Consider the following 54,066-nt stretch of genomic DNA (forward strand, 5'->3'; position numbering starts at 1 on the left):
TGCGCCAAGCGGTAGCTCTTTGTAGGAGGGGCTTTAGCCGCGACCCGCATCCCACAGGGCGCGCTGGCACACTGCAAAGCATCGCGGCTAAAGCCCCTCCCACGAGTTTTGCGGCGCTCAACAGTTAATGGGCACATAGCCATTAATAACGTGCTGGTTGATCTGCAGTTTCAGGACCGGGTCAGCCAGATCACCTGCCATGTGACCGATGACATGCAGCGCCTGCAGGGGCATTTGCGCGACCCAGTGCCGCCGCAGGCCAAGCAATGGTTGCAGCAACTTGAATCCAGCTATACCACCCTAGAACAAAAACGCGTTCATTCAGGAGCCGGTGGGGGCAAGGTCGAGCAATCGTCCGTGACTTTCTTCTGAGGCAATGAACCACGTGGAGGGCGTTATTAATGAGTAAGACCGTGCTGATTGTTGACGACTCAACGAGCTTTCGTCAGGTCGTGGGGATCGCCTTGAAAGGGGCTGGTTACACCGTGGTGGAGGCGTGCGACGGACGCGATGCACTGGGCAAGTTGGATGGCCGAAAAATCAATCTGATCGTCTCTGACGTGAATATGCCGGTTATGGATGGCATCAGTTTCGTCAAGGCGGCCAAGTTGTTACCCGCTTACAAGTTCACCCCGGTGATCATGCTGACCACCGAGGCAGGCGAGGCGATGAAGAGTGCCGGCAAGGCTGCCGGTGTCCGCGCCTGGGTGGTTAAGCCGTTCCAGCCGCCGGTGTTGCTGGATGCAGTGGCCAAATTAATCCTGCCCTAGGGGTGTTGCCGATCTGTTTATCCAGTTGTGAACAGGAGTCATCGATGGCGGACATCACACAGCATGACGAGGCCGGACGGCACAGCTTGAGCATTGCCGGCGATTTGAATATCTATGCTGCCGCGTCGGCTAAGCAAGAGCTGTTGCAGGCGCTGGAGGCGGTCGATCAGTTGCAGGTCGATCTGAGCGGGGTTGAGGATTTCGACAGCAGTGGCGTGCAATTGCTGTTGCTGCTCAAACGCGAGGCGGGCCGGCAGCACAAACCGTTGCAGTTTGTCGGCCATTCATTCGTGGTCCGTGAGGTCATCGACCTGCTCAATCTGGGTGCGCAGTTAGGTGATCCGCTGGTGATCCCCAAACATGAAGAGGGAGCCAGATCGTGAGCATGGATATGGCGAGTGCGCGCGCGATCTTGGTGCAAGAAGCTCGTGAGTTACTGGCGGCCATGGAGGAGGCGCTGTTGGCGATCGAGAGCGAGGGTTATACGGCCGAACGGATCAACTCAATATTTCGCGCCGCGCATACCATCAAAGGCTCGGCGGGATTGTTTGCCCTCGACTCGCTGGTGAGCTTTACCCATGTGGTGGAAAGCCTGCTGGATAAAGTGCGCAATGGCGAGTTGCCGCTCGATGGCATCATGTTGTCGTTGCTGCTGACCTGCGGTGACTATATCGGCAGCCTGATTGATGCGGTCGAAAACGACAGCGAAGCGCAGGAGCCAAATGCCGAGCTGCGCGGTTTTTTGTTGGCGCAGTTGGCCGAGTATTTGGTCGATGCCAGCAGCCCCGCTGAGCCTGCGGCGGCCAGCAATGTGGCGTTGATAGCGGAGCCCGAGCCGCTGATAGAGGTGCTGGAAGGCGAGACGGTCAGTAGCAATATCTGGCATATATCCCTGCGCATGCCTGCAGATGCGTTGCGCAATGGTATGGATCCACTGTCATTTTTGCGCTATCTGGGCAAGTTGGGGCGGATTGTCTATGTCCATACCCTGATCGATAAACTGCCCGAGTTGTCTGAGTTCGATCCAGAAACCTGCTATTTAGGTTTCGAGTTGGAGCTTGAGTCGCAGGCCAGTAAGCAATCGATTGAGGATGTGTTTGAATTTATCCGCGACGATGCACAACTGCACATTCTGGCGCCGCACAGTCGCATCGATGAATACCTGCAGCTGATCGAAGTCTTGGCGGAAAACCCGCAACGCCTCGGCGAAATTCTCCAGCAATGCGGCGCCCTGACCCATCACGAACTTGAGCGAGTGTTGGCGCGCCAGCGTGAGCAGCGCCAACCCGGGCTACCGCTGGGTATTTTGCTGGTTGAGGAACAGATGGTGCCGCCGACCGTGATCGCGGCGGCGCTGGGTAAACAGAAGCAGCATGAGGAAAAGCGTAATCAAGAACAGACCTTTATTAAGGTCGAGGTCGGCAAGCTGGATGAGCTGATCAATCTGGTCGGCGAACTGGTGATTGCCGGCGCTACGGCCAACCTGCTGGTGCATAAAGGTGAGCCTGCCGAGATGCAAGAGGCCAGCCAGGGGGTGGCCGATCTAGTTGAACGTATCCGTGATGCCGCCTTAACCCTGCGCATGGTCGCTATTGGTGAGGTATTCCAACGCTTTCCGCGGGTGGTGCGCGACGTCTCCAAAGAGATCGGTAAAGACATCCAACTGCTTATCTCCGGCGCCGATGCCGAGTTGGACAAATCGATGGTGGAGAAACTCGCCGATCCGCTGATGCATATCGTGCGCAACTCCATGGATCATGGCATCGAGCCGGCCGGTGAGCGCATCGGCCTGGGCAAGAGCGGCACCGGCACCTTGCGACTGAACGCCTATCACGACTCCGGCAGCATCGTTATTGAGGTGATCGACGATGGTCGCGGGCTCAACCGCGAGCGAATTTTGGCCAAGGCGCTCGAGCGCGGCCTGATTGCTGCGGAACAGCAACTCAGTGACAAAGAAGTCTATCGACTGATCTTTGAACCTGGCTTCTCCACCGCCGAACAGATCACCAACCTCTCTGGTCGCGGCGTTGGTATGGATGTGGTGCGACGTAATATTGAGCAGTTGCGCGGTGAGGTCGAGGTGCTTAGTGAGTTTGGCTCTGGCACCACGGTGCGCATCCGCCTGCCGCTGACCTTGGCAATTATCGATGGCTTTCAAGTGCAGGTTGGCGCCGAGATGTTCGTGCTGCCGCTGGAACAAGTGATCGAGTGCGTTGATCAGGTGCCACAAGACAGTCGTCACTATCTGGTCAATTTACGTGGCGAGCCGTTGCCCTTTATCCGCCTGCGTGAGCTGTTTGGCATCACCGGTGAGCCGGCCGTGCGGGAAAGCCTGGTGGTGCTGCAATGTGGTTTAGGTCGTGCAGGCGTGGTGGTCGACCAGTTGGTTGGCGAGTTCCAGGCGGTGATTAAACCGCTGGGGCCGTTGTTTCAAAAAAATCGTGGGCTCAGTGGCTCGACCATTCTCGGCAATGGCAGCGTCGCCTTGATTCTCGATGTCGCCCATCTGATTCAACAGGCCGGGCGTAACGCCGCCGATCAACCGGTGCGGGCGCCGGCCAGTGTGGCCTCATGAACAGTCTAAATAAGCAGCAACCCCAGACAACAAGCAATAACTATGCAGGCTACAGCGGTCGAGGAGACAGACATGTTTGATAAAATGAAGGTGGTGACTCGGCTAGCCATATTGGCTGGTGTGTTGATCCTGTTGCTGGTGAGTATCGGGGTGCTCGGTCTCAAGGGCATGCAGGACACCAAAGCCGGCATAGACACGGTGTACAACGACCGCGTAGTGCCCTTGAAAGACCTCAAGGTGATCGCCGATATGTATGCGGTCAATGTGGTCGATACCGCCCATAAAGTGCGCAATGGCAATATTGTCTGGCAGGACGGGGTGAGCAATGTGCAGCAGGCCAGTAAGCTGATCGCCGAGAAATGGAAGGCTTACACCTCGACCTTTCTGGTCGATGACGAGAAAAAACTCATCGAAGAGTTGCGCCCATTATTAAGCGGCGCCGATGCAGCAGTGTTGAAACTTGAGCAGATCTTGCAAAAGCAAGATGGGGCTGCGCTGGATGCATTTGTGAAGCAAGAGTTGTATCAGGTGATTGATCCGGTCTCGGATCGGTTCTCCAAGCTGGTTGATGTGCAATTGGCGGTGGCCAAGCAGGAGTATGACTTGGCCCATGTCCGCTATGAGTGGCTGTTGCTTGTCAGTCTTGGGGTCATGCTCAGCAGTGTGGTGTTGGCGCTGCTGCTGGGCATGATGATTACCCGCAGCTTGATGCGCCAATTGGGCGGCGAGCCTGGCGATGCGGTGGATACCTTGCAACAAGTGGCGGCCGGTGACTTAACGGTTGAAGTTCAGCTGCGCGCAGGTGATCAGGTGAGCCTGCTCTACAGTCTGCAACAGATGGTATTGCGTTTGCGTTCGGTGATGAGTGACGTGCGCAGCAATGCCGAAGCACTGGCCTCGGCCTCGGAACAAATCTCGGCCTCGGCCCAGTCACTCAGTCAGACCACCTCTGAGCAGGCGGCTAACGTTGAGGAAACCAGTGCCTCAGTGGAGGAGATTGCCTCTACCGTTTCGCAAAATACCGAAAATGCCAAGATCACCGACAGCATGGCCAGTCAGTCGGCCAAGGATGCCGTGGAGGGCGGTGACGCAGTACGCGACATGGTCAGCGCCATGCGCAAAATTGCCGAAAAAATCGGCATCATTGACGACATCGCCTACCAAACCAATCTGCTCGCGCTGAATGCCGCGATTGAAGCCGCGCGGGCTGGCGATCATGGCAAGGGCTTTGCTGTGGTGGCGGCGGAAGTGCGCAAGTTGGCTGAGCGCAGCCAGGTGGCGTCGCAGGAAATCGGTTCGGTGGCCAGCAGTAGTGTCACTCTGGCCGAGCGCGCCGGCAATTTGCTCAATCAGATGGTGCCGTCAATTCGCAAAACCGCCGACTTGGTACAGGAGATTTCGTCGGCGTCCCGCGAGCAAAACACGGGGCTGGAGCAAATCAATCTGGCCGTTGGCCAGTTGGCCCAAACAACTCAAATCAATGCATCGGCCTCTGAGGAGCTGTCCTCCACCGCCGAAGAAATGAGTGCGCAAGCGATTGAGTTGCAAGAAATGATTCAGTTCTTTCGCATTGATGTCGTGCCCCAGCAGCGCGCTACCAGGCGTGAGCCAAACGCTCGGGTTGCACCTTCGAAGCTGGCAAGTGATGGCCGCAGTAGCAGTAAGAGTGCTGGGCGCGGGCATGGCGAACTTCCCGATGAGTCGCAATTCACTCGTTTCTAGGAGGCGCTAATGTCCTTTCCCCAACCCTATGCCGGCGCCAGTCGGGCGCCGGCGCAGACTGACACACCGCTGACTCAGCAGTTTCTGACCTTGACCCTTGGCGATGAGTTGTTTGCGTTACCGATTGAGCATATCCGCGAGATCATCGAGTTTGGCGGGCTGACCGCGATACCGATGATGCCGATCTTTCTGCGTGGAGTGATTAACCTGCGCGGCGCCGTGGTGCCGGTGCTGGATCTGGCGGTGCGTTTCGGCCGTGAGCAAACCACCATTGCCCGGCGAACCTGCATCATCATTGTCGAGGTTGAGCAGGATGGCACGACCCAGTTGCTGGGCATTATTGTCGATGCGGTGAATGCCGTACTGACTGTTGAACCGCGCCAGGTTGAACCGCGGCCAGCATTTGGTGCGCGTATTCGCGCCGATTTTATTGCCGGCATTCTTAATCAAAACGAACAGTTTATTGTCATTCTGGAAATCCAGCAGGTGCTTTCAGTCAGCGAAATTGCTGACTTGATTGGTGTCTCGGCGCAAGCAGAATAGGGCATGAACAATGGCCGATGGCGGCGTGGCTATGGCATATAACCTGACCCTCAGTGATGCCGAGTTCGAGCTGTTTCGGCAGTTTTTTGCCAAGCACATTGGTATTTACCTGGCTCCGGCCAAGAAGTCGCTGTTGTTTGGTCGGTTGGCCAAGCGCCTGACTGCGCTCGGGCTGGACAGCTATAGCGACTATTACCAATTGCTGCAGTCACCTGCCGGTAGCAAGGAGCGGGAGACGGCGATCGATCTGATCACCACCCACGAGACCTATTTCTTTCGTGAACCCAAGCATTTTGAATTTCTGCAGAACCGTATCCTGCCGGCGTTTTCCGGGGCCAGTGAACTACGGGTTTGGAGTGCGGCAAGTTCCACCGGCGAGGAGGCCTACACCCTGGCGATGTTACTGGACAGCTTTCGCAGCCCCAAACCTTGGTCTGTGGTAGGTACTGATATTAGCCAGCTGGTGCTGGAAAATGCTCGCATGGGACTGTTTCCGATGACGCGGGGCGAGGGGATTCCTGCGCCTTATTTAAAACGCTATTGCCTCAAGGGTACGGGGCGCTATCAAGGTGCGTTTTTGATTGAACGCAGCTTGCGTGAGCGGGTGGAGTTCCGCCTTGGCAATCTCACCAAGTCGCAACCGGAATTAGGTCAGTTTGACCTGATCTTGTTGCGCAATGTGCTGATCTATTTTAATGAGCCGACCAAGTTCAAGGTGCTGGGGCATGTGCTTGAGCGCCTCGTGCCAGGCGGTTGGCTGATGTTGGGACATTCGGAAACCTTGCATGGCAGTGACTTGCCGTTGGAGACGCTGGCGCCGTCGATCTACCGCAAGGTTGAGCGATGAGCTCGCGGGTATTTCTCAATCCGGGAGAGTGGTTTTTCGGTGGTGAGGGTGTACGGGTGGAAACCTTGCTCGGCTCCTGTGTCAGCGTCACTCTCTGGTCACCGCAATTACAGGTGGGTGGCATGTGCCATTTTCTGTTGCCAGGTAATCAGAAGCGCGCGGCCGCAGGTTTCCTCGATGGTCGTTATGGCGAAGATGCGTTGGCTTGGCTGGTGCAGCAGGTGCGCCAGAGTGGTATCGATATCCGCCAGTACGAAGTTAAATTATTTGGCGGTTCGCGCACGCCGCAAGCTGGCAGCGGCACCAGTTTTGCCATTGGCGAGAAGAATATTCAATTTGCCCATGCGGCTTTGGCCCGGCTCGGGCTAGTCCCCAGCAGTTGTGATGTCGGTGGGGATGTACACCGTTATTTGCGTTTTGAACTGACAACCGGCGATGTTTGGGGGCGCTACGGCGAAGCCTTGCCGGTGTCGATGGCCAAGCAGGAGTTACGCGAATGACCATCAAGGTAATGATTGTTGATGACTCGGCCGTGATGCGTGAAGTTATGCAGGGGTTACTGCAGGCGCATCAGGATATCGAGGTAATAGGTTCGGCCATGGATCCTTTGCTGGCGCTACAGAAGATGGAGCGCAACTGGCCTGATGTAATTTTGCTGGATGTTGAAATGCCGCGCATGGACGGTATTACTTTTCTGCGTCAGATCATGGCGACCCGGCCAACGCCGGTGGTGATTTGTTCAACCCTGACCCAGCGCGGCTCGGATATCGCCATCGATGCCCTGTCGGCGGGTGCCGTTGAGGTGATCGCCAAGCCGACCATTGGCTTGCGCGATTTTCTTCAGGAAAGTGGTCATGAACTGGTCAGTGCCATTCGCTCGGCGGCCCAGGCGCGCGTGCGTAAATCGGTGCCAGTGGCAGACCGCAAACCGCTGGAGAAACTCTCGGCCGATGCCTTGCTGCAAGCGCCGGTGGGCTTGAAGAACCAGAAAACCACAGAAAGAATTGTTGTTATAGGTACCTCCACGGGCGGTACCCAGGCGTTGGAACAGGTGCTTTGCCAGCTGCCGGCCAATAGTCCGGGGATTGCCATCGTCCAGCACATGCCCGAGAAATTCACCCAGAGCTTCGCACAGCGCTTGAACGGCTTGTGTGTGATTGAGGTGCGTGAGGCCTGCGACGGTGACCGAATTATTCGTGGTCTCGCGCTGATTGCGCCGGGTGGTAAGCATATGTTGGTCAAGCGCAGCGGTGCACAGTATTACGTGGAGGTGAAAGATGGCCCGTTGGTTAGCCGGCATCGACCCTCGGTGGATGTGTTGTTTCGCTCCGCGGCAGTGCATGCCGGCCCCAATGCTCTGGGGGTGATCATGACCGGCATGGGCGATGACGGTGCTCGCGGCCTTAAAGAAATGCGCGACGTCGGAGCGCGGACCTGGGCGCAAGATGAGGAGAGTTGCGTGGTCTTTGGCATGCCTAAAGAGGCGATCAAGCTGGGCGGAGTAGAGCAGATAGTCGCGCTCGACGGGATACCGGCAGTAGTCATGAGCTGGCGCTGAAATTAGGAGGTAGAAATGAGCGAGCATGGCTTGCCGAAAAACTTGCTGGTGGTTGATGACAGTCTGTTGCAGCGTGAATTTGCCATGAGCCTGTGCCAGCAAATAGGTATTTCCATAATCGCCCAGGCCGAGGACGGCCAGCAGGCAATTGCCTTTTTGCTTGAGCATCCACAGTTTGAGTTGGTCATTCTTGATCTGGAAATGCCCGGCCTGGACGGTGTGCAAGTCATGCAGGAAATGGTTCGGCTGGGTTTGACTCAGGCAGTGATAGTCGCCAGTTCGCGCGAAAACACGTTGTTGTCGGTGGTCGAGAGCATGGGCCAGAGTTTGGGTGTCAAGTTGCTGGGCGTGCTGCAAAAGCCTGTGACGTTGATCCAGTTGAGTGCCTGCCTAAGCCGTTTTGGTGATTTACAGCAGGCTGATGTGGTCAATGTGCGCGTTGATCGGGGGGCGCAATTAACCATCGAAGATATCGCCACGGCCCTGCGCGCCCGGCAGTTTGTGGCGTATTTTCAGCCCAAGGTGAGCTTGCTCGACGGCCAGTTGTGTGGGGTCGAAGCATTAATCCGTTGGCAGCATCCGCAGCACGGCTTGCTGATGCCGGGGCAGTTTATCGAGCTGATTGAGCGCAGCCCCCATATGGCTGAGGTGACCCTGGCAATGCTCGACATGTCTTTGCAGCATTGCCAGCATTGGCATGCGGAGGGCTTGCCTTTGCACGTTTCGATTAACCTGGCAGCGAGCACGTTGGCCGATTCGACGCTGGCCGATGCGATTATCGAACGGGTAAAGGCGAGTGGCATTGAGTCGAGCTTTATTATTCTGGAAATCACCGAGGGCGAGATCATGACTGACTTCGGTGTCACTCTGGGTACGCTTGCGCGCTTGCGGCTAAATGGTTTTGCTTTGTCGATCGATGACTACGGCACCGGTTTCTCAGGCATGTTGCAACTCTCAAGAGTGCCGTGCTCGGAGCTGAAGGTCGATCGGGCGTTTGTGAATGGCGCCAGTCAGAAGCTGCACCTGCGCATCATGCTTGAGAGTGCGCTGGATATCGCCCGCAAGCTCAACCTTAAAGTGGTGGCTGAGGGCGTGGAGACGCGTGAAGATTGGATGTTGTTACGCACGCTGCAATGCGATGTGGCGCAGGGTTACTTTATTGCCAAACCGATGCCGGGCGGGGCGTTGTTGGCATGGTGGCGGGCCAATCGAGTGCGCCTGCAGGGGCTGTAACTAGCCCTGCTGTAGGCGCTTATAAGTGGGGGGCTATTCCTGCGGACCTTTAACGGTTTTGCCGTCGACTTTGCCGTCTTTGAGCATGATTTGGTATTCCTTACCGTCGGTTTCGACCTGGTGCAGGCGCACCAGTAAGTAGTCCCAATCTTTGGCAAACCAGAGCACGGTCTTGCGGTTGCTCTTGGTCGGATCGCGCACCCGTTCAACTTTAATCGCATCGATCAAGCCGGCTTGAGTGCGCACGCGCTCGGGGCCGAGCACGCGAAAGTCATAGGTTTCGATCTCGTCGCCGTTAACCACCTGGTAGCTCATGCTTTGTTTGCCGGCGGCCACGTCGAACTGCAACTCCAGCTGATAGGTCGACTTGTCTTGCAGGCCGCGGTTTAACGGCAAGCGTACCGAGTCACCGCGATCACTGCCGATAACTTGTTTCTCGGTCCAGTCAAAATCCTGCTCAACCTTCTTGCTCTTGCCCAGGCCGCCACGATTAAGGCGGTAGGTCAGCGGCAGAAAGCTGTTGTTCTCGATGCGAAAGGTGCTGACTTCACTGAGGCTGGCCACCAGCATGGCGGCTTCGAAGTTGAGCTGCCAGCGGTTATCCGGCAGGCGCTCGAGGCTGCGCTCCGCCGTGCCACTGACCGGCAACTGCTTCCAGTCGGCGGTGTAACTGGCGGTGAAGGGTTTCAGCTCGAGGGCTTGGGCTGAGAGGCTGATTAGGCTAAAAGCGCTAACAAGCAACAATAAGACGCGCCGCATAAGGTCTCCTGGATTAGGTGTCGAGGGGGTGGAGTACTTTACCGCTGGCCGCTAATAACTGGCCATCAAGGCTTGCACCTTGTTCGTTAAGACGTACCCGGCCCTCGGCAAACCAGCGTACCGCCAGTGGATAGATACGGTGTTCTTGGGCATGAACGCGCTGCGCCAAGTCGTCTGGCGTATCGCCTTGGGTTATCGGGACTACCGCTTGTACGACCAGCGGTCCGCCATCAAGTTCCTCGGTGACGAAGTGCACACTGCAGCCGTGCTCATGCTCGCCGTCGGCTAGCGCCCGCTGATGGGTGTGCAGACCTTTGTACTTGGGTAATAAGGACGGGTGGATATTCAGCAGGCGGCCCTGGTAGTGACGGACAAAGTCGCCACTGAGGATGCGCATAAAGCCGGCCAGCACCACCAGTTGCGGATCGAAGCCATCGATGGCCTCGATCAGCGCCCGATCAAAACTCTCGCGGTCGCTAAAAGCTTTGTGGTCGAGCACCCGAGTGGTAATCCCGGCCGCTTGGGCGCGTTGCAAGCCGTAGGCATCGCCGCGGTTGGAGATCACCGCGGCGATGTTGGCCGGATTCTCACCGGCGGCGATATTGTCGATCAGCGCCTGCAAGTTGCTGCCGGAGCCTGAGATCAGCACCACCACCTTGCAGGCGGCTGCTGGCATCAGTGGGTTTTCAGGTTGTTCAGCACCACGCGCTCGCTGCCTTCGGCAGCGTTGGCGATAGAACCGATCACCCACGGTTGCTCGCCGGCGGCGCGCAGGCAGGCCAGTGCAGCTTCGGCATCTTCTGGGGCCACGCAGATCATCATGCCCACGCCGCAGTTGAGTACGCGGTGCATTTCGATCTCGTTGACGTTGCCTTGCGCTTGCAGCCAGTCGAATACCGCCGGGCGCTGCCAGCTGTTGATGTCGATGATCGCTTGGGTGCCTTCTGGCAGTACCCGCGGAATGTTTTCGATCAAGCCGCCACCGGTGATGTGGGCCATGGCTTTAACCGCGCCGGTTTCCTTGATCAGTTGCAGCAGCGGTTTAACGTAGATGCGGGTCGGCGCCATCAGCAGCTCGGTCAGCGGCTTGCCGTCGAGTTCGATGGTTTCGATCTTGGCGCCAGCCACTTCGATGATCTTGCGGATCAGCGAGTAACCGTTGGAGTGCGGACCGGAAGACGGCAGGGCCAACAGGGTGTCGCCGGCGGCTACTTTAGTGCCGTCGATGATCTCGGATTTTTCCACTACGCCAACGCAGAACCCGGCCAGGTCGTAATCTTCGCCTTCATACATACCTGGCATTTCGGCGGTTTCACCGCCCACCAGGGAGCAGCCGGCCAGTTCACAGCCTGCGCCGATGCCGGTAACCACCTGGGTGGCGACCTCAACATTGAGCTTGCCGGTGGCGTAGTAGTCGAGGAAGAACAACGGCTCGGCGCCGCAGACGATCAGGTCGTTGACGCACATGGCGACCAGGTCGATGCCGATGCTGTCGTGCTGATTGAGGTTTAAGGCCAGGCGCAGTTTGGTGCCGACGCCGTCGGTGCCCGAGACCAGCACCGGTTGCTTGTAGCCGGCCGGGATTTCGCACAGGGCGCCGAAGCCGCCCAGGCCGCCCATGACTTCCGGCCGTTTGGTGCGCTTGGCCACGCTCTTGATGCGTTCGACCAGGGCTTCGCCGGCATCGATATCGACGCCTGCGTCCTTGTAGCTGATGGAAGGTTGCTTGCTCATAGGTCCAGGCCTTTTGAAAGGGATGTGCGGGGCGCGACCGGGTTGGCTTGAGTGAGTAGCGTTGCACTCGAACTCGGCCAGTGCCGAAGCCGGTCTGCGAAGGCGCGCGATTTTATCAGGCTTGCACGTCAGCGGCCATCGGCGCATGCCGTTCGACCCGCAGTAGTCAGTGCGGTTGACGTCTGACCCGACGAATAACCCTGAATTGCCGGGTCTTTACCGGCGCAAGTGCGCCACCGAGGCGGCTAACGGGGCAGTTTGTCGCCTGCCGATTGGGGCGTTTAGGCGGCAATGGTTGCCGGTCTGCGGGTGGCTGTTTAAGGTAGAGGTCTATTTCTAACCTTATCCTTGCCGAGAATTCGATGCGCGTTATCGCCCGTTTGTTGGTTATGAGTCTGTCGCTGCTGTGCCTGCCGCTGGCCGCGCAAACCGTCAGTGGTCTTTATCAAGTGCGTGAGGCGGTTGCCAGCCAGCAGCCGGATGAGCGCAATGCGGCGCTTAATCGCGCCCTGGATACCTTGGTGCTGCGCCTTACCGGCGACCCGCAGGCATTGCAAAACCCAGGCTTGACCGCGCTACGTGCCGATCCGCAGCAGTTGATCAGTCGTTATGCCTACGAGGTGGGTCCTCCGCAGGTGCTGTTGGTCGAGTTTGACCCGGTCAGTACCGAGCGCAGCTTGCGCCAAGTTGGCTTGGCCTTGTGGGGCGCAAATCGGCCAGTGATTTTGGCCTGGTGGTTAAACAGTTCTAGCGATGGCAGTGCGCTGGTGGGTGATGCCCAGCCAGCCGCCGCAGTGCTGCGCAACGCCGCGACATTGCGGGGCTTGCCGCTGAGTTTGCCGTTGGCTGATCTGGATGAGCAGTTACTGGCGACCCCAGAAAATTTATCCGCCAACCAGCCCGAGGCCTTGCAGCCCGCCTCGGCGCGCTATGGCGCCGATGCTTTGCTCGCCGTGCAAGCGCGCGAGGCCGACGGCCAGTGGCAGGCGCAATGGCGACTGTGGTTGGGTGATACGCGTGAGCAGGGCAGCGTCCAGGGCGCCGATCAGCAGGCGCTGGCCGATGCCGTGTTGCTGGCGGTGAGCCAGCGTCTAGCGCCGCGCTTTGTCAGCCGGCCGGGCGCCGCGCAAGCGCTGCAGTTACAGGTGCAGGGCGCCAATCTGCAGCGTTATGCCCAATTGCAGGGGCTGCTGGCGCCCTTCGGTGCGCGGTTACTGCGGGCGACGGGCGAACAGTTGCTCTATTCGGTGAATGCCAGCCCCGAGCAGTTGCGCGCACAGTTAGCCTTGGCGCGCTTAGAAGAAGGCCCGGCGCCAGCCGATGCACTTGCCCCGGCGTTGGCTGTGCCGACTGTAGCAAACCCTGCAGTGTTGCAGTTTCACTGGTAGTGATTGCGCGCAGTGGCCGCCTTAGTTGCCTCGGTTGCTGCGCCATCTGCCTGATTTGTATAAACTTTGCAGCTGCATGGGCAACTGTCCCGTGGCCAACTCACTATTTAACGAGTGTATCGACGGCGCTATAACGCCGTTCTGCCTGCCATGACCCCGATCCAACTGCCCCTGGGTGTGCGTCTGCGTGATGACGCCACCTTTGCCAACTATTACCCCGGCGCTAACGCGGCGGCGCTCGGCTATGTCGAGCGCCTGTGCGAACCTGAGGCAGGTTGGACGGAAAGTCTGATTTACCTCTGGGGCGGCGCGGGCGTGGGTTGCAGTCATCTATTGCAAGCCGCCTGCCTGCGTTTTGAACAACGCGACGAGCCGGCGGTGTACCTGCCGCTGCGTGAGGTGGTGGATTACGGCCCGCAGTTGCTGGACAACCTTGAGCAGTTCGAGCTGGTTTGTCTGGATGATCTGGATGCGGTGGTCGGGCGCAGCGATTGGGAAGAGGCCTTGTTTCACCTGTTTAATCGCTTGCGCGACAGTGGCCGGCGCCTGCTGCTGTCGGCCGCCTGCTCGCCGCGCGAACTGCCGGTGGGTTTGCCAGATCTGCAGTCGCGCCTGACCTTGGCGCTGGTGTTTCAACTGCAGTCGTTGTCCGATGAAGACAAGCTGCGCGCCCTGCAATTGCGCGCCTCGCGCCGCGGCTTGCAACTGTCCGATGAAGTCGGCCGCTTTATCCTCACCCGCGGCACGCGCAGCATGAGCGCGCTGTTTGAACTGCTCGAACGCCTCGACCAAGCCTCCCTGCAGGCCCAGCGCAAGCTGACCATCCCCTTCCTAAAAGAAACCCTCGGCTGGTAAAAATCCGCTCGTAGGATGTGGTTGAGCGTAGCGATACCCATCTCTGCGCCGCGATGCCCTGACTATTCGCCAGCCAGCTTGCGGTCGTACTGAAAGCGCCAGCGGGTGTACATCAGCGCCGAGCAGAATAGCGCGAGGCTGAGGCATAGTAATGCCCAGTCAAAAAAGGTTGTTTTTGCTCCCGTGACCGCGAGCACCCCTGCGATGAAATACCCATTAACCACGAAGCAGAGCCACGCTGAGGCCCTTGGGTGGCCGGCCAACATCCCTGGAGTCAACAGCGCTAAAGGTGTCAAGGCGAACAGCAGAATGCCCCACGGCCGAGCACCGTTTAAATCCGCAAAGAACAAATTCCACAGCAGAATTAGCAGCGCCAGGGCAAAGAAGCTGAACAGACTAATGGCGCGGCTGATCCGCAGGCGCGGCTGTAGCCAGCTGAGCTCCGGTAAGGGTTTCGGGGTTTTAGCCACGGGGCGTCTCCAGTTGCTGGGCGGTCTTCGCCAAACGCAGGCCGAGGGCGCGGCACAGGGCGATTTCGTCGTCATCGAGGGCGCGTTTGCCGTCGGCGCCGGCATGATGGCTGGGGCCGTAAGGGGTGCCGCCGCCGCGGGTTTGCAGTAGCGCCGCCTCGCTGTAAGGCAGGCCGCAGACCAGCATGCCGTGGTGCAGCAGCGGCAAGAGCATCGATAGCAGAGTGGTTTCCTGGCCGCCGTGCAGGCTGGCGGTGCTGGTAAAGACCCCGGCCGGTTTGCCGACCAGGCCGCCGGTGAGCCACAGGTTGCTGGTGCCGTCGAGAAAGTACTTGAGTGGTGCGGCCATGTTGCCGAAACGGGTCGGGCTGCCCATGGCCAGGCCAGCGCAGTCTTTTAAATCATCCAGGCTGGCATACAAAGCGCCTTCGGCGGCGATCTCGGGTGTGACCTGTTGGCAGTCGCTGGACACCCCCGGCACGGTGCGCAGCCGTGCCTCCAGGCCACCCAGTTCCACGCCACGAGCGATGTGCCGGGCCATCTCGGCGGTCGCGCCGTGGCGGCTGTAATAGAGCACCAGGATGTAGGGCGCACTCATGCCAGCAACTCGAGAATGCGCTCCGGTGGGCGACCAATAATGGCGCGCTCACCGGCAATCAGAATCGGCCGCTCAATCAGCTTGGGCTGGGCGACCATGGCGGCAATCAATTGCGTTTCGCTAAGGCTGGCGTCGGCCAGGTTGAGGCTTTTGTACGCCTCCTCACCGGTACGCAGCAGTTGCCGGGCGGGCAGGCCGAGTTTGACCAGCAAGGCTTGCAGTTCAGCGGCGCTGGGTGGGGTGTCGAGGTAGCGCACAACCTTTGGGCTGAGGCCGCGGGCCTCGAGTATTTCCAGCGCCCCACGCGATTTGGAGCAAGACGGGTTGTGATAGAGCGTCAAATCGGTCATTTGCGGGTCGCTTCTTGGTTAGGCGGGCGGCTATTCTAACCGCGTCTGCGCAGCCAGCTGAACTCAGTGTGTAAAGTCAGGGCGGCGGGGCATCAATCGATCACCTACCAAGGAGCAGGAATGCGCCAACGTCTTCACGATGCGATGGATTTTTGGCGATTTTTATTTCGACGTTTCCATGCCGATCGCGGTATCAGCAGTGCCGCAGCACTGACCTACACCAGCCTGTTTGCGGTAGTGCCGATGATGACGGTGACCTTCGCCATGCTGTCGGCCGTACCGGTGTTTCAGGGGGTTGGCGAACAGATTCAGAGCTTTGTGTTTCGTAACTTCGTGCCCTCGACCGGGGAGGCCGTGCAGGAGTATCTCAAGGCGTTTACCGTGCAGGCGCGGCAACTGACCTGGGTGGGCGTGTTGGCGTTGGCTGTCACCGCTTTTATGATGCTGGTGAATATCGAACAGGCCTTTAATACCATCTGGCGAGTGCGCCAGAGCCGGCATGGGGTTGCCAGCTTTTTGCTGTATTGGGCGATTCTCAGCCTCGGCCCGCTGTTGCTGGGCAGCGGCTTTGCGGTCAGCACCTATCTGACCTCCACCTCATTGTTGTCGGGCCCGCACGCACTGGTGGGGGCGAAAACCCTGCTCGGTTTTACCCCGCTAATTTTTAGCGTGGCGGCCTTTACGCTGATCTACGCCACTGTCCCCAATGCCCGCGTGCCGCTTAAGCATGCCTTGATCGGTGGGGTATTTACCGCCGTATTGTTTGAGGTGGCCAAGGCCTTATTTGGCCTGTACGTGAGCTTCTTTCCGGGTTATCAGCTGATCTACGGCGCCTTTGCCACTGTGCCGCTGTTTTTGCTGTGGTTGTATCTGTCCTGGTTGATCGTGCTGTTTGGCGCCGAATTGGTGTGTAATTTGTCGGCTCCGCATCACTGGCGCCGTCGCGCCTTGCCAAGGCTGCTGGTGTTGCTGGGGATTCTGCGGGTGTTTCATGAACGTCAGCAGCGCGGTTTGGCGGTGCGCCACAGCAGTGTGCAGCGCGCCGGCTGGCTGTTGCCGGGCGATGAATGGCTGGAAATGATTGATTTTCTCGAAAGTGAGCAGCTGATTTGCGCCACCGGTGGCGATGCCTGGGTGCTGTGTCGCGACCTGTCGAATTACCCGCTACAGCAATTAATCAGCCACAGCCCTTGGCCATTGCCACGCCATGCGCAGTTGCCGACGCAGTTGGACGAGCCTTGGTATCCGGCGCTGCGTGGTGCTTTGGAAGGGCTTTATCAGCAACAGGCCGAACTGTTTGATGGCAGCTTGGCGCAATGGCTGCAACCGCCGGCACAGTGACGCAAATGGTCAGTTTGCGGCGCGCTGCAGACCAGGGCTTGGTTTGTTTGGGCGGTTAGGGCCCTGTAATTGTTTGGATTGGAGGCTGGCACGCTTCTGGCAATCACTGGATTAGAGTGTTGTTTAATTGCCAGCAAGTCATGGATTGACTAGGAAGTAGTCGCTTATGAGTAGCAAGGCCAAGGTTATCTATCTGCATCAGCTCGATCCACAGGCGGCACTGGAGCGGCTTAATCGGCTTACCGGTTTGCAGTTCACCAGCTGGCCGAAAAGTTTAAAGCCTGCGCAGCAAGAGCGGGTGTCGGCGGCGTGTGGGCTGGCAGAAGGTGTGGCGATTAGCCAGGGGGTAGGCGAGGGCTTAGCGGCCGCTGAGTCGCTTGATTTTGTTGCTCTGGATGCATCGGCGCTGCTTTAGACCAGCGCTTGACGCTTGTCGCTATTGACCTGCTCGACGGCCTGCACAAACAACTCCTCGACCAGCAGGCTTTGCGCTGGTACTGCACTGCGCAGAAATACCTCGGCTTGCTGGATTTTTTGTTTGACCGTCAAACGGGCAATGCCCGACAGCAATACCTTGCCGTGGGCACCAACGTTACCGTGGTCGACGGCCACCTCTCGGCGTTGCTCACCATCCAGGTAGCGAATCATCAGCGACACCGGTAAGCGTTCCAGTCCCGACAGTTGTAGCCAGGCGGCAATATTGAACTCGGCAACGCGGCCGTCATAGGCGGTTACGAGGGGGCGGGCGAGGTTAATAATTTGCGCGGGAACTGGGCCAATCAGACGGTCGTTGGCAGTAGGCATGGCGGTGTTCGCTCGAATAGGTAACTGACCGGCGAATTTTAAACTGACTGCCCAGTTAAAAACTGTGCAGTCAGGCGTGCATCTATGTGACTGCCTTTGCAGAAACAGTCAGGCTCAGGCCAAGCGCAGGGGGTAACGCGATACCGACGAGGTGAACAGGTTGCAGGCCGGTAACTGCACCACGGTTTGATTGGGCATATTGCTCAGTTGCAGCCAGAGGCTTTCACCCTCCACAAACTGTCCATTGGGCAGCCATAAGCCGTGATGCCAACCGTTGCCGGGCTCTGGTGTGCTTTGCAATACCCCTGGGTGGGTCTGTGAGCTGGGCGAGCGGCGCAGCCAAACCGGCCGTGGCAGCCCTTTTAGATAACGCAGTCCCAAGTGCAGGCCTTCGTTGTTTTGGTGGCGCCAACGCACCAGCGCCAGGCTTGGTGTGCCGCTGTCAGCCAGGAGCAGCACCAGTTGACCTACGGGTAAGTGCGCGCCTTGGTCGCTGTTGCACAGCAGTCGTGCGCCGCCGGCGCTGCCGTCGAGCATCTGGGTGGCGCAGTGGCTGGGGCGTTTTTCCAGCAGCTGGGCGTGAATATCGGCAAGGCCGATGATCAGGTTGCATGGGCCTTCGTATTCACTGCGCGCGTGTCGGCGCTGCTGGCGGCCTAGCCAGTTAATCCGTACCCGTTCGAGTAGTTGCCGCTCAGCCGGGGTTTGCAGGGGCGCCGGCTCATGCAAACCAATCAGCAAGGCGCCTAACTCGAAACGGCGCAAGTCACTCGGTTGCCCTTGTGGTGCTTCATCAAAGGCCAGGCAGGGTTGTGATGCGGTCAGGTCGACGGTTTGGCCGTCAGCTTCTTCTTCATCGTCCCACGGCAGTAAGCGGGCGAGGCTGGCCAGGGGCGCCAGCGCGGCAAATAACTGGGTGCATTCGCCTTGAGCCAGGTGAAAGGGATTGCTCAGCGCCAGCAGCAAGGCCTGTTGATAGAGGCCGCGCAAGGTGCTGGCTGGCGCGGGCATAAAAGCGGCGGCGATGTGCTCGTCAAGGCAGTCCTGGTGTTCGCCGATCCAGTACAGCAAGTGGCTGTCACGCCATAGGCTCGGTGGCGGCTCTTGGTAGACTTGATAGTGGCGCAGCAAGCTTTGCGCAAGGTAATACTGGGCCTTATACAGGCACCAAGCCAGGTGCGGGCGTGACGGCTGGCGGCCTTGCAGAATTTGCAGCAGCAAACGTTTAAAGCCGGCGGCCATCTCGCTGCACAGGTGTAAAAACAGCGGCGGTGGCGCGGCTTGCCCGGCGTAAGCTTGGGCGTAATAACGATAAGCATCGCTGAAGCTTTGCAGGCTGCGCTGTCTTTCAAGTAAGGTCATGGCGCTGCGGTTACAGCGAAACAACAGGCTCAGCACTTCTTGTAGGGCATTTTCAGGCAGCAACAGGCGCGCTGCGACGAGTTGCTCGGTCAGCTCGGTCAGCGTCAGAGCCTGCTCATTGAGAATGTCCGGAACTTCCAGGCGCAAGGCATCCAGCGTCATAACAATCCTGCAAATACGAGGCTCGACGGCATGGCAATGCAACACCACTGGTATGGGTTCAGGGGGCGGGTGCTCATGGTGATCCTTGTTAGCCTGGTGCTGGGCGGCTGTAGTGAAGACTACGGGGTTGATCAGTATGGACGAAAGGTAACGGCTGAGCAGCTAGAAGGCCAGTGGTTGCTGATTAATTACTGGGCGCAATGGTGCGGCCCTTGCCGTGGCGAAATCGTCGAGCTGAATAAGCTGGCGCAGCAATCCAGTGATCAGTCGGTGACGGTGCTGGGGGTTAATTTTGACCAGTTGCAGGGCGCCGATTTAACTAAAGCCAGCATGGAGCTGGGGATTAATTACCGGGTCTTGGCGCAAGACCCAGCTGCGCGTTGGCAGTTGCCGCGCAGTGAAGTGCTGCCGGTGACTTATATTATTGATGCCCGCGGCAAGCTGCGTGAGCGTTTGCTCGGTGAGCAAACCGCCGCCGGTTTAACCGCGCGCTTGGCGCAGTTACAAAAAGGAGCGCAGTAATGCCACGTATTTGTTTGCATGCCATCGTCAGCGGCCGGGTGCAGGGCGTCGGCTTTCGCCAGCACACCGATGAGCAGGCGCAGCGCTTAGAGCTTGATGGTTGGGTGCGTAACCTGGCTGATGGTCGAGTTGAGGTGCTGATTGAAGGCGAGGAGGCGGCTGTGCGTGAGCTGGCGGACTGGCTAGCGCAAGGTCCGCAGGTGGCGCAGGTGACTGGCGTGGCATTGAGCGAGCAGCCGCTGCAAGGCGTGGTCGGTTTTATTGTACGGAGTTGATTAAGACTATGTGCCCGTTAACTGTTGCAGCGTGGTGGCCCTTTGTAGGATGGGTATCGCTTCGCTCCACCACATCCTACGGCCGTCTTTTCAGCGGTTAAGGGGTATCAACACATAACGGGTACATAGCCTGATTAAGCCAGCTGCCGCGCGTAGGCGGCAGCTGAGCACTTAGTCGTTGGCGCCAGGGTCGGCCGCCAGACGGCCGGCATGCTTTTGCAGCGATTGCAGAAACTCCTGCTGCAGCTCTGGGTCGTTGCGGGTGAGTTCGATCAGGCTTTGCTCCAGCTCGCTGGCTTCTTCTTCCAGGCCTAAATCGGCCAAGCGCTTAACCCTATGCACCCATTGGGCGACGTCATCGCCTTCTAAATCGTCAAATATCAACCTATGGGCTTCCACCAGCTTGCCGCGCAGTGAGCGACTAACCAGCAAGGTCGCTTGGGCCTGGGTGTCGTCTTGTGGGTCGATAACGCTGAGCTGCAATTTGCCGATACGGCTGATATTGGCTTGTTCGGCGAACGGGCTGTCGAGCAGGTTCAGGCGCAGTATGCCCTTGCTGTCGGTGCTGAGTTCGTGGTGCTGCTTGCCGGCAATGACGCTGACCGGACGATCCGCCCAGGGCAGGCTGGAATACTCTTTGCGCGTAGCCAGTTGGTTTTCATCGGTGCCGGCCAGGTTTTGCTGTGAGCGACCGTGGGACTCGACGTTTATGGCTGGGTTGAGCCCAGCGAAACCGTAGTCAAACCAGCCCTTGGTGGCGCTGTCTGGCACGCTGCCAAAGGTCACGATGTTGGCCACGTTGGCGCCCACGCCGGCCACTACCGCGCCGGCGCCCAGCGGCACCTCATACAGCTCGCGCCAGCCTTGGTAAGGGGTATAGCGGTCGTAATGACGGCTCACCTCGAATTCGGTGACCTCGAAGGTTTTTTGTTCGAGGATGCGCACCCGGCGTTGCGGCAGCTCCAGCAGTGGCGGCTCGCCCACGTCAATCTGCAGACTGTGCTCGAGTAATTTGCGCTCGATGCGTTGCTCGTGCTCGCTGCGCTGCCCCAGTTGGTTGGCGCAGCCGCTCAGCAGTAGTGCGCCACACAGGGCGGCGACGGTTTGAACTGCATTTGGGCGGAACATGTAGCCTCGCTTAGCCGCGGATGCGCGCTTGCAAAAACGCCAAAACGTCAGCGGCAGGAAGCGCCTGGGGCTCAGTCTCACGACGGCTCTTGTACTCCAGGTTGCCGTCGGCCAAGCCGCGATCACTGATGACGATGCGGTGCGGAATGCCGATCAGCTCCATGTCGGCAAACTTGATGCCGGGACTGGTCTTCTTGTCGCGGTCGTCCAGCAACACTTCGAAACCAGCGGCGGTCAGTTCGGCGTACAGCTTGTCGGTAGCCTCGCGTACCACTTCAGTCTCGTAGCGCAGCGGCACCAGGGCGATCTGGAACGGCGCCAAGGTGTCATTCCAGAGAATGCCGCGCTCGTCAAAATTCTGCTCGATGGCGGCGGCCACCACACGCGAGACGCCGATGCCGTAGCAGCCCATGGTCAGAATCACCGGTTTGCCGTTTTCGCCCAACACCTGACAGTTCAGCGCGGTGCTGTACTTGGTGCCCAATTGGAAGATATGCCCGACTTCGATGCCGCGCTTGATCACCAGGGTGCCTTGACCGTCCGGGCTTGGGTCGCCGGCGACCACGTTGCGCAGGTCGGCAACCGCAGGCAGCGGCAAGTCGCGCTCCCAGTTGACGCCAAAGTAGTGCTTGTCATCGATGTTGGCGCCGATGCCAAAGTCGCTCATCAGGGCTACGGAGCGGTCAACAATGCACGGCAGCGATAGGTTCAATGGGCCCAGGGAGCCGGCGCCGGCGCCAATGGCGTCGCGCAGTTCGGCCTCGGAGGCGAACACCAGCGGGCTGGCAACCTGTTCGAGGTTGGCGGCTTTGATTTCGTTCAGTTCGTGGTCGCCACGAATAATCAAGGCGATCAGCTTGCCGGCTTCGCTGCTGTGCACGACCAGGGTCTTAACGGTTTTCTCGATGGCCAGACCAAATTGGTTGACCAAGTCGTCGATGGTTTTGGTGTTCGGCGTATCGACCAGGCGCAATTTTTCAGTGGCCGCGCCGCGCGCCGTTTCCCGTGGGATGGCCTCGGCTTTTTCGATGTTGGCGGCGTAGTCTGAGCTGTCGCTGAAGGCGATGTCGTCTTCACCAGACTCGGCCAGCACATGAAACTCATGGGAGCCGGTGCCGCCGATTGAGCCGGTGTCCGCTTCTACCGGGCGGAAATTCAGCCCTAGGCGAGTAAACACGTTGCAGTAGGCTTGGTGCATGCGGTCGTAGGTCTGTTGCAGGGACGCTTGATCCTGGTGGAAGGAGTAGGCGTCTTTCATGATGAACTCGCGGCCGCGCATCAGGCCAAAGCGCGGGCGGATTTCGTCGCGAAACTTGGTCTGGATCTGGTACAGGTTGAGCGGCAACTGCTTGTAGCTGTTGAGCTCGTTGCGGGCCAGATCGGTGATCACTTCTTCGTGGGTCGGGCCTGCGCAAAACTCGCGGCCGTGGCGGTCTTTCACGCGCAGCAGTTCCGGGCCGTACTCTTCCCAACGGCCGGATTCTTGCCAGAGTTCAGCCGGTTGAAACAGCGGCATCAGCACTTCCAGGGAGCCGGCGGCGTTCATCTCCTCGCGCACTATCGCCTCGACCTTGCGCAATACCCGCAGTCCCATCGGCAGCCAGGTGTACAGCCCCGATGCCAGGCGGCGGATCATGCCGGCGCGCAGCAGCAACTTGTGACTGATGACGACTGCGTCAGAGGGGGTTTCTTTAAGGGTCGAGAGCAGATACTGGCTGGTGCGCATGATTGGCCGTTTTGTCAGTTGCGAAGGCTTGGAATCTGTTCAATATCGGCGCCAGTGCGGGTATTGCAGCCCCGCGCGTAACGATATTGAGCAGCTGCTTGGAATAGCTGGCCATTGTACGGTGCCTGTACAGTCGCGTACAGGCGGCCAGCCTGATAGCGAGGGGGAATGCCGGTGAGTGTGTTAACCGCAGAACAGGTGCAAAGTTTGATTCGTCTGGGCGTGCCCATGGCGGACGATATCGACCTGAAAATTGATCATCTGGATATGGATAAGGCCGTGGCGCGGGTGCCGTTTCACGGCAAATTGGTGCGCCCGGGCGGCACGCTGTCGGGGCCGGTCATTATGTCGCTGGCCGATGCGGCCATGTATGCGGTGGTGTTGGGGCGCTTGGGGCGGGTCGAGATGGCGGTCACCGCCAACTTGAATATCAATTTCTTGACCAGGCCTAAGCCGATTGATCTGGTCGCCGAGGCGCGCATCTTGCGGCTGTCGCGCCGGCAAGCGGTGTGCGAGGTGTCTCTGTATTCGCAGGGTGAAGATGAGTTGGTCGCCCATGTGACCGGTACTTACGCCTTACCGCTGTAGTGTTTGCTGCAAGGTTTTGCAGGCAAAGAAAAGCCCGGCGAACCGGGCTTTTTTATGCTGCTACGAATTACCGCTGAGTTACAGAATGCTTAGCGGGTATTCGGCGATCAGACGTACTTCGTTTACGTCGGGGCCGTAAACGCCGTTGGCTTGCTCGTTGCCACGGTACACAGCTTCACGCAGACGCAGGGACAGGTCTTTGGCTACGCCGTCTTGAACCACATACTTGGCTTCGAAGTTCTGCTCCCACTCCTTGCCACCTTTGGAACTGCCTGGAGTGCCGGTGTAGACGCCGCTGTTGTCGTGGCTGTTGTCCATTTCCGAGCCGCGAACATAACGGGTCATGAAGCTCAGGCCAGGAACGCCGAAGCTGGTCATGTCGATGTCGTAACGAGCTTGGTAGGATTTCTCGCCAGCGGCGTTGAAGTCGCCGTACTGAACCGAGTTGGCCACGAAGATCGAGTCGCCACCAACGTAGTCAAACGGAGTGTCGCCACGTACTTGCTGGTAAGCCACGGTGAACTTGTGTGCGCCGAGGGTATAGGACGGAGCCAGGGAGAAAGTGGTGTTGCCGATTTCGCCAGAGCGCGCATCACCGTACTCGTTGGTGCGGTAGATGTTGAAGTCCACTGCAAGCTTTTGGTCGTCTGCCAACTCAACGGCGTAGTTGACGTTGGCGTAGTACTGGCGCCAGTTATCTTCAACTTCCGAGGCGTAGAAACTGGTGCTCAGCTCGTCGGTTACGCCGTAAGTGGCGCCGAAGTAGGAGATAGAGTCAGCGGTGGCGCCTGAGTAGTTAGTCGCCAGATCGTCGTCGAAGTTGGTTTCATTGCGATTGCTATAGGCGGTGAAGTGGCCGGCTTCGGCAACCAGGCCGCTGATTTCTTCGCTCATCACGTTGAAACCGGTAGCGGTTTCTGGCAGCAGGCGCGAGTCAGAGGTGGCGAATACTGGAGCAGCGGTGCGCTGATCGCCGTACTTCAGTACGGTTTCAGATACGCGCAGTTTTACCGCGCCGCTGGCTTTGGCGTATTCGTCGTGAGCACGGCCATCATCATCGTCCAGAGACAGCAGGCCAGTACCGCTGGTGCCTTTGCCGCTGTTCAGTTTCAAGCCAAGGTAGCCAAAAGCGTCAACGCCAAAACCAACGGTGCCTTGGGTAAAGCCCGAGGAGTAGGTGAGCATTTCGCCCTGAGCCCACTCATTGGTCATATTTTTGCCAGGAGCGTTGTTTTTGAAGTCGCGTTGAAATGCGAAGTTACGGCTCAGCAGGTCAAGGGTGCTGTCTTCAACGAAGCCCTTGGAATCGGATTGGCTAGATGCCACGGCCAGTTGGGTCGTTGCCGCGGCGATTGCCAGGGCCATTACGCTCCACTTCATCATTTGCATTGGGTTTGCTCCTTTGGTTTTAAAATTTTCAGTCCAGCTTATGTGTACGTGTGGACGGGTGTTCTTGTTGTGTCGGCGTCGAATTTATAACACGCAGGCACTTGTGGCGATAGTTGCGGTCTTAGTGCCCGACATTTTTCGGCGGGGTGTCGCATTTGTATAAGTTGAGTGTCGCAAGAGTCTTGGTTTAACTGCCGATCTGTGCTTTTGCCCGTGTTGCTTAAACCTTGGTTAAGGTTGATTGCTGAAAATCCATCCCAGGCAGTCATAACGGCTAGGGCTGGATGGTATGCAGTTGCCTTGGGAACATCATGCAGGGGTGTTGTCCCGGATCGGGCACGACCCCGCATTGTCGCTGCATTTACTTAAGCATAATCCGTGCACAAAGCGTCGAAGCGAGATAGAAAACTTTATTCGTGTGCGTTTTGCTGAACACTGCGGGGCGAAAATTGAGCACTGCATGCCCTGTCTGCTGGGGCTGGAGAATGCGGCCGGGCAATTACAGGCGGCCGTGGGCATTTGTGGTGCGGATGTTGGGGAGCGGTTTTTAGAGCGTTACCTCGCCCGCCCCATCGCGCAAGAGATTACCGCCGGTAACGGTCGTTACCTTCGTAGGCACGAAATCGTTGCGGTGGGCAGCCTGGCCGCAGTGGGCGTGGGGCATGCACGCCTATTAATAGTGGCGCTGGCTGACGTGCTGCTAGGGTTTCGATGGGTGACGTTTATACCGGCACTACGACCTTGCCTCCGGCCAGTCCAAAGCTGTGTGTCTGGATGCGGCGCTGCAGTTGCGAGTGGCGCAGAGTCTTTGACCGGTCAGCGCGCCCGATGAGGTCGAGCACCGGCCTCGGTTTGTCGATTGTGCAGCGGGTGGTTGAGCTGCATGCGGGTTCGATTGAGCTGCGGACTCACCCTTTGCTGGCCTTGGGGTGCTGGTGGCTTTGCCGCAGCAGCTCTGAGCGGGCGCTGGGCGGCACAAGCGGGTATCCTGAGCGGCATTTTCGCGGTGGCGGCGCTTGGCCCGCTACGCTGCAATTACTTGACGTTAATGGGGAGCCGTCGGCATGTTTAGTCTCGATCCACGCTTGCAACAGGACACCTTGGTGGTCGGCGATTTTGCCCTGTGCCGCTTATTGCTGATGAACGATGCGCAGTTTCCCTGGTTTATTTTGGTGCCGCGCCGCGAGGAAATCAGCGAGCTGTTTCAACTGGATGCCGATGATCAGCGGCTGCTGTGGCAAGAAACCACGGCGCTGGCAGAAACCCTCAAAGACACCTTTGCCGCCGACAAGATGAATGTTGCGACCCTGGGCAATATGGTCAGCCAGCTGCACATGCATGTGATAGTGCGCCGCCGTGAGGATGCCGCCTGGCCGGCACCGGTCTGGGGTAAATTGCCGGCACAACCCTACAACGCCGAGCAACTGGCGCCAGTCTTGGCCAAGTTGCGGATGGTGTTGACCGATGATTTTAATTTTCTGCCGGGTGAGCTATGAGTGTGGAGGCGCGGATCAACGAGCTGGAATGCCGTTTGACCTTTCAAGACGACACCCTTCAAAGCCTCAACGATGTGGTGGTGAGTCAGCAGCGACAAATCGATCACCTGCAACAGCAAATAGCCGCTCTGATTAAGCGCCAGGAAGAGCAGCAAAGCCAATTTGGCCTGGAAGACAACCACACACCGCCGCCGCATTACTAGGCGGGCATAAAAAAGCCCGCATCCATGGATGCGGGCTTTTTCGTTTTAGCTGGCTAAATCAGCATGCGTTACTCAGCGGCGGCTGGGCAGTGCGGCGATCACGTCTTCAGCTTGCAGGCCTTTGTCGCGTTGCATCACGGCGAACTCGACGCGCTGGCCTTCAACCAAGACCCGGTGACCTTCGCCACGGATAGCGCGAAAGTGCACGAAAATATCGTCGCCGGAATCGCGCGAGATAAAGCCAAAACCCTTGGAGGTGTTGAACCACTTCACGGTGCCGGTTTCGCGGTCGCCCAAGTCTTGCGGCGCTGGCTGACTGTAAGCACGATTTTGCCGCAGGTTAAGGGTTAGATTTAAAGCAACGGCGGCGGTGATGGCCAAAAATGCAAAGAGCGCTGCTGGTTGGGTGCCGATCAATGGCATTGGGGCTAGCAGAATCATGGTTTGCAGGGCGACGGCAAATACCAGCAGTACCGACACCAGGTTTTGCAGACGCTCGCGGCTTTGCGTGACTTCTGGGGCGTAGAGCAGGTTAAACAGGCCGAATAGGCCTAGATAGAGCGCGTCAGGTTGTTGCAAGTAGGGTAGGGCTTCATTGCGCAGGCTGGGGATAAAGGACAGCAGCAACGCAGCTGCGCCGGTTAACAGGTGGACAATTTTCAACATGTTTAATTAGCTCACTTCAAGATGGATAACGAGGAAGAGCAGAGCTTGCGTGGTTCGCCATGTAGGCAAAAATGGCGTTGGACAGGCACACAGCATCGGCCTATGCGCAAATGGCGAAGAGCTCGCCGTTTGCAGCACGGGGCGTATTTAACAGCAAAGTGCGAGGGTACTCAAATCAAGCGCTTAAAGCCGCTGGAGGGGAGGTGGGTTGCACCTGATTGCGACCACTGTGCTTGGCCTTGTAAAGCTGGTCATCGGCGCGGGTGATCAGGCCTTCAGGGTCATCACCAGCTTGGGCGAGGGCCAGGCCAAAGGAGGCGGTAATGCTGTCGATGACCTTGTCGGTGCTGCGTATTTTGACCCGTAGTGCTTGGATTTTTAGGCGCAAGCTCTCGGCAAAGGCATAGGCGGTTTGCAGGTCGTTACAGTCGCGCATGATCACGCAAAACTCTTCGCCACCGTAGCGTGCCGCCATGGCTCTGGCGGGGAGAAGGTCGCGCAGCAGTTGACCGACATGCTGCAGTACTCGGTCGCCGAGCGGATGGCCATATTGGTCGTTGAAGTTTTTGAAGTGATCAATGTCCATCATTACCAGTGCCAGACCGCGATAATCGCTTTTCAAGGCTTTGCTCAGTAGATGAGTAAAGGCGTTGCGATTGAATATTTGCGTCAGGTGGTCGAGGGTGGCAGCCATGTGCGCGCGGTCTAGCTGGGTGCGCAAATGCTGAATTTCAGTTTGCGCGGTACGCAGGCGATAGAGGAATTTCTCTTGCTGTGCCTGCATTTGTTGGGTGCTTTCGTGTAACTCGCTAAGCACGTTCGGCAGGTTTTCATCCTGTGGATCGCGCAACGCTTGCAGACCAAAGATCAGGCTTTCGTTGTAGGCAGCACTGCCCTCGACGTTACGGGCGACATCGCCTTCGATATCATCGACCAGTTCAACCACTTGCTGTTGGTTGATCCGCGCGTCGTCTAACTCATTGCAGATGATGTATTCGCGAAACAGCTTAAGCGCGGTTTCTGGCGGGAATACGTCAAAATCACCGACGATTTTCTCCAGCCGCTTGTTTAGGTCGGGATTTTTCCCTTGGCTGTAGGTGTACCAGAGTGCGTAGTGCACCGGATTCGGCGCAATTTGATGGCGCATCATCAGCGGAACGGCCTGCTTGAGCAGGTCGGCTGACTCGCGCGACTCCTCTGGATACTGGTCGAGGACCGAGGGTGTTTTAGGTGGTTGGCTCATGCTGTCACTGCGGTCAAAGATCTGTATTGGCACAGAATAGAGTAGTCAGACGGCCAGTGACTAGCTGAGGCCACAGATTGACTTGAGTTATTGCACCGGCGCCGATCATGGGTGGGCCAAATTTGGGCTGGTTTGCAGGGCGCGATTAAACACGTCAACCCAATGGCTACTGAATTGACTGCCAGCGAGGTCGTTGATCTCCAAGATGGCGCGCATTAACGGGCGTTTACTTAAGGTTTGGTGGGCGCGCTCATGGGTGCGGGCGTCGAAGGTGTCGACGATATTGAGAATTAATGCGCCGGGGCAGATTTCGGCTTCGGTCAGCCCTTTCGGGTAACCCGAGCCGTCGGCGTGCTCCTGGTGTTGCAAGATGATTTCACTGGCGGCGGCCCAGCTGGGCATTTTGCGCAGCAGGTCAAAGCCCATGCGTGGATGCGACTGCATTTGCCGGCGCTCTTCGCGACTTAGACGTTGTTCTTTATGCAGCAGGTCCAGCGGTAGAAATGCCATGCCCAGATCGTGCAGGCACACCGCGGCGGCCAGTTGTGCCGGTGCCACTGGGCTGCCGCCAAGCGCATTGATTGTCAGGGTCAGGCTTAGCAGGCGCTGGCCGCGCCCCGCCCAGAAGTGTGAGCGTTGTTCACTGGCCTGCATCAGCTCGGCAAAAAACAGCAGGTCGGCATCGCCACCGATACCATGCTGATTGAGCAAGTGCTGCACGTGCGACTGCTCGCGCTCCGGCGGTAATTGCAGCTGGGTGCTGGGGTCGAGTTGCTGCAGCAGGTTACGCCGCTGCTCGGTTTGCCGGGCGGGCGGGCTGTGGGCGAGGGCATGCAGGGCTTGGCAAAGATCCTGTAACTGGCCGGCATTCAGTCGCGCTTCGGCGCCGCCCAAGGCTTCGCGAATCAACTCGCGCAAGTGGTCGAAGCTCAGTAGCAGCACGTCGCCGAGCAAGCTGTCGAAACTCAGGCGGCTCTCCCGCAGGCCGTCGAGGATGTCTTCAATGGCCTGGGGTAGCGGCGCCAAAGCGTCGAGGCCAACAAAACTGAGGTTGCCCTTGAGGGTGTGCACCACGCGAAACAACTCATGCAGGCGCTGCTCATCGGTGGGGAAGTGCTCAAGTTCAATCAGCAATTGCTCGCAGCGCGGGAATTGCTCGGCGGCGTCTAAGCGGAAGTCTTCGACCAGATCATTGGACAGGTCGGCGGGGCAGGGGATGGTCATGGCGGCTCTCCGCAAGGTAACAAACCAAGGCAGCTGAAACAGTATAGATGGCCCTGAGCAGGTGAATGGGTCAGGCGGCTGCGCGGGGTCGATTAACCATATATAATCGCGCCCCTTGCCTTTGGACGCGGTCTTGCGCTGCTGTTTTTTTGCTTATTGAGAAGAGCCAATGCCGATTTACGATTACCAATGCACAAGCTGTAATCACCAGCTGGAAGCCATTCAGAAATTTAGCGATGCGCCGCTGCTCGAGTGCCCGAGCTGTAAGGCGCCTGAGTTGAAAAAGCTGTTGTCCATGCCCGGTTTTCGCCTGAAAGGCAGCGGCTGGTATGAAACTGACTTTAAAACCGGCGCGAAAAAGAACCTGGCTGGTGGCGATAAATCCGAGTAGAGCCCGCTCAAAATGGTCGCAAACGCAGCATGATCAAGTGCAGCAGATATTGAAGCGGCTCTTAAGCAAAACCCCGAATTCTAGAATGACGAGAACCTAAAATCATGATGCGCAGCCATTATTGCGGCCAGTTGAACGAAGCCCTGGACGGCCAGGAAATCACCCTTTGCGGTTGGGTCCACCGTCGTCGTGACCATGGTGGGGTGATTTTTCTCGATATTCGCGACCGTGAAGGTTTGGCCCAGGTGGTGTTCGACCCTGATCGCGCCGAAACCTTTGCCATCGCGGACCGCGTGCGCAGTGAATATGTGGTCAAAATCACCGGCAAGGTGCGCTTGCGCCCAGCCGGTGCCGGCAACGCCAACATGGCTTCCGGCGCGATTGAAGTGCTGGGCTATGAGCTGGAAGTGCTGAACGAGTCGGAAACTCCGCCGTTCCCACTGAATGAATACACCGACGTTGGCGAAGAGACCCGCCTGCGTTATCGCTTTATCGACCTGCGCCGCCCGGAAATGGCCGCCAAGTTGAAGCTGCGCTCCAGAGTCACCACCAGCATTCGTCGCTACCTGGACGAAAATGGCTTCCTCGATGTGGAAACGCCGATCCTCACCCGCGCCACCCCAGAAGGCGCGCGTGACTATCTAGTACCGAGCCGCACCCACGCCGGCAGCTTCTTCGCCCTGCCGCAGTCGCCACAACTGTTTAAGCAGTTGTTGATGGTGGCCGGTTTCGACCGTTACTACCAGATTGCCAAGTGCTTCCGCGATGAAGACCTGCGCGCCGACCGCCAGCCGGAATTCACCCAGATCGACATCGAAACCAGCTTCCTCGATGAAGCCGAGATCATGGCGATCACCGAAAAAATGATCCGCCAGCTGTTCAAGGAAGTGCTAAACGTCGAGTTCGGCGAGCTGCCGCACATGACCCTGGCCGAAGCCATGCGCCGCTACGGTTCGGACAAGCCAGACCTGCGTAATCCGCTGGAATTGGTGGATGTTGCCGATCAGCTGCAAGAAGTCGACTTCAAGGTCTTCAGTGGCCCGGCCAACGACCCTAAGTGCCGCGTAACGGCCCTGCGCGTACCGGGCGGCGCCAGCATGCCGCGCAAGCAGATCGACGATTACACCAAGTTTGTCGGCATCTACGGCGCTCGCGGCTTGGCTTACATCAAGGTCAACGAGCGCGCCAAAGGCGTCGAAGGCCTGCAGTCGCCAATCGTAAAAAACATCCCGCTGGATAATCTCAACGTGATCCTTGATCGGGTTGGCGCGGTAGACGGCGATATCGTGTTCTTTGGCGCCGACAAATTCAAAGTGGTCAGCGAAGCGCTGGGCGCACTGCGGATCAAACTCGGTCACGACCTGAATCTGCTGACCTGCGAATGGGCGCCGCTGTGGGTCGTAGATTTTCCGATGTTCGAGGAAAGCGACGACGGCAGCCTGACCGCCATGCACCACCCGTTCACCGCGCCGAGCTGCAGCCCAGAAGAGCTGGAGGCCAATCCGGCGGCCGCCCTGTCGCGCGCCTACGACATGGTGCTGAACGGCACCGAGTTGGGTGGCGGTTCGATTCGTATCCACGACAAGTGCATGCAGCAGACCGTGTTCCGCGTGCTGGGCATCAGCGAAGAAGAGCAGCAAGAGAAGTTCGGCTTCCTGCTCGATGCGTTGAAGTACGGCGCACCGCCCCACGGTGGCCTGGCCTTTGGTCTGGACCGTCTGGTGATGCTGATGACCGGCGCCCAGTCGATTCGTGAAGTGATCGCCTTCCCGAAAACCCAGAGCGCCGCCTGCGTCATGACCCAGGCACCGGGTGCGGTGGATAACAAGGCGTTGCGTGAGTTGCACATCCGCTTGCGCGAGCAGCCGAAAGCCGAGTAACGGCTTGGCGGTGTTGCGTCGAACCCGCTTGCTAGATGCTGTCTACAAGCGGGTTCCTTGTATCTGCATGAGTTGATATTTAATCGTTAAGAATGGGGTGAGTTATGGCTGGTCATTCCAAATGGGCCAACATCAAGCACCGCAAAGGGCGCCAAGACGCCAAGCGCGGCAAGATTTTCACCAAGCTGATTCGTGAGCTGACGGTCGCGGCCAAGGGCGGTGCGCTGGTGGCGGAAAATCCGCGCCTGCGATTGGCGGTGGATAAAGCCCTGACCGCCAACATGACCCGCGACACCATCGACCGTGCCGTCGCCCGTGGCGCCGGCAACACCGATGGCGATAACGTCGAAGAGCTCAGTTACGAGGGTTACGCGCCCAATGGCGTCGCGGTGTTTGTCGAAACCATGACCGACAACCGCAATCGCACCGCAGCCGCGGTGCGGCATGCCTTTGTTAAGTGTGGCGGTAATCTGGGTACCGACGGTTCGGTGGCCTATATGTTCGACCGTAAAGGCCAGATCAGCTTCGCCCCGGGCGTGAATGAAGATGCCTTGCTGGAAGCGGCGTTGGAGGCGGGTGCCGATGACGTGGTGGTGGCCGATGATGGCTCGGCAGAGGTGTACACCTCCTTTAGCGACTTTCACTCGGTCAACGAGGCGCTGGCAGCGGCGGGTTTCAAAGGTGATGAGGCCGAAATGGCGATGATTCCATCGATCATGACCCCGATTACCGAGCTTGAGGTCGCCCAAAAGGTGCTCAGGCTGATTGACATGCTGGAAGACCTGGATGACGTGCAGAGCGTCTACCACAACGCCGAAATTGCCGATGAGCTGATAGATCAGTTGGACTGATACTGCTGGCGGTGCACAAACCGGAAGTTGCCTTAGGCGCTTCCGGTTTTTTTATGCTTGCTGCGAGTGACGCCGTCGCCGGGACTCCCTATACTCGCAAGCTGGATATATAAACAGTATGGCGCTTTAAGTGAGTGAACGGGCATGACGCTGATTTTGGGTATAGACCCTGGCTCGCGGATCACCGGTTACGGCGTGGTCCGGGATCTTGGGCGTGGTTGCGAATACGTGGCTTCTGGCTGCATTCGCACGGGCAGCGGGCCGCTGCCGGAGCGCTTGCAGATCGTCTTTCGCGGCGTGCGCGAGGTGATTCAAAGCTTTGAGCCGATCACCATGGGCATTGAGCAGGTGTTTATGGCCAAGAACGCCGACTCGGCGCTCAAGCTCGGTCAGGCCCGTGGCGCGGCCATAGTGGCGGCGGCCGAAGCTGGTCTGGAGATTGCCGAATACACTGCCACCCAGGTGAAGCAGGCAGTCACCGGCAGCGGCGGGGCGGCCAAGGAACAGGTGCAGTTAATGGTCATGCACCTGCTAAAGCTCACGCAAAAGCCGCAAATCGATGCCTCCGACGCCTTGGCGATTGCCCTTTGTCATGCCCATAGCCGGCAAAGTCTGCTGGCCCATGGCCTGCTCGGCGCGCGCAGCCGAGGCGGGCGCCTGCGTTTATAAACCCCGCATTCAAGTTATGGCTGTCTTTAAGTTAAGGAAATCTCTGTGATTGGACGCTTGCGTGGCACCCTGGTGGAGAAACAGCCACCGCACCTGATACTGGATGTAAACGGCGTTGGCTATGAGCTGGAAGTGCCGATGACCACCCTATATCGCTTGCCGGCGGTCGGCGAGGCGTTGATTTTGCATACCCATCTGGTGGTGCGCGAAGATGCCCAGCTGCTCTATGGCTTCGCCGATAAACGTGATCGGCAGCTGTTTCGTGAGCTGATTCGGCTCAATGGCGTCGGTCCGAAGCTGGCGCTGGCGCTGATGTCCAGCCTTACGGTGGATGAGTTGGTGCGTTGCGTGCAGGCGCAAGACACCTCGGTGCTGGTGAAAATCCCTGGGGTCGGCAAGAAAACCGCCGAGCGCCTGCTGGTCGAACTTAAGGACCGCTTCAATGCCTGGGAGACTTTGCCCGGCATGGGCGATCTGGGGATTGAACCTAGTGCTGGCGCGCCAGTCTCAAATGCGGAGAATGATGCCCTGAGTGCGTTACTCTCGCTGGGCTACAAGCCGCAGGAAGCCAGTCGCGCCGTGGCTGCAGTCAAGGAAGATGGCCTGTCCAGTGAAGACTTAATCCGCCGTGCTCTTAAAGGTATGGGCTAGCCCCTCATCTATGACTCTTTATATGTGCCTTTTATGTGTAAGCAGCCATGCTAGACGCTGATCGTCTGATTACCGCGACCGCCAACCCGCGCGAGCGCGAAGAGCAGCAAGACCGCGCTATTCGCCCGCTCAAGCTGGCCGAATACATTGGTCAGCCGGCTGTGCGCGAACAAATGGAGTTGTTTATCCAAGCGGCGCGCGGACGTAACGAGGCGCTCGATCACACCCTGATTTTCGGCCCGCCTGGGCTGGGTAAGACCACTCTGGCCAATATCATTGCCCAGGAGCTGGGCGTGTCGATCAAAAGCACCTCGGGCCCGGTGCTGGAGCGCCCCGGCGACTTGGCGGCGATGCTGACCAACCTGGAGTCGGGCGATGTGCTCTTTATCGATGAAATCCATCGCCTGTCGCCAATAGTCGAAGAAATCCTCTATCCGGCCATGGAGGATTTCCAGCTCGACATCATGATCGGTGAAGGCCCTGCGGCGCGTTCGATCAAGCTGGACCTGCCGCCCTTCACCCTGGTTGGCGCCACCACCCGCGCCGGCATGCTGACCAATCCGCTGCGTGACCGCTTCGGCATTGTGCAGCGGCTGGAGTTTTACAGCGTGGTCGACTTGACCACCATCGTCACCCGCTCGGCGCGCATTCTGGGCTTGCCGATTGATCAGGCTGGCGCCTTTGAAATTGCCCGGCGTGCCCGCGGCACGCCGCGAATCGCCAACCGCTTGTTGCGCCGCGTGCGTGATTACGCCCAGGTGCGCGCCCAAGGCGAGATTACCCAGATAATTGCCAACCTGGCGCTGAACTTGCTGGCCGTTGATGAGCACGGCTTCGACCAGCAAGATCGGCGCTTGCTGCTGACCATGATCGAGAAGTTCGATGGTGGCCCGGTCGGCATCGATAGCTTGGCAGCGGCGATTAGCGAGGAACGCCACACCATTGAAGATGTGTTGGAACCCTATTTGATCCAGCAGGGGTATATCATGCGCACCCCGCGCGGTCGGGTGGTCACCCGTCATGCGTATTTGCACTTTGGCTTGAATATTCCAGCGCGATTGGGCGATTTGCCGTCCGTCGAGCTGGCCGCGGATGAGCAGTAACGGGACACAATCAGTTGCAGATGCCGATTGGCAAGCCGGGGAGTAAGCACTAGAGTATGCGCGCGCAAAACCAAGGGCAGCCATTTGCCCATCGCTGTCGGGTGTATTTCGAAGATACCGATGCCGGTGGCATCGTTTACTACGTCAATTACCTCAAGTTTATGGAGCGGGCGCGCACCGAATTGCTGCGCGCCAGTGGTTTTGCTCAGTCGCAATTGGCCGATCAAGGTATTTTGTTTGTGGTGCATTCGTGCGAGGCGCGTTATTTCGTGCCGGCGCGTTTGGATGATGAGCTGTTAGTCAGTGCCGATGTAATCGAATTAAACCGTGCCAGCCTGCGCTTTCGTCAACAGGTAAGGCGGGCTGCGGATAACGTACTGCTCTGCGAAGGGCAGTTTCTGGTGGCCTGTGTGCGCGCCGATAGTTTCAAACCCCGGGCCATTCCGGCGACGCTGAATGCGGCATTTGCCAGCAACAGCGGCGCCGGTCAGCCCAGTGCAGGAGAGTAAGCGTGGAAGCCAACGCCGTAGACCATTCCTCCATGTGGAGCCTGATCAGCAACGCCAGTGTGGTGGTGCAATTGGTCATGCTGATTCTGGTGGCTGCATCGGTCACCTCATGGGTGATGATTTTTCAGCGCAGCAATATGCTGCGCGCCGCCAAGCGTGCGCTGGACAACTTCGACGAGCGCTTCTGGTCGGGTATCGATCTGTCCAAACTGTATCGCCAGGCAGGCAGCAATCCAGACCCGGATTCGGGCGTTGAGCAGATTTTTCGCGCCGGCTTTAAAGAGTTCTCCCGTCTGCGTCAGCAGGCGGGTGTTGATCCTGCGGCGGTGATGGAGGGTGTGGCGCGGGCCATGCGCGTGGCCATCTCGCGCGAAGAAGAAAAGCTCGATCAAGGTTTGCCATTTTTGGCCACGGTAGGTTCCACCAGTCCCTATATCGGCCTGTTTGGTACCGTGTGGGGGATCATGAATTCCTTCCGTGGTTTAGCCACAGCCCAGCAAGCTACCTTGGCCACTGTCGCGCCGGGTATTGCCGAGGCCTTGATTGCTACGGCAATCGGTCTGTTTGCGGCCATTCCGGCGGTAATCGCCTACAACCGCTTCGCCGCCCAAAGCGAAATGCTGATCGGTCGTTATTACACCTTTGCCGACGAATTCCAGGCGATTCTGCATCGCAAGGTTCACACCAGTGATGAGTAGGTGCGTTGTGGCGGGCGATGAGTTCCAGGGCAATATGTTCCGCACGGCAAGGTTCACACCAGCGATGAATAACAACGCTGCTGTTTCTATCGGCCTGCAACCTATGGGTAAGTGCTAAGTCATGGCCAGAGTTCGCCAGAAACGTAAACCCCACGCGGAAATGAACGTGGTGCCTTACATCGACGTGATGTTGGTGCTGCTGGTTATTTTCATGGTGACTGCGCCGATGATGAACCAAGGCGTGAAAGTCGATCTGCCCAAGGTCGGTAGCGAGGCTTTGCAGCAGGATAACAACGCGCAAGTGCTGACGATCTCGATCAAGGCCGACAAAACTTTTTACTGGAATTTCGGTAAGGAAGTCGACACTGACGCCAAGAGCGCGCTGGATAAGGCGCTGACGCTACCGCAAATGACCGCTGCGGTTAAAGGGATCATGGGCGAGAACAGCCGCCAAGGTAAACCGGTGCAGGTCATGCTGCGTGGCGATAAAACCCTCGCCTACGAAACGGTGATGGCGGCCATGGGTGGCTTGCAACAGGCTGGCGTCGGCAACGTCGGGCTGATTACCGAGGCTCCTTGATGCGTTGGCAGCCCGAACGGTCACCCGCAGAGAACTATTTTTGGCCGATTATCTGGGCCGTAGCTTTTCATGTGCTGATGTTTGCCATGTTGTTTGTCAGTTTTGCCATGACCCCTGATCTGCCGCCCGCGCGGCCAGTGGTGCAGGCGACCCTGTATAAACTCAAGTCGCAGAGCAAGGCGACGGTGCAAACCAATCAGAAAATTGCTGGTGAGGCGGTCAAGACCAAAGCGCCGACCAATCAAACCGAGCAACTTGAACAAAAGAAAAACGAACAAGAAAAACTCGAAGTGGCCAAGGCTGCAGAAGAGGCTAAAGCCGACGCCAAGGCTGAGGCGGTGAAAGAGGCTGCGGCCGCCAAGCAAGAAGCGGCCGAGACGAAGAAGGTCGAAGAAGCTGCCAAGGCGGCCGAAGTCAAAGAATTAGCCGACGTCGCCAAGAAAAAGACCGAAGAAGAAAAGAAAAAAGCCGAAGCCGAAGCGCAGAAGAAAAAAGCCGCCGACGACGCCAAGAAGAAAAAGACCGAAGACGACGCCAAAAAGAAGGCCGCAGAAGAGGCCAAGAAGAAATCCACCGAGGCCGACAAAAAGAAAGCTGCCGACGCCGCGAAGAAGAAAACCGCCGCCGAGGCGGCCAAGCGCAAGGCTGCAGAAGACAAGAAGGCCCAGGCCTTGGCCGAGTTGCTTTCCGAAAGTACCGATTACCAGCAGGCCATCGCCGACACACAAGGAGATGAAGTTGCCGGCAGTTTGGATGACTTGATTGTTAAACTGGTTAGCGATAACTGGACCCGTCCGCCTTCTGCCCGTAATGGTATGAGCGTAGAAGTACAGATAGAGATGCTCCCCGATGGCACCATTACCGGTGCCAGCGTGACCCGCTCCAGCGGTGATGCGGCTTTCGATGGCTCGGCCGTGTCGGCCGTGCGTAAAGTGGGTCGTGTCCCTGAAATGCAGCAATTAGACCGTGCAACTTTTGATCAGCTGTATCGCCAACGGCGTGCGGTCTTTAAACCGGAGGATTTGAGCCTGTGACTACCCTGATTCGTATCGCCTTGCTGGGCCTGCTGTTGCTGGCGAGCGCCGTGCAAGCGGCAGACCCGCTGGTTATTTCCGGCGGTAATGACCGCGCCATCCCGATCGCGGTAGTGCCCTTCGGCTGGCAAGGCGGCACCGTGTTGCCAGAAAACATGGCCGAGATCATCGGCAATGACCTGCGCAACTCCGGCACTTTCGAGCCGATTCCCGCGCAAAACATGATCAGCTTGCCGACCCAAGCCTCCGAGGTGATTTTCCGCGACTGGAAGGCTTTGGGTGCGCAGTTCGTTATGGTCGGCAGCATAGTGCCGGATGGTGGGCGTTTGCAGGTGCAATTTGCGCTGTTTAACGTGGCTACCGAGCAGCAAGTGATGGCCGGCAATGTCAGCGGCAGCGTCGAGCAATTGCGCGATATGGCGCACTTTGTCTCCGATCAGGCGTTTGAGAAGCTGACCGGCATTAAAGGCGCGTTCTCAACTCGTTTGCTGTTCGTTACTGCCGAGCGTTTCTCGGTGGATAACACTCGTTACAGCTTGCAACGCGCCGACTACGACGGTGCCCGTGCAGTCACCCTGCTGCAATCGCGTGAGCCCATCTTGTCGCCGAGTTTTGCTGCCGACGGTAAGCGCATTGCCTATGTGTCTTTCGAGCAGAAGCGCCCGCGGATCTTTATTCAGTACATCGATACCGGTCGGCGCGAGCAGATTACCAACTTTGAAGGCTTGAACGGCGCCCCCGCCTGGTCGCCGGATGGTTCGCGCCTGGCGTTCGTGCTGTCCAAAGACGGTAACCCGGAGATTTACGTGATGAATCTGGCCAGCCGCCAGTTGCAGCGCGTGACCAATCACTTTGGTATCGATACCGAACCTTTTTGGGGTAAAGATGGCCAGACCATCTACTTCACCTCGGATCGCGCCGGCAAGCCGCAAATCTACAAGATGAATATCGCCAGCGGCGCAGTTGAACGGGTGACCTTTATCGGTAACTACAACGCCAATCCAAAGCTGTCGGCCGATGAGAAAACCCTGGTAATGGTGCACCGCCAAGAGGGTTATGCAGTATTCCGCGTGGCTGCGCAGGATCTGACCCGTGGCACGGTGAAGATTCTGACTCAGACCAGTCTGGATGAGTCGCCCACTGTCGCCCCTAATGGCACCATGGTAATCTACGCCACCCGCCAAGAAGGCCGCGGCGTAGTGGTTCTAGCGTCGATCAATGGCCGCGTGAAAATACCGCTGCCAATTGCCGCCCAAGGTGAAATCCGCGAACCTTCGTGGTCCCCCTATCTCAAATGAAACAACCAGCCTTTGGGCTTATTAACTAAAACTCACAAGGAGTTAAACGATGGAAATGCTGAAATTTGGCAAACTTGCTGCACTGGCTTTGACTCTGGCAGTAGCTGCTGGTTGCTCGTCGAAAGGCGCTGAAAACACTGGCGAAGGTACCAATCCTAACAATGGCTACGACGCCAGCACACAAGGTTCGGGCACCGACGGCATGCTGGCTGATGAAGCTGCTCTGCGCGCTATCACCACTTTCTATTTTGCTTATGACAGCTCGGATCTGCTGCCAGAAGCCATGCGCGCCCTTGATGTGCACGCTAAAGACTTGAAAGGCGACGGTTCGCGCGTTGTTCTGCAAGGCAACACCGATGAGCGCGGCACCCGTGAATACAACATGGCTCTGGGCGAGCGTCGTGGTATGGCCGTACAGCGCTACCTAGTGCTGCAAGGCGTTTCGCCAGCTCAGCTGGAAGTGGTTTCTTACGGTGAAGAGCGTCCAGCTGCCACCGGTAGCGACGAAGAAAGCATGGCGCAAAACCGCCGTGTAAACCTGGTTAAGTAATTAGCCATGTTTAAGTGTCAGCGTGCTTTAGCTGTTTTGGTCCTTAGCTTGCCGCTTGCGGCATTGGCTGAGATCCCCGTGGGCGATAACTCTGCAGCCTCTGGCAGCAGTGGTTATCCGCCCGCAGGTTATGGCACGTCTGGCGCCTATGCAGAGGGCGGGGCAGCAGCCCCGGCCTCAGCGCAAGGCCAGCTGTTTCTGCAGTTGCAACAGATGCAGCAAGAACTCGGTCAGCTGCGTGGCATGCTGGAAGAGCAGCAAAACGAGATTCAACGTTTAAAACAAGAAGGTCTGGAGCGTTATCAGTCTCTCGATCAGCGGTTGTCCGGCGGTGCTATAGGCGCCCCAGCAACGCAAAATTCCCCGGCTGCTGGCGCGATTAACGCCGCTGGCAGCCCCGCTGCACCGGTGGCTAATGCACCTGCTAGCAACGAACCTGGCGATCCAGCCAAAGAAAAGCTCTATTACGACGCCTCCTTTGAGCTGATCAAAACCAAGGACTTCGACAAAGCCAGTCAGGCCTTTGAGGCCTTCCTGCGCAAATACCCAAGCAGTCAGTACGCCGGTAATGCCCAGTATTGGTTGGGTGAGGTGAATGTCGCTCAGGGCCGTTTGCAGGCCGCCGGGCAAGCCTTTGCCAAGGTCAGCCAGAACTATCCAAGCCACACCAAAGTGCCGGACTCGTTATACAAACTGGGCGATGTCGAACTGCGCTTGGGCAACCTGGATAAAGCCAAGGGGATATTCCAGCAAGTGATTGCGCAGTATCCAACCAGTTCGGCGGCGCAGTTGGCGCAGCGTGAGTTGAAGCGTTTGTAATCAAGACGCCTTACGGGGCTGGCCAGATGATCAAGAAAGCCCGCGCCTGTCAGACTGTGTGAAAACTACTGCGCTCGGTTATGCCGCGTTAAAAACAGGCTCGGACTGCTCATTTACAACTCGTAAACTCCGCGTCCTCGCCTGTTTTTGCCTTGCCTAACCTTCGCTCGCTACGTTTTCACACGGTCTGCTGTCGCGGGTTTTTTATGGCCCGCCATCTCTGGCGGCCACCCTGCGGGCCGTCGCTGCGCGACGTGAAAAATCTCTCCTGGAGATTTTTTCGTATACAATCCACGCCCCCCATTTTTCCTCTCAAGAGGCGCAACGGAGGCGGATGGCCTGTGTCGCTGTCACGCCCGTGGCTGATATGCAAGAAACCCTGCGCATTACCGAAATTTTTTATTCGCTGCAGGGCGAAACGCGCACCGCCGGTTTACCGACTGTGTTCGTTCGCCTGACCGGCTGCCCGCTGCGTTGCCAGTACTGCGACACCGCCTACGCCTTCAGCGGTGGCGAGTTGCAATCGTTGGACGCCATCCTCGAACAAGTTGCCGGCTATAAGCCGCGCTACGTTTGTGTGACCGGCGGCGAGCCACTGGCTCAGCCCAATTGCATTCCTTTACTCAAGCAACTGTGCGACGCAGGTTACGAGGTCTCGCTGGAAACCAGCGGCGCGCTGGATATCGCGGCGGTCGATCCGCGGGTCAGTCGCGTGGTCGATCTGAAAACTCCAGGTTCGGCCGAGGTTGGTCGTAATCGCTACGACAACATTGGCCACTTAACCGTGAATGATCAGGTCAAGTTTGTCATCTGCTCCCGTGAAGACTACGACTGGGCGGTTTCCAAGCTGATCGAATATCGCCTCGAGCAGCGTGCCGGCGAGGTGTTGTTCTCGCCGAGCCATCATCAGGTTGCCGCACGCACCTTGGCCGAGTGGATCATTGCCGACAACTTGCCGGTACGCCTGCAAATGCAGCTGCACAAAATTCTTTGGGATGACGCGCCGGGACACTGAGGCGGGAGACGAATATGACAGATAAAAAAGCGGTAATTCTGCTCTCCGGCGGCCTCGATTCCGCCACCGTAGTGGCCATGGCGCGCGCCGACGGTTATGCCTGCTACACCATGAGTTTCGACTATGGCCAACGCCATCGCTCTGAACTGCAGGCCGCCGAGTTGGTGGCCAAGCAGTTGGGGGTGGTCGAGCACAAAGTCATCGGCATGAACCTCAATGGTATCGGCGGCTCGGCGCTGACCGATGCCTCGATTGCGGTGCCCGAGCACCTGGCCGAAGGGATTCCGGTCACCTATGTGCCGGCGCGCAATACCTTGTTTCTGTCCTTGGCCCTGGGTTGGGCCGAGGTGCTGGGCGCCCGCGACATCTTTATCGGGGTCAATGCGGTGGATTACTCCGGCTATCCGGATTGCCGTCCGGAATTTATTGCCGCCTTTGAAACCCTGGCCAATCTGGCCACCAAGGCTGGGGTCGAAGGCCAAGGCTTTCGGATTCAGGCGCCACTGCAGGCCATGAGCAAGGGTGAGATCGTTCAGGCTGGGTTGCGTCTGGGCGTTGATTACGCCTTGACGGTGTCTTGTTATCAGGCCGATCAGCAGGGCCGTGCCTGTGGTAAGTGCGACAGTTGCCGGCTGCGCGCGGCAGGTTTTAGCCAGGCGGGCGTAGTAGATCCAACCCGTTATTTCTAAAAGGTTACTTGCTTGTTATTGATTTTGTTCAATAAATCAGTATTATACGCCCCCGATGGGTCGTTAGCTCAGTTGGTAGAGCAGTTGGCTTTTAACCAATTGGTCGTAGGTTCGAATCCCACACGACCCACCATCATTTTCAATATGTAATCGTCTAGCGATTAGTTACACGCCATACGATTGCAGCATGCGCCGGCTTGCCGTTGCATAAATCGGGGTATAGCGCAGTCCGGTAGCGCGCCTGCTTTGGGAGCAGGATGTCAGGAGTTCGAATCCCCTTACCCCGACCATATATCAAGTCAAAGGCGCCCTAGGGCGCTTTTTTCGTTTCTGGCTCGACAGAACGCTTTTCTCATCCTGGGTGGCTCTGGTTGTATCGCACAGACGCTAGTGGAAGTGTTTAGCCGGTGCGGTTGCACGGCTCGCGGCTGGTATACTTGGCAGTCGCGCCCCACGCTTACAGGTCCAAAGAACATGACGCAGATTGCCGAACGCCTGCTTGTTCAAGCTCATCTCGATGCCCAGCAACCCAAGCCTTTGACTGCTGCTGAAGAAGCGCATTATCGCGCCGCCATTGCGGCCGAGCTGAAGGCCCAGAATGCCGTGCTGGTGGCGCATTATTATTGCGATCCGGTGATTCAGGCCTTGGCCGAAGAAACCGGTGGTTGCGTGTCCGACTCGCTGGAGATGGCTCGCTTTGGTAGCCAAAGCTCAGCGCAGACTGTGCTGGTGGCCGGCGTTAAGTTTATGGGCGAGACGGCGAAGATCCTTAACCCGGAAAAACGCATCCTGATGCCGACTCTGGAGGCGACCTGCTCCCTGGACCTGGGTTGCCCGGTCGAGGAATTCGCGGCTTTTTGCGATCAGCATCCTGAGCGCACCGTGGTGGTCTACGCCAACACCTCGGCGGCGGTCAAAGCTCGCGCCGATTGGGTGGTGACCTCCAGCTGCGCGCTGGAAATCGTCGAAAGCCTGATGGATAACGGCGAGAAAATCATCTGGGCGCCAGACAAGCATCTGGGTCGCTATATCCAAAAGCAAACCGGCGCCGACATGCTGCTCTGGGACGGTGCCTGCATCGTCCACGAAGAGTTCAAGGCCAAGCAGCTGCAAGACATGAAGGCGCTGTACCCGGAGGCGGCGATTCTGGTGCACCCGGAGTCGCCCGAGGCGGTGATTGATCTGGCTGATGCGGTGGGTTCCACCAGTCAGCTGATCAAGGCGGCGCAAACCCTGCCGAATAAGACCTTTATCGTCGCCACCGACCGCGGCATCTTCTACAAGATGCAGCAGTTGTGTCCGGACAAGGTCTTTATCGAGGCACCTACCGCCGGTAATGGCGCGGCGTGCCGCAGTTGCGCGCACTGCCCTTGGATGGCGATGAACACCCTGGAGCGCACCCTGCAGTGCCTGCGCGAGGGCAGTAACGAGATTCTGGTTGACCCGGCCTTGATACCGCGGGCGGTGCAGCCGCTCAAGCGGATGTTGGATTTCACCCAGGCCGCGCGGTTGCAGTCGTTGGGTAACGCTTAGGGTCATCTCGCTCAGGCAATAAAAAACCGGTTTTTTGGCCGGTTTTTTATTGCGCGTCTAATGCTCGATAGAGCTTCAGCGCAGCATTTGCTTAACCATTTGCTGCTCTTGGATAAAAATCTGCTGGCGGGCGTCAATTCGCGAGGCCAGCTGGAAGTTGTTGCTGGCGCGGCGCTTGGCCAACTCTAACTGCTGGATGGCCTGGTCGAAGTCGCCGACCAATGCAAAGTACTCGCCGCGCGCCTGGTGCAAGCCAATGATATTGCCGGACAGGCCACGGGTTTCCGCCACCTGATACCAGATGTCCGGATCGTAGGGGCGCTCCTTCACCAGCATGTCGAGAATTTTCTCGGCTTCGGCTGCGCGGTTTTGCTTGAGCAGCAGATCAACCTGGCTTTGATTGAGCGGGTAATCCTTGGGGTAGAGCTTGAGCAGCCGTTGGACTCGCTCTTGGGCTTCTTTGAGGCGATTGGCGGTGGTGTCCAGCTCAATCAGTACCAGATTGTAGACCAGCTCATTCGGCGCTTTGTCTAGCAGGGGTTTTAGGCTCTCCCGGGCTTCATCCAGCAGGCCGCCTTTAAGCTGCGCCAAGGTCAGGCCGTAACGGGCGATATCCTGCTTGGGGCTTTCATCGAGAATGCTGCGATAACGCTTGGCGGCCAGCCCTGGGGTTTCTTCGAAAGCAATTTGCACCCGCACGCGCATCATTTGATAGCGCAGGCTGTCTTCGATGCCGGCGGCTGGGAACTGTTCGGCGCGGTTGCGGGTGTCGGCAATGCGCGACTCGCTCACCGGGTGACTGAGCAGAAATTCCGGTGGCTTGCGGTCGTAGCGGTACTGGCGCATCAGGCGCTCGAACATGCTGGGCATGGCGCGCGGGTCGTAACCGGCTTTTTCCAGGTTAAGAATGCCGATGCGGTCGGCTTCTTGCTCGTTTTGCCGGGAGAAGCGTTGCCGCTCTTGCATGGCCGCCGCTTGGGTGCCGATTATTGCGGCCATGCCGGCATCGCCAGCGCCGGCAGCGGCGGCGATGATGCCACCCAGCAGGGCGGCCATCATTGGCAGCTGCATGCGTTGCTGGGCTTCTTGGCCGCGGGCAAAGTGGCGTTGGGATAAGTGGGCTAATTCGTGAGCCATTACCGAGGCGTATTCGGCTTCGGTTTGCGCATACAGAAACAGGCCGCCGTTGACCCCGATAATGCCGCCTGGTGCGGCGAAGGCGTTCAGCTGTGAGCTTTTGATCAGCACAAACTCTAAGCGTCGGTCTTGGACTTGGCTGGTTTCAACCAGTCGATACACGCTGTTTTCGACAAAGCTCTTGAGCTGCGGATCGTTAAGCTGTGCCACCTGGCCGCGCAATAAACTTAACCAGGCGCGGCCGAGCAGGTGCTCTTGCTGGGGGGAGACCACCGAGGAGCTGGAGTCGCCGAGCGAGGGCAGATCGCTGGCAATCCCTGGAGTGGCGAGCAGGCAGGCCAGTGTCAGCAGCGTGGGGCGCAAAAAATTCATGCACAGAGCTCTTGGCGATAAAGACGCTACTGTAGCCGTCTGCTTGGGTGGCTGGCCAGAGCTGCGCGGCATCGCTATCCTGCGGGCCCATGAAAAGGTGCTGGTATGACTGACGAATTTGATGAGTTAACGGCCTGCGCGGGCGAAGTGGATGCCAGCGGCTTGAGCTGCCCATTGCCGCTGCTGAAGGCCAAACTGGCCCTGAATGGCTTGGCCAGCGGTGAGCTACTGAAAGTGACGGCCACCGATGCCGGCTCGCAACGAGACTTTCGCGCCTTCGCCCGCCTAGCCGGACATGAGTTGCTGCACGAAGATGAAGCGGACGGGGTGTATCGCTACTGGCTGCGCAAAGCCTGAGGGATAATTGCCCGCTGGTTGGTTGGACTTGTAGGGTGGGCTTCAGCCCACCGCCGCAGAACGTCGCAATTTTGGTGGGCTAAAAGCCCACCCTACGCCCAGATCCTCTCCCGGCAATCCAGTCGGCCCTTAGCGCTGCTGCAGCGCCTGCGCCGCCGCCAGCACGGCGTCGACATGCCCTGGCACTTTAACGCCACGCCATTCTTGGCGCAGTACGCCGTGCTGATCGAGCAAAAAAGTGCTGCGCTCGATGCCGAGGTATTCCTTGCCGTAGAGCTTTTTCAGCTTGATCACCTCAAACAGCTGGCATAAGGCTTCGTCGCCATCGCTGATCAGCTCGAAGGGGAACTGCTGCTTGCCCTTGAAGTTTTCGTGGGCCTTTAAGCTGTCGCGTGACACGCCAAAAATCTGCGTATTGGCCGCCTGAAATTCGGCATAACGGTCGCGAAAGCCTTGGCCTTCGGTGGTGCAGCCCGGTGTGCTGTCTTTGGGGTAGAAGTAAATCACCACCTGCTGACCCTGCAGCGCGCTCAGCGAAATCTGCTGGCCGCTGGTGGCTTGGGCCTGGAAGTCAGTAATCGGCTGGTCGAGTGCAACGGCCATCTGGAGCTCCGTAGAATCTGTTCAACGCCGCATGAGCAAGCGCAGTAAGTATTGAGCGGGTTCTTATGGATTTTGCGGGCGCCAAGGCTCGATCAGCGAATCCAGATTCAACGCATCGGAGAAATCCAGGAACTGATCGCGCAGCCAGCTGATCTGCGTGCCGGCTGGCAGCGTCACGGTCAGGGTGGCGTTGAGCATGGTGCCGCCGGTTTGTGGCGCCAGGTAGGTTTCGCAGGTCATCGATTCGAGCTCAACCTTATGGTCGATAAAGAACTGGCACAGCTCGTTGAGGATGTCCGGGCGATACACCGAACTGACGTAAGCCACGTAGGGCAGCGCTTGCGGGCGCACCTCTTGGGCGGCGCTACGGGTCACGCTGATAATAAAGTCGTGCTTCTTGGCAAGGCCCGGCAAGCTGGTTTCTAGCCGTGCCAGAGCGTCCCAGCTACCGGCTAGTTGCAATACCAAGGCGCTGTATTCGCCGTGTCGGCTTAGGCGGGTGCTGACCACGGAACAACGGTTTTCATGGCTGGCGCGGCTGAGAATGTTGGTCAACTCCATGGAGTTGGTGCCAAGGGCGCTAATGACAAGAAATTGTTCGCGAGCGGTAGGGGTGGACATGCAGCATTCCTAAGACAAGTGAAGATTTGGCCGATGCCGGCAAACTGGCCTGCAGGTTAGCGAAAAGCAGCGGCGAGGGGAATGCTTGACTGCCGCTCGGTTGCGCTAAGTTGGGCTGGCGGCTGGATCGATTAAGCCGTGCTTGGCGCAAGACAGCCGAGTCCTTCGCTTGTGCAAGGAGGGTGGCGACAGTACCATTGCGCCTCTCTTTTTACGGCAGGAGCGGTGGCATGATTGCGGGCAGTATGGTGGCATTGGTCACGCCAATGGATGCGCAGGGCGGCCTGGACTGGGACAGCCTGAGCAAACTGGTGGACTTCCACCTGCAAGAAGGCACCAACGCCATCGTTGCCGTCGGTACCACTGGTGAGTCGGCGACCCTCGATGTGCATGAGCATGTTGAAGTCATTCGTCGGGTAGTTGCCCAGGTAAACGGCCGCATTCCGGTCATCGCCGGCACCGGTGGTAACTCCACTCGTGAGTCGGTCGAACTGACCCGCGCCGCCAAAGAAGTCGGCGCCGACGCCTGCCTGCTGGTGACCCCGTACTACAACAAGCCGACCCAGGAAGGCTTGTACCTGCATTTTCGGCATATCGCCGAATCCGTGGCCATACCGCAGATTCTTTACAACGTACCGGGCCGCACCGTCTGCGACATGCTGCCGGAAACCGTTGAGCGGCTATCGACGGTGCCGAACATTATCGGCATCAAAGAAGCCACCGGTGATCTGCAGCGCGCTCGGGAAGTGCTCGACCGCGTCAGCAAGGACTTCTTGGTCTATTCCGGTGACGACGCCACCGCCGTTGAGCTGATGCTGATGGGCGGCAAGGGCAATATCTCGGTTACCGCCAACGTCGCGCCACGCCTGATGAGTGAGCTGTGCGCCGCCGCCATGCGCGGTGATGCCGAGGTGGCCCGGGCCATTAACGACCGCCTGATGCCGCTGCACAAGGCGCTGTTTATTGAGTCCAACCCGATTCCGGTGAAGTGGGCTTTGCATGAAATGGGCATGATGCCAGAGGGCATTCGCTTGCCGCTGACGTGGCTCACCCCACGCTGTCAAGAACCGCTGCGTCTGGCTCTGCGCCAGACCGGCGTATTGGTTTAATCGAGGAATTGCTTTTGTTTGAGGAATCGTTGCGCATGAAGCGACTGGCCGGACTCTCCGTACTAGCTCTGATGATCTCCAGCACCAGCGGTTGTGGCTGGCTTTGGGGCGAGGACGGCTACTTCCGTGATCGTGGCAATGATTACCTGGAAGCGCGGGAAACCGCGCCCATGCAATTGCCGGCCGGGGTTAAGGCCAAGCGTCTCGACCCGCTGCTGCCGATTCCGGGCAATGTGGCCGGGGTGCGGGTCGCCGAAGGCGCTGCCGAGTTTGAAGTGCCGCGTCCGCCAGTGCTGAAAGATACCTTGGTCGCCAGCGACTTTAGCCTGCAAAAAAGTGGCGATTCGCGCTGGATAGTGGCTCAGCGCCCGCCCGCTGAAGTGTGGCCGGTGGCCCGCCAGTTCTTCGAAGATAACGGTTTTAAGGTGGTTGACGAGCGCCCGCAAACGGGCGAATTCAGCACCGCCTGGCAGCCGATTGAACAAATATCATCGACTTTGGCACGGCGCCTGAGCAGTCGTGTGGCCTTCTCCGAAGCCGGCGGCGAAACCCGCGTGCGGGTGCGGGTCGAACCTGGCGTGCAGCGCAATACCAGCGAAGTCTTTGTCGTGAGCGCTGAGCGCGCGGCAGGCAGCACCGCAGATCTGCCATGGCCGAGCACGACCGGTAATCCGGGTTTGGAAGCGGCGTTGCTGGATGAAATGCTGGCTAATCTGTCGCGCAGTGCCGAGCAGGGTGGTTCGGTGTCGTTGCTGGCCGGTCAATCCTTCGATACGCCAAGCCGCATCAGCATGATCGCCGACGGTAATGGCAACCCAATCCTTAGCCTTGGTGCCGACCTTGACCGCTCCTGGTCCAGTGTTGGCCGCTCGTTGGACTTGGCGCAAATCCATATCGACGACCTTAACCGCAGCCTCGGTGTGTACTACATCAACCTCGATCCAAGAGCGGGTGCGGATAAAAAACCTGGAATGTTCTCCTGGTTGCCCTTCGTCGGCGGCGCGGCTGATCCGGCTGAAATTGAAGCCAGCGCCGAGCGTTACCAGGTGCGTTTGACCAAGGTGGGCGACAGCGTGCAAGTCTCGGTTGAGAAAGACGCCAACACCATCGCACCTGCCGATGTGGCGCGCAGCATCCTCGGCCGGATTCAAGAAAACCTCGGTTAACCAGCCTGGCGCGGCGCAGTTGTCGCGCCCAGTGAAGGTTTAATTGAGTCAGCAAGCAATAGGCGAAACCCTCGGGTTTCGCCTGTTTCGTTAGATAGCAGCGGAATTTGACCCATGACCAGCCCGACCTCCCTAAGTCTGAAGAAAATCTACTCCGGCAAGGTGCGCGATCTGTACGAAATCGACGCCCAGCGCATGCTGATTGTGGCCACCGACAGATTGTCGGCTTTCGATGTGATCCTCAACGAGCCGATTCCGGAGAAGGGCAAAATCCTCACCGCCATCTCCAATTTCTGGTTCGCCAAGCTGGCCGATCTGGTGCCTAACCACTTCACCGGCGACAAGGTTGAAGACGTGGTCAGCGCCGCCGAGTTGCCCCTAGTCGAAGGTCGCGCCGTGGTCGCCAAGCGTTTGCAGCCAGTGGCCGTCGAGGCGATTGTGCGCGGCTACATCGTCGGTTCGGGCTGGAAGGAATACCAAAAAAGCGGCACCGTCTGCGGCATCCAATTGCCGGCGGGCTTGAAAGAAGCGGCCAAGTTGCCGCAGCCGATCTTTACCCCCTCGACCAAGGCCGCAGTCGGTGATCACGACGAGAACATCTCCTTTGCCCAGTGCGAGGCGATCATCGGTAGCGAGCTGGCCGCCAAGGTCCGTGATACCTCGATTGCCCTGTACAGCGCTGCCGTCGAGTACGCGGCCACGCGCGGCATCATTATCGCCGACACCAAGTTCGAATTCGGTCTGGATGAGCACGGCACCCTGACCCTGATGGACGAGGCACTGACTCCGGATTCCAGCCGCTTCTGGCCGGCCGACAGCTACGCCGAAGGCAGCAACCCGCCGAGCTTCGACAAGCAGTTCGTGCGCGACTGGCTGGAGTCCACCGGCTGGAACAAAGAGCCGCCGGCGCCCGCCGTACCCGCCGATGTCGCGCAGAAAACCGCCGACAAATACCGCGAGGCCCTGACCCGCTTAATGGGTTAACCGCCAACAGCGGTACACAACAAAGGGCAGCTGCGGCTGCCCTTTGGCGTTTTAAGCGGGCGAGTTGACCCGCAACAATTCAGGTTGTTTTCGCCAAGCAATTGATATCAGAAGAAAACTCCGGCAAAAGGGCTTTCGTCTGCACCCTGCGAGCTGTTATCATGCGCGCCGCTGGAGAGATGCCGGAGTGGCCGAACGGGACGGATTCGAAATCCGTTGTACTGGCGACAGTACCTAGGGTTCAAATCCCTATCTCTCCGCCACTAATCATACAAAAACCCCTGAAGCTTTCGAGCTTCAGGGGTTTTTGCGTTATGGGGCCTTCGGGCGGTTGCGTGTTCGGGGCGGAGCCGGGCGAGCTAAAGCGCGGCCTTTAGTGACTGGCTGCTGGTAGCATGAGCGACTGCAGCTATTTCACGCTTTGAGGGATTGAGATGAACCAACCGTTGAATTTCAATCGCGCGCTAGTCGAGAAGTATGATCGTCCGGGGCCGCGCTACACCTCCTATCCGACTGCGCCGCAGTTCCATCAGGCGTTTGCGGTGGACGATTATCACGCGGCCGCCCTGGCCAGTAATCAGGCCGTCGAACCCAAAGCGCTGTCGCTGTATATCCATATCCCGTTCTGCAAGAGCCTTTGCTACTACTGCGCTTGCAATAAGATCATTACCCAGAAGACCCATCGTGCAGTCGAGTACCTGAACTACCTCAAGCGTGAGATCGCCATGCAGGCGGCGCTGTTCGACCCCAGCCGCAAGCTCAGACAATTGCATCTGGGTGGCGGCACGCCGACCTACCTGACTCGCGAGCAGCTGGCCGAGTTGATGGACTGCCTGCATCAGGCGTTCAACCTGGATGACAGCGACGAACACGAGTTCTCCATCGAGGTCGACCCGCGCACCATCAACACCGAGCAGATCGAGCACCTGCGCGAGCTGGGCTTCAATCGCCTGAGTTTCGGCGTGCAGGACTTCGACCCGGATGTGCAGGCCGCGGTTAATCGCCTGCAGAGCGAAGAGCAGATCTACGCCCTGGTGGCCGCTGCCCGTGGGGCCAAATTCAAGTCGGTGAGTGTCGATCTGATCTACGGCTTGCCGCTGCAAACCGTGGCCAGTTTCGACGTGACCCTGAGCAAGATCATCGCCCTGCGTCCGGACCGAATCGCCGCTTATAGCTATGCGCATTTACCGGAACTGGTGCGGGCCCAACGGCTGATCCGCCGCGAGGACATGCCGCCGCCCGAGCGCAAGCTGGAGTTGCTGGAGCTGACCATCAGCCGCCTGACCGCCGCCGGTTATGTGTATATCGGCATGGACCACTTCGCCTTGCCGGATGACGAGCTGGCCCTGGCCCGCGCCAACGGCACCCTGCAGCGCAATTTTCAGGGCTATTCGACCTTCGCCGAGTGCGACCTGATTGGCCTTGGCGTGTCGGCCATCGGCAAGGTTGGCGACACCTACAGTCAGAGCGTCAAGGAGCTTTCGCAGTACTACGCGCGCCTCGATCAGGGCCTGTTGCCGGTGCATCGCGGCTATCGCCTGAATGCCGACGACCAGCTGCGCCGCGAGGTGATCAGCGACCTGATGTGCCATGGCCGGATCGACTTTTCCAGCATCGAGGCGCGCCACAACATTCGCTTCAAAGACTACTTTGCCGAGGCCTTGGGCAAGCTTGATGAGCAGGTGGCCGACCAGTTGTTGGAAATTCACGACGACGCGCTGGTGCTGTTGCCCCAGGGGCATTTGCTGATGCGCAGCGTGGCCATGGCCTTCGATGCCTATATCGGCGGCGAGCAAAAAGGCCGCTTCTCACGCACGGTTTGAGGAGGTTTGGGTGAGCAGTTACGCACTGTTGCACATGCTGCATTTGCTGGGCGCCATCGGCTTTATCGGCACGCTGTTCTACGAGGTGCTGATCCTCGCCAAGGTCAAGCCGCAGCTCGATCCTGCGCAGCTGGGCACTCTGGAACGTGCGCTCGGTGCCCGTACCCGCACGGTGCTGCATTGGCTGGTGCTGCTGGTGTATGGCGCCGGCTTTGGCTTGGCTTGGCAGCATCGGCAGGCGCTCAGTGCGCCTTTCGCCAGCAGTTTTGCCACCTTGCTGACGCTGAAAATCACCCTGGCGCTGAGCGTGTTTATCAGCTTCGGCGCGGTGGCCATGCTGCTGCGCAGCGGGCGCATGACGCCGGCACTGTATCGCCAACTGCACTGGGCCGTGCTGGCGCAGATGCTGGCCATAGTGCTGCTGGCCAAGGCGATGTTCTATCTGCACTGGTAGGCATGCTGGTGGCGGGGGCTTTGCCTTGGGGATGTCCCCGTTATGTGTTGCAAAGCGCAAGCCCCTAGCCTCTGGTTTCTGACCCATATGACGTGGGGGGAAATAACGATTGTGGCCCAGTCGAATTGCAGGTGTCACGCCTGCTTCGCGGTGCCCTTTGTTACCAAAAACCGCTCCTACACAAGCCCGGCACCTGCAATAATTTCATCGGCTGTCTCCCTGTAGGAGCGGATTTATCCGCGATTGGTCAGTGCTGACAGCACAAGTATCAAGGCTGATCCCCCCAAGAGAAAGGTTCGGCCCCTCGCAACGCATAACTGGTACATAGCCTTTATGGCCGGATTGGCGATGACCTGGGTCAAGTTTCAGCGTGTTTGCGTGCGCCGTGATAGGCGCTGATTCAGCCCCTCGAACATCCTCGGTTTTACCTGCGGAGCTGGCTATGGTGATGCTTCAGTCATCGCCCAGACCGACCCGAGGTTCGCCATGCATTTTGCCTACAGTCCCCGCACCGAAGCACTGCGTCAGCAAGTACGGAGCTTTCTCGATACCCATATAGTGCCGCGCATCGGCGCCTGGCAGGCGGAGGTGGCGGCTGGGCATTTCCCGGTGTCGTTTATGGCCGATTTGAAGGCCCTGGCCCGCAGCGAGGGACTGTGGAATCTGTTTCTGCCGGCGCTGCAGGCGGATGAGCCGGGCACCGCCTTGAGCAATCTGGAATACGCGCCCCTGGCGGAAATCATGGGGCGGGTGTCCTGGGCCTCCGAGGTGTTCAACTGCAGCGCGCCGGACACCGGCAATATGGAGCTGCTGCACCTGTTTGCCACGCCCGAGCAACGCCAGCGCTGGTTGTTGCCGTTGCTGGACGGCGCGATGCGTTCGGCCTTTGCCATGACCGAGCCGGACGTCGCGTCCTCCGATGCCAGCAATATCCAGACCCTGATCCGCCGTGACGGTGACCAGTATGTGATCAACGGCCGCAAATGGTTTATCACCAACGCCGCGCACCCCGATTGCAAGTTGCTGATAGTGATGGGCAAGACCGCCCCGGACGCCGAGGCCCACCAGCAACAGAGCATGCTGCTGGTGCCGTTCGACACGCCGGGGGTGGAGCTGCTGCGCAATATCCCGGTGCTCAATCACCTGGCGCCCGAAGGCCACAGTGAGTTGCTGCTGCGCAATGTGCGGGTGCCGCTGGCCAATCTGCTGGGCGCCGAGGGCGAGGGTTTTATGATGGCCCAGGCGCGCCTTGGACCTGGGCGCATCCACCACTGCATGCGCTCGATCGGCATGGCCGAGCTGGCGCTGGAACTGATGGTCGAGCGCTGTCAGGAGCGCAAGGCGTTCGGCAAATACCTGCACCAGTACGCCAATATCGGCGATTGGATCGCCGAGTCGCGCATCGAGATCGAGCAGGCGCGGCTGCTGGTGCTGAAGGCCGCCTGGATGATAGACGCAGTCGGCGCCAAGGCCGCGCGCAAGGAAATCGCCATGATCAAGGCGCTGGTGCCGGCCATGCACTGCCGGGTGGTCGACCGCGCGATCCAAGTGTACGGCGCCATGGGCCTGACCCCGGATACGCCGCTGGCCGATATGTGGACCGCTGGCCGCGCCTTGCGCTTTGCCGATGGTCCGGACC

60 protein-coding genes, 3 tRNA genes and 1 pseudogene (1 of these 64 only partly in view) are annotated in these 54,066 nt (G+C 58.5%); 46 read left to right on the plus strand and 18 right to left on the minus strand.

The window, feature by feature from the left end:
* Nucleotides 1-150 precede the first annotated feature (150 nt).
* The 10 genes from Q8R10_RS00615 to Q8R10_RS00660 all read left to right on the plus strand — a co-directional run bounded on the left by Q8R10_RS00615 (nt 151) and on the right by Q8R10_RS00660 (nt 9,248).
* Entirely contained in the window at nt 151-372 is a 222-nt protein-coding gene (locus Q8R10_RS00615) for a hypothetical protein (protein WP_305650059.1), read from the plus strand.
* Between the two features lie 29 nt (nt 373-401).
* On the plus strand, nt 402-770 hold the full coding sequence (locus Q8R10_RS00620) for a response regulator (protein ID WP_305650061.1): 369 nt from the start codon (nt 402-404) through the stop codon (nt 768-770).
* Nucleotides 771-814: 44 nt separating this feature from the next.
* A complete protein-coding gene (locus tag Q8R10_RS00625; RefSeq protein ID WP_305650063.1) occupies nt 815-1,153 on the plus strand; it encodes a lipid asymmetry maintenance protein MlaB in 339 nt (112 codons plus the stop codon).
* A 2-nt stretch (nt 1,154-1,155) separates the two neighbouring features.
* Complete coding sequence (locus Q8R10_RS00630) at nt 1,156-3,345, plus strand: chemotaxis protein CheA (protein ID WP_305650212.1); 2,190 nt, start codon at nt 1,156-1,158, stop codon at nt 3,343-3,345.
* 72 nt (nt 3,346-3,417) lie between these two features.
* Nucleotides 3,418-5,067: a methyl-accepting chemotaxis protein gene (locus Q8R10_RS00635; protein WP_305650065.1), complete on the plus strand. Its 1,650-nt coding sequence runs from the start codon at nt 3,418-3,420 to the stop codon at nt 5,065-5,067.
* A 9-nt stretch (nt 5,068-5,076) separates the two neighbouring features.
* Nucleotides 5,077-5,610 (plus strand): chemotaxis protein CheW, encoded by a 534-nt coding sequence (locus Q8R10_RS00640; protein ID WP_305650067.1) that lies wholly within the window; start codon nt 5,077-5,079, stop codon nt 5,608-5,610.
* A gap of 31 nt (nt 5,611-5,641) precedes the next feature.
* Nucleotides 5,642-6,457 (plus strand): protein-glutamate O-methyltransferase CheR, encoded by an 816-nt coding sequence (locus Q8R10_RS00645; protein WP_305650069.1) that lies wholly within the window; start codon nt 5,642-5,644, stop codon nt 6,455-6,457.
* On the plus strand, nt 6,454-6,957 hold the full coding sequence (locus Q8R10_RS00650; protein WP_305650071.1) for a chemotaxis protein CheD: 504 nt from the start codon (nt 6,454-6,456) through the stop codon (nt 6,955-6,957). The genes Q8R10_RS00645 and Q8R10_RS00650 overlap by 4 nt, the downstream gene beginning before the upstream one ends.
* Nucleotides 6,954-8,015, plus strand: a complete 1,062-nt coding sequence (locus tag Q8R10_RS00655; RefSeq protein ID WP_305650073.1) for a chemotaxis response regulator protein-glutamate methylesterase — start codon at nt 6,954-6,956, stop codon at nt 8,013-8,015. The genes Q8R10_RS00650 and Q8R10_RS00655 overlap by 4 nt, the downstream gene beginning before the upstream one ends.
* Nucleotides 8,016-8,030: 15 nt before the next feature.
* Complete coding sequence (locus tag Q8R10_RS00660; RefSeq protein WP_305650075.1) at nt 8,031-9,248, plus strand: EAL domain-containing protein; 1,218 nt, start codon at nt 8,031-8,033, stop codon at nt 9,246-9,248.
* 33 nt (nt 9,249-9,281) lie between these two features.
* Here Q8R10_RS00660 and Q8R10_RS00665 read toward each other — a convergent pair whose 3' ends face one another.
* From Q8R10_RS00665 to purM, 3 genes are read right to left on the minus strand one after another with little or no spacing between them, the layout of a single operon-like run.
* Entirely contained in the window at nt 9,282-10,007 is a 726-nt protein-coding gene (locus Q8R10_RS00665) for a DUF3108 domain-containing protein (RefSeq protein ID WP_305650077.1), read from the minus strand.
* 13 nt (nt 10,008-10,020) lie between these two features.
* Nucleotides 10,021-10,683, minus strand: coding sequence for a phosphoribosylglycinamide formyltransferase (purN, locus tag Q8R10_RS00670; protein ID WP_305650079.1), 663 nt, complete (start codon nt 10,681-10,683; stop codon nt 10,021-10,023).
* Nucleotides 10,683-11,741 carry a phosphoribosylformylglycinamidine cyclo-ligase gene (gene purM / locus Q8R10_RS00675; protein ID WP_305650081.1) on the minus strand — a complete coding sequence of 353 codons (1,059 nt, stop codon included), beginning with the start codon at nt 11,739-11,741 and terminating at the stop codon, nt 10,683-10,685. Before purM ends, purN begins: the two co-directional genes overlap by 1 nt.
* A 362-nt stretch (nt 11,742-12,103) precedes the next feature.
* On the opposite strand from purM, the gene Q8R10_RS00680 reads away from it, so the two are divergent.
* Nucleotides 12,104-13,129, plus strand: coding sequence for a DUF2066 domain-containing protein (locus tag Q8R10_RS00680; RefSeq protein WP_305650083.1), 1,026 nt, complete (start codon nt 12,104-12,106; stop codon nt 13,127-13,129).
* Nucleotides 13,130-13,279: 150 nt separating this feature from the next.
* On the plus strand, nt 13,280-13,984 hold the full coding sequence (hda, locus tag Q8R10_RS00685) for a DnaA regulatory inactivator Hda (RefSeq protein WP_305650085.1): 705 nt from the start codon (nt 13,280-13,282) through the stop codon (nt 13,982-13,984).
* A 62-nt stretch (nt 13,985-14,046) separates the two neighbouring features.
* On the opposite strand, the gene Q8R10_RS00690 is transcribed toward hda, so the two are convergent.
* From Q8R10_RS00690 to arsC, 3 genes are read right to left on the minus strand one after another with little or no spacing between them, the layout of a single operon-like run.
* Entirely contained in the window at nt 14,047-14,454 is a 408-nt protein-coding gene (locus Q8R10_RS00690) for a DUF2069 domain-containing protein (protein WP_305650086.1), read from the minus strand.
* Complete coding sequence (wrbA, locus tag Q8R10_RS00695; protein WP_305650088.1) at nt 14,447-15,052, minus strand: NAD(P)H:quinone oxidoreductase; 606 nt, start codon at nt 15,050-15,052, stop codon at nt 14,447-14,449. The genes Q8R10_RS00690 and wrbA overlap by 8 nt, the downstream gene beginning before the upstream one ends.
* Nucleotides 15,049-15,402 (minus strand): arsenate reductase (glutaredoxin), encoded by a 354-nt coding sequence (gene arsC, locus Q8R10_RS00700; RefSeq protein WP_305650090.1) that lies wholly within the window; start codon nt 15,400-15,402, stop codon nt 15,049-15,051. Before arsC ends, wrbA begins: the two co-directional genes overlap by 4 nt.
* Nucleotides 15,403-15,522: 120 nt before the next feature.
* Here arsC and Q8R10_RS00705 point away from each other — a divergent pair, with 120 nt between their 5' ends.
* Nucleotides 15,523-16,743, plus strand: coding sequence for a virulence factor BrkB family protein (locus Q8R10_RS00705; RefSeq protein WP_305650092.1), 1,221 nt, complete (start codon nt 15,523-15,525; stop codon nt 16,741-16,743).
* A gap of 166 nt (nt 16,744-16,909) precedes the next feature.
* Nucleotides 16,910-17,158, plus strand: coding sequence for a hypothetical protein (locus Q8R10_RS00710; protein ID WP_305650094.1), 249 nt, complete (start codon nt 16,910-16,912; stop codon nt 17,156-17,158).
* Here Q8R10_RS00710 and Q8R10_RS00715 read toward each other — a convergent pair.
* Complete coding sequence (locus Q8R10_RS00715; RefSeq protein ID WP_305650095.1) at nt 17,155-17,547, minus strand: hypothetical protein; 393 nt, start codon at nt 17,545-17,547, stop codon at nt 17,155-17,157. The genes Q8R10_RS00710 and Q8R10_RS00715 overlap by 4 nt on opposite strands.
* A gap of 114 nt (nt 17,548-17,661) precedes the next feature.
* Complete coding sequence (locus Q8R10_RS00720) at nt 17,662-19,071, minus strand: PilZ domain-containing protein (protein WP_305650097.1); 1,410 nt, start codon at nt 19,069-19,071, stop codon at nt 17,662-17,664.
* A 75-nt stretch (nt 19,072-19,146) separates the two neighbouring features.
* Between Q8R10_RS00720 and Q8R10_RS00725 the strand changes: the two genes are divergently transcribed.
* Both Q8R10_RS00725 and Q8R10_RS00730 read left to right on the plus strand, forming a co-directional pair.
* Nucleotides 19,147-19,593, plus strand: a complete 447-nt coding sequence (locus Q8R10_RS00725; RefSeq protein ID WP_305650099.1) for a TlpA disulfide reductase family protein — start codon at nt 19,147-19,149, stop codon at nt 19,591-19,593.
* Nucleotides 19,593-19,868 carry an acylphosphatase gene (locus tag Q8R10_RS00730; RefSeq protein ID WP_305650101.1) on the plus strand — a complete coding sequence of 92 codons (276 nt, stop codon included), beginning with the start codon at nt 19,593-19,595 and terminating at the stop codon, nt 19,866-19,868. The genes Q8R10_RS00725 and Q8R10_RS00730 overlap by 1 nt, the downstream gene beginning before the upstream one ends.
* 171 nt (nt 19,869-20,039) lie before the next feature.
* Here Q8R10_RS00730 and Q8R10_RS00735 read toward each other — a convergent pair whose 3' ends face one another.
* Together Q8R10_RS00735 and Q8R10_RS00740 are read right to left on the minus strand one after the other, a co-directional pair.
* Nucleotides 20,040-20,996, minus strand: coding sequence for a hypothetical protein (locus Q8R10_RS00735; protein ID WP_305650103.1), 957 nt, complete (start codon nt 20,994-20,996; stop codon nt 20,040-20,042).
* 10 nt (nt 20,997-21,006) lie between these two features.
* Nucleotides 21,007-22,722, minus strand: coding sequence for a proline--tRNA ligase (locus Q8R10_RS00740; RefSeq protein WP_305650105.1), 1,716 nt, complete (start codon nt 22,720-22,722; stop codon nt 21,007-21,009).
* Nucleotides 22,723-22,890: 168 nt separating this feature from the next.
* Between Q8R10_RS00740 and Q8R10_RS00745 the strand changes: the two genes are divergently transcribed.
* Entirely contained in the window at nt 22,891-23,310 is a 420-nt protein-coding gene (locus Q8R10_RS00745; protein WP_305650107.1) for a PaaI family thioesterase, read from the plus strand.
* A 78-nt stretch (nt 23,311-23,388) separates the two neighbouring features.
* Here the strand turns inward: Q8R10_RS00745 and Q8R10_RS00750 are convergent, their stop codons facing one another.
* Entirely contained in the window at nt 23,389-24,699 is a 1,311-nt protein-coding gene (locus Q8R10_RS00750) for an OprD family porin (protein WP_305650108.1), read from the minus strand.
* Between the two features lie 289 nt (nt 24,700-24,988).
* Here Q8R10_RS00750 and Q8R10_RS20790 point away from each other — a divergent pair, with 289 nt between their 5' ends.
* From Q8R10_RS20790 to Q8R10_RS00760, 3 genes are all read left to right on the plus strand, one after another.
* A complete protein-coding gene (locus Q8R10_RS20790) occupies nt 24,989-25,531 on the plus strand; it encodes a thermostable hemolysin (protein WP_371133274.1) in 543 nt (180 codons plus the stop codon).
* Between the two features lie 232 nt (nt 25,532-25,763).
* Nucleotides 25,764-26,195 (plus strand): HIT domain-containing protein, encoded by a 432-nt coding sequence (locus tag Q8R10_RS00755; protein ID WP_305650110.1) that lies wholly within the window; start codon nt 25,764-25,766, stop codon nt 26,193-26,195.
* Nucleotides 26,192-26,398 carry a SlyX family protein gene (locus tag Q8R10_RS00760; RefSeq protein ID WP_305650112.1) on the plus strand — a complete coding sequence of 69 codons (207 nt, stop codon included), beginning with the start codon at nt 26,192-26,194 and terminating at the stop codon, nt 26,396-26,398. Before Q8R10_RS00755 ends, Q8R10_RS00760 begins: the two co-directional genes overlap by 4 nt.
* Nucleotides 26,399-26,470: 72 nt before the next feature.
* Here the strand turns inward: Q8R10_RS00760 and Q8R10_RS00765 are convergent, their stop codons facing one another.
* The 4 genes and pseudogenes from Q8R10_RS00765 to Q8R10_RS00780 all read right to left on the minus strand — a co-directional run bounded on the left by Q8R10_RS00765 (nt 26,471) and on the right by Q8R10_RS00780 (nt 29,531).
* Nucleotides 26,471-26,695 (minus strand): cold-shock protein, encoded by a 225-nt coding sequence (locus Q8R10_RS00765; RefSeq protein WP_305650214.1) that lies wholly within the window; start codon nt 26,693-26,695, stop codon nt 26,471-26,473.
* 108 nt (nt 26,696-26,803) lie between these two features.
* Nucleotides 26,804-27,064: pseudogene (locus Q8R10_RS00770) on the minus strand (cold shock domain-containing protein membrane protein); the annotation flags it as partial.
* Nucleotides 27,065-27,239: 175 nt separating this feature from the next.
* On the minus strand, nt 27,240-28,307 hold the full coding sequence (locus Q8R10_RS00775) for a GGDEF domain-containing protein (RefSeq protein ID WP_305650114.1): 1,068 nt from the start codon (nt 28,305-28,307) through the stop codon (nt 27,240-27,242).
* 105 nt (nt 28,308-28,412) lie between these two features.
* Complete coding sequence (locus tag Q8R10_RS00780) at nt 28,413-29,531, minus strand: HD-GYP domain-containing protein (RefSeq protein WP_305650116.1); 1,119 nt, start codon at nt 29,529-29,531, stop codon at nt 28,413-28,415.
* A gap of 169 nt (nt 29,532-29,700) precedes the next feature.
* Between Q8R10_RS00780 and Q8R10_RS00785 the strand changes: the two genes are divergently transcribed.
* The 18 genes from Q8R10_RS00785 (at nt 29,701) to nadA (ending at nt 43,801) form a co-directional block, all read left to right on the plus strand.
* Nucleotides 29,701-29,922 (plus strand): zinc ribbon domain-containing protein, encoded by a 222-nt coding sequence (locus tag Q8R10_RS00785; RefSeq protein ID WP_305650118.1) that lies wholly within the window; start codon nt 29,701-29,703, stop codon nt 29,920-29,922.
* A 104-nt stretch (nt 29,923-30,026) separates the two neighbouring features.
* Nucleotides 30,027-31,802, plus strand: a complete 1,776-nt coding sequence (gene aspS, locus Q8R10_RS00790; protein ID WP_305650120.1) for an aspartate--tRNA ligase — start codon at nt 30,027-30,029, stop codon at nt 31,800-31,802.
* A gap of 104 nt (nt 31,803-31,906) precedes the next feature.
* Nucleotides 31,907-32,653, plus strand: a complete 747-nt coding sequence (locus Q8R10_RS00795; RefSeq protein ID WP_305650122.1) for a YebC/PmpR family DNA-binding transcriptional regulator — start codon at nt 31,907-31,909, stop codon at nt 32,651-32,653.
* 144 nt (nt 32,654-32,797) lie between these two features.
* A complete protein-coding gene (ruvC, locus tag Q8R10_RS00800; protein WP_305650124.1) occupies nt 32,798-33,322 on the plus strand; it encodes a crossover junction endodeoxyribonuclease RuvC in 525 nt (174 codons plus the stop codon).
* A gap of 45 nt (nt 33,323-33,367) precedes the next feature.
* Nucleotides 33,368-33,973: a Holliday junction branch migration protein RuvA gene (gene ruvA / locus Q8R10_RS00805; protein ID WP_305650126.1), complete on the plus strand. Its 606-nt coding sequence runs from the start codon at nt 33,368-33,370 to the stop codon at nt 33,971-33,973.
* Nucleotides 33,974-34,020: 47 nt separating this feature from the next.
* Nucleotides 34,021-35,076, plus strand: a complete 1,056-nt coding sequence (ruvB, locus tag Q8R10_RS00810) for a Holliday junction branch migration DNA helicase RuvB (protein WP_305650128.1) — start codon at nt 34,021-34,023, stop codon at nt 35,074-35,076.
* 56 nt (nt 35,077-35,132) lie between these two features.
* Nucleotides 35,133-35,585, plus strand: a complete 453-nt coding sequence (gene ybgC / locus Q8R10_RS00815; RefSeq protein ID WP_371133275.1) for a tol-pal system-associated acyl-CoA thioesterase — start codon at nt 35,133-35,135, stop codon at nt 35,583-35,585.
* A 2-nt stretch (nt 35,586-35,587) separates the two neighbouring features.
* Nucleotides 35,588-36,283, plus strand: coding sequence for a protein TolQ (tolQ, locus tag Q8R10_RS00820; RefSeq protein ID WP_305650130.1), 696 nt, complete (start codon nt 35,588-35,590; stop codon nt 36,281-36,283).
* A gap of 121 nt (nt 36,284-36,404) precedes the next feature.
* Nucleotides 36,405-36,863 carry a protein TolR gene (tolR, locus tag Q8R10_RS00825; RefSeq protein WP_305650132.1) on the plus strand — a complete coding sequence of 153 codons (459 nt, stop codon included), beginning with the start codon at nt 36,405-36,407 and terminating at the stop codon, nt 36,861-36,863.
* Entirely contained in the window at nt 36,863-37,897 is a 1,035-nt protein-coding gene (gene tolA, locus Q8R10_RS00830) for a cell envelope integrity protein TolA (RefSeq protein ID WP_305650134.1), read from the plus strand. The genes tolR and tolA overlap by 1 nt, the downstream gene beginning before the upstream one ends.
* Nucleotides 37,894-39,195, plus strand: a complete 1,302-nt coding sequence (gene tolB / locus Q8R10_RS00835) for a Tol-Pal system beta propeller repeat protein TolB (RefSeq protein WP_305650136.1) — start codon at nt 37,894-37,896, stop codon at nt 39,193-39,195. The genes tolA and tolB overlap by 4 nt, the downstream gene beginning before the upstream one ends.
* Nucleotides 39,196-39,244: 49 nt before the next feature.
* Nucleotides 39,245-39,745 carry a peptidoglycan-associated lipoprotein Pal gene (pal, locus tag Q8R10_RS00840; protein ID WP_305650138.1) on the plus strand — a complete coding sequence of 167 codons (501 nt, stop codon included), beginning with the start codon at nt 39,245-39,247 and terminating at the stop codon, nt 39,743-39,745.
* A 6-nt stretch (nt 39,746-39,751) separates the two neighbouring features.
* Complete coding sequence (gene ybgF / locus Q8R10_RS00845) at nt 39,752-40,564, plus strand: tol-pal system protein YbgF (RefSeq protein WP_305650140.1); 813 nt, start codon at nt 39,752-39,754, stop codon at nt 40,562-40,564.
* Nucleotides 40,565-40,931: 367 nt separating this feature from the next.
* Nucleotides 40,932-41,579, plus strand: coding sequence for a 7-carboxy-7-deazaguanine synthase QueE (gene queE, locus Q8R10_RS00850; protein WP_305650216.1), 648 nt, complete (start codon nt 40,932-40,934; stop codon nt 41,577-41,579).
* Nucleotides 41,580-41,593: 14 nt separating this feature from the next.
* Nucleotides 41,594-42,268 carry a 7-cyano-7-deazaguanine synthase QueC gene (gene queC / locus Q8R10_RS00855; RefSeq protein WP_305650142.1) on the plus strand — a complete coding sequence of 225 codons (675 nt, stop codon included), beginning with the start codon at nt 41,594-41,596 and terminating at the stop codon, nt 42,266-42,268.
* Nucleotides 42,269-42,325: 57 nt separating this feature from the next.
* A tRNA-Lys gene (locus tag Q8R10_RS00860) sits at nt 42,326-42,401 on the plus strand.
* Between the two features lie 80 nt (nt 42,402-42,481).
* Nucleotides 42,482-42,558, plus strand: a tRNA-Pro gene (locus tag Q8R10_RS00865).
* A 184-nt stretch (nt 42,559-42,742) separates the two neighbouring features.
* A complete protein-coding gene (gene nadA / locus Q8R10_RS00870; protein ID WP_305650144.1) occupies nt 42,743-43,801 on the plus strand; it encodes a quinolinate synthase NadA in 1,059 nt (352 codons plus the stop codon).
* 75 nt (nt 43,802-43,876) lie between these two features.
* On the opposite strand, the gene Q8R10_RS00875 is transcribed toward nadA, so the two are convergent.
* The gene (locus tag Q8R10_RS00875) at nt 43,877-45,310 is read right to left on the minus strand and encodes a M48 family metalloprotease (RefSeq protein ID WP_305650145.1); all 1,434 of its coding nucleotides are present in this window, start codon (nt 45,308-45,310) and stop codon (nt 43,877-43,879) included.
* 105 nt (nt 45,311-45,415) lie between these two features.
* Here Q8R10_RS00875 and Q8R10_RS00880 point away from each other — a divergent pair, with 105 nt between their 5' ends.
* Nucleotides 45,416-45,667, plus strand: coding sequence for a sulfurtransferase TusA family protein (locus Q8R10_RS00880; protein WP_305650146.1), 252 nt, complete (start codon nt 45,416-45,418; stop codon nt 45,665-45,667).
* A gap of 129 nt (nt 45,668-45,796) precedes the next feature.
* On the opposite strand, the gene Q8R10_RS00885 is transcribed toward Q8R10_RS00880, so the two are convergent.
* The gene (locus tag Q8R10_RS00885) at nt 45,797-46,270 is read right to left on the minus strand and encodes a peroxiredoxin (RefSeq protein ID WP_305650148.1); all 474 of its coding nucleotides are present in this window, start codon (nt 46,268-46,270) and stop codon (nt 45,797-45,799) included.
* 63 nt (nt 46,271-46,333) lie between these two features.
* Nucleotides 46,334-46,891: a glycine cleavage system protein R gene (locus Q8R10_RS00890; RefSeq protein ID WP_305650150.1), complete on the minus strand. Its 558-nt coding sequence runs from the start codon at nt 46,889-46,891 to the stop codon at nt 46,334-46,336.
* A 230-nt stretch (nt 46,892-47,121) separates the two neighbouring features.
* Here Q8R10_RS00890 and dapA point away from each other — a divergent pair, with 230 nt between their 5' ends.
* From dapA to Q8R10_RS00925, 7 genes are all read left to right on the plus strand, one after another.
* On the plus strand, nt 47,122-48,000 hold the full coding sequence (gene dapA / locus Q8R10_RS00895; protein WP_305650152.1) for a 4-hydroxy-tetrahydrodipicolinate synthase: 879 nt from the start codon (nt 47,122-47,124) through the stop codon (nt 47,998-48,000).
* 35 nt (nt 48,001-48,035) lie between these two features.
* A complete protein-coding gene (bamC, locus tag Q8R10_RS00900) occupies nt 48,036-49,166 on the plus strand; it encodes an outer membrane protein assembly factor BamC (protein ID WP_305650154.1) in 1,131 nt (376 codons plus the stop codon).
* 114 nt (nt 49,167-49,280) lie between these two features.
* A complete protein-coding gene (locus Q8R10_RS00905; RefSeq protein WP_305650156.1) occupies nt 49,281-50,150 on the plus strand; it encodes a phosphoribosylaminoimidazolesuccinocarboxamide synthase in 870 nt (289 codons plus the stop codon).
* A 173-nt stretch (nt 50,151-50,323) separates the two neighbouring features.
* Nucleotides 50,324-50,413, plus strand: a tRNA-Ser gene (locus Q8R10_RS00910).
* 171 nt (nt 50,414-50,584) lie between these two features.
* Nucleotides 50,585-51,973 carry an oxygen-independent coproporphyrinogen III oxidase gene (gene hemN / locus Q8R10_RS00915; RefSeq protein ID WP_305650158.1) on the plus strand — a complete coding sequence of 463 codons (1,389 nt, stop codon included), beginning with the start codon at nt 50,585-50,587 and terminating at the stop codon, nt 51,971-51,973.
* 34 nt (nt 51,974-52,007) lie between these two features.
* Nucleotides 52,008-52,427, plus strand: coding sequence for a CopD family copper resistance protein (locus Q8R10_RS00920; protein ID WP_305650218.1), 420 nt, complete (start codon nt 52,008-52,010; stop codon nt 52,425-52,427).
* 486 nt (nt 52,428-52,913) lie between these two features.
* Nucleotides 52,914-54,066, plus strand: the 5' portion of a protein-coding gene (locus tag Q8R10_RS00925) for an acyl-CoA dehydrogenase family protein (RefSeq protein WP_305650160.1). It continues 98 nt past the right edge of the window; only the first 1,153 of its 1,251 coding nucleotides appear in the window; its start codon is at nt 52,914-52,916; its stop codon lies off the right edge, out of view.

It is taken from the genome of Pseudomonas sp. (assembly GCF_030698175.1).
GTDB lineage: Bacteria > Pseudomonadota > Gammaproteobacteria > Pseudomonadales > Pseudomonadaceae > Aquipseudomonas.

Excerpts from the sequence above, each read along its gene's own strand:
- Q8R10_RS00620 (WP_305650061.1), top strand. The coding sequence starts at position 402 with ATGAGTAAGACCGTGCTGATTGTTGACGACTCAACGAGCTTTCGTCAG.
- Q8R10_RS00625 (WP_305650063.1), top strand. The coding sequence starts at position 815 with ATGGCGGACATCACACAGCATGACGAGGCCGGACGGCACAGCTTGAGC.
- Q8R10_RS00630 (WP_305650212.1), top strand. The coding sequence starts at position 1,156 with ATGGATATGGCGAGTGCGCGCGCGATCTTGGTGCAAGAAGCTCGTGAG.
- Q8R10_RS00635 (WP_305650065.1), top strand. The coding sequence starts at position 3,418 with ATGTTTGATAAAATGAAGGTGGTGACTCGGCTAGCCATATTGGCTGGT.
- Q8R10_RS00640 (WP_305650067.1), top strand. The coding sequence starts at position 5,077 with ATGTCCTTTCCCCAACCCTATGCCGGCGCCAGTCGGGCGCCGGCGCAG.
- Q8R10_RS00645 (WP_305650069.1), top strand. The coding sequence starts at position 5,642 with ATGGCATATAACCTGACCCTCAGTGATGCCGAGTTCGAGCTGTTTCGG.
- Q8R10_RS00650 (WP_305650071.1), top strand. The coding sequence starts at position 6,454 with ATGAGCTCGCGGGTATTTCTCAATCCGGGAGAGTGGTTTTTCGGTGGT.
- Q8R10_RS00655 (WP_305650073.1), top strand. The coding sequence starts at position 6,954 with ATGACCATCAAGGTAATGATTGTTGATGACTCGGCCGTGATGCGTGAA.
- Q8R10_RS00660 (WP_305650075.1), top strand. The coding sequence starts at position 8,031 with ATGAGCGAGCATGGCTTGCCGAAAAACTTGCTGGTGGTTGATGACAGT.
- Q8R10_RS00665 (WP_305650077.1), bottom strand. The coding sequence starts at position 10,007 with ATGCGGCGCGTCTTATTGTTGCTTGTTAGCGCTTTTAGCCTAATCAGC.
- purN (WP_305650079.1), bottom strand. The coding sequence starts at position 10,683 with ATGCCAGCAGCCGCCTGCAAGGTGGTGGTGCTGATCTCAGGCTCCGGC.
- purM (WP_305650081.1), bottom strand. The coding sequence starts at position 11,741 with ATGAGCAAGCAACCTTCCATCAGCTACAAGGACGCAGGCGTCGATATC.
- Q8R10_RS00680 (WP_305650083.1), top strand. The coding sequence starts at position 12,104 with ATGCGCGTTATCGCCCGTTTGTTGGTTATGAGTCTGTCGCTGCTGTGC.
- hda (WP_305650085.1), top strand. The coding sequence starts at position 13,280 with ATGACCCCGATCCAACTGCCCCTGGGTGTGCGTCTGCGTGATGACGCC.
- wrbA (WP_305650088.1), bottom strand. The coding sequence starts at position 15,052 with ATGAGTGCGCCCTACATCCTGGTGCTCTATTACAGCCGCCACGGCGCG.
- arsC (WP_305650090.1), bottom strand. The coding sequence starts at position 15,402 with ATGACCGATTTGACGCTCTATCACAACCCGTCTTGCTCCAAATCGCGT.
- Q8R10_RS00705 (WP_305650092.1), top strand. The coding sequence starts at position 15,523 with ATGCGCCAACGTCTTCACGATGCGATGGATTTTTGGCGATTTTTATTT.
- Q8R10_RS00710 (WP_305650094.1), top strand. The coding sequence starts at position 16,910 with ATGAGTAGCAAGGCCAAGGTTATCTATCTGCATCAGCTCGATCCACAG.
- Q8R10_RS00715 (WP_305650095.1), bottom strand. The coding sequence starts at position 17,547 with ATGCCTACTGCCAACGACCGTCTGATTGGCCCAGTTCCCGCGCAAATT.
- Q8R10_RS00720 (WP_305650097.1), bottom strand. The coding sequence starts at position 19,071 with ATGACGCTGGATGCCTTGCGCCTGGAAGTTCCGGACATTCTCAATGAG.
- Q8R10_RS00725 (WP_305650099.1), top strand. The coding sequence starts at position 19,147 with ATGGTGATCCTTGTTAGCCTGGTGCTGGGCGGCTGTAGTGAAGACTAC.
- Q8R10_RS00730 (WP_305650101.1), top strand. The coding sequence starts at position 19,593 with ATGCCACGTATTTGTTTGCATGCCATCGTCAGCGGCCGGGTGCAGGGC.
- Q8R10_RS00735 (WP_305650103.1), bottom strand. The coding sequence starts at position 20,996 with ATGTTCCGCCCAAATGCAGTTCAAACCGTCGCCGCCCTGTGTGGCGCA.
- Q8R10_RS00740 (WP_305650105.1), bottom strand. The coding sequence starts at position 22,722 with ATGCGCACCAGCCAGTATCTGCTCTCGACCCTTAAAGAAACCCCCTCT.
- Q8R10_RS00745 (WP_305650107.1), top strand. The coding sequence starts at position 22,891 with ATGCCGGTGAGTGTGTTAACCGCAGAACAGGTGCAAAGTTTGATTCGT.
- Q8R10_RS00750 (WP_305650108.1), bottom strand. The coding sequence starts at position 24,699 with ATGCAAATGATGAAGTGGAGCGTAATGGCCCTGGCAATCGCCGCGGCA.
- Q8R10_RS20790 (WP_371133274.1), top strand. The coding sequence starts at position 24,989 with ATGCAGTTGCCTTGGGAACATCATGCAGGGGTGTTGTCCCGGATCGGG.
- Q8R10_RS00755 (WP_305650110.1), top strand. The coding sequence starts at position 25,764 with ATGTTTAGTCTCGATCCACGCTTGCAACAGGACACCTTGGTGGTCGGC.
- Q8R10_RS00760 (WP_305650112.1), top strand. The coding sequence starts at position 26,192 with ATGAGTGTGGAGGCGCGGATCAACGAGCTGGAATGCCGTTTGACCTTT.
- Q8R10_RS00775 (WP_305650114.1), bottom strand. The coding sequence starts at position 28,307 with ATGAGCCAACCACCTAAAACACCCTCGGTCCTCGACCAGTATCCAGAG.
- Q8R10_RS00780 (WP_305650116.1), bottom strand. The coding sequence starts at position 29,531 with ATGACCATCCCCTGCCCCGCCGACCTGTCCAATGATCTGGTCGAAGAC.
- Q8R10_RS00785 (WP_305650118.1), top strand. The coding sequence starts at position 29,701 with ATGCCGATTTACGATTACCAATGCACAAGCTGTAATCACCAGCTGGAA.
- aspS (WP_305650120.1), top strand. The coding sequence starts at position 30,027 with ATGATGCGCAGCCATTATTGCGGCCAGTTGAACGAAGCCCTGGACGGC.
- Q8R10_RS00795 (WP_305650122.1), top strand. The coding sequence starts at position 31,907 with ATGGCTGGTCATTCCAAATGGGCCAACATCAAGCACCGCAAAGGGCGC.
- ruvC (WP_305650124.1), top strand. The coding sequence starts at position 32,798 with ATGACGCTGATTTTGGGTATAGACCCTGGCTCGCGGATCACCGGTTAC.
- ruvB (WP_305650128.1), top strand. The coding sequence starts at position 34,021 with ATGCTAGACGCTGATCGTCTGATTACCGCGACCGCCAACCCGCGCGAG.
- ybgC (WP_371133275.1), top strand. The coding sequence starts at position 35,133 with ATGCGCGCGCAAAACCAAGGGCAGCCATTTGCCCATCGCTGTCGGGTG.
- tolR (WP_305650132.1), top strand. The coding sequence starts at position 36,405 with ATGGCCAGAGTTCGCCAGAAACGTAAACCCCACGCGGAAATGAACGTG.
- tolA (WP_305650134.1), top strand. The coding sequence starts at position 36,863 with ATGCGTTGGCAGCCCGAACGGTCACCCGCAGAGAACTATTTTTGGCCG.
- pal (WP_305650138.1), top strand. The coding sequence starts at position 39,245 with ATGGAAATGCTGAAATTTGGCAAACTTGCTGCACTGGCTTTGACTCTG.
- ybgF (WP_305650140.1), top strand. The coding sequence starts at position 39,752 with ATGTTTAAGTGTCAGCGTGCTTTAGCTGTTTTGGTCCTTAGCTTGCCG.
- queE (WP_305650216.1), top strand. The coding sequence starts at position 40,932 with ATGCAAGAAACCCTGCGCATTACCGAAATTTTTTATTCGCTGCAGGGC.
- queC (WP_305650142.1), top strand. The coding sequence starts at position 41,594 with ATGACAGATAAAAAAGCGGTAATTCTGCTCTCCGGCGGCCTCGATTCC.
- nadA (WP_305650144.1), top strand. The coding sequence starts at position 42,743 with ATGACGCAGATTGCCGAACGCCTGCTTGTTCAAGCTCATCTCGATGCC.
- Q8R10_RS00875 (WP_305650145.1), bottom strand. The coding sequence starts at position 45,310 with ATGAATTTTTTGCGCCCCACGCTGCTGACACTGGCCTGCCTGCTCGCC.
- Q8R10_RS00880 (WP_305650146.1), top strand. The coding sequence starts at position 45,416 with ATGACTGACGAATTTGATGAGTTAACGGCCTGCGCGGGCGAAGTGGAT.
- Q8R10_RS00885 (WP_305650148.1), bottom strand. The coding sequence starts at position 46,270 with ATGGCCGTTGCACTCGACCAGCCGATTACTGACTTCCAGGCCCAAGCC.
- Q8R10_RS00890 (WP_305650150.1), bottom strand. The coding sequence starts at position 46,891 with ATGTCCACCCCTACCGCTCGCGAACAATTTCTTGTCATTAGCGCCCTT.
- dapA (WP_305650152.1), top strand. The coding sequence starts at position 47,122 with ATGATTGCGGGCAGTATGGTGGCATTGGTCACGCCAATGGATGCGCAG.
- bamC (WP_305650154.1), top strand. The coding sequence starts at position 48,036 with ATGAAGCGACTGGCCGGACTCTCCGTACTAGCTCTGATGATCTCCAGC.
- Q8R10_RS00905 (WP_305650156.1), top strand. The coding sequence starts at position 49,281 with ATGACCAGCCCGACCTCCCTAAGTCTGAAGAAAATCTACTCCGGCAAG.
- hemN (WP_305650158.1), top strand. The coding sequence starts at position 50,585 with ATGAACCAACCGTTGAATTTCAATCGCGCGCTAGTCGAGAAGTATGAT.
- Q8R10_RS00920 (WP_305650218.1), top strand. The coding sequence starts at position 52,008 with ATGCTGCATTTGCTGGGCGCCATCGGCTTTATCGGCACGCTGTTCTAC.